The sequence below is a fragment of the Micromonospora sp. CPCC 206060 genome (assembly GCF_036906895.1).
GTDB lineage: Bacteria > Actinomycetota > Actinomycetes > Mycobacteriales > Micromonosporaceae > Micromonospora.
In genome coordinates, this window is sequence record NZ_JBAKHU010000010.1 from 1 (window position 1) to 56871 (window position 56871).

Consider the following 56871-nt stretch of genomic DNA (forward strand, 5'->3'; position numbering starts at 1 on the left):
CCGCAACACCGCGTTTTCCCGCCGCAACACCGCGTTTTCCCGCCGCAACCCGGCGTTTTCCCGCCGCAACCCGGCGTTGTCCCGCTCCAACTCAAGAACCCGGGCCTCCAACCGGGCAAGCCGCTCAAGCAGCTCCACGATGGACGGCGTTCCGGACACCCAACCATGATCCAACCCGAACGACCCAGGTCAAGCCGACCCGCCGACGAGCACCTGACCAGTCACGATGCGATCGCAGTAGCTTACATCAAGAAGGCCACTGTCTACTGCGTGCACCAGCGGGGCTATTGCATGGAGCAGGCTGCTCGGATAGCAGTTGAAGAAGCGGTCGTGGAAGTCTTGGGTAGGAGCGAACGCAAACAGTATCCGGGACGGGCTGGATTGCACTGATTCTCCCTCAATGGTCTCGGCCCCGCTCGCTCCGTCGTATCGGTACGCAGGCGGAGCGGCGTCGCATCAAACCGCCTCAGCACGCTCCCCGACACCTCCACGACGCTCACGAACCACCACAACTCTTGATCGATTAGTGTCGATCAAGAGTTGTGATCGTATGCGGGAATCCGTGGCAGCGTCCACCTGGTTACGCCCAGTAGCTGCCACGGGGCCTTCGTCGTCTTACCGTCCAACCTCTGTATCGAGTGCAGCGCCCCCGGCTTCGCCAGAGCAGGGCAGCGGGCCGTGAACTCCGGGAAGCCCGAGGATGGTCGCGTGAACGTCGTGAACATTGACGACTCCGAACAGACCAGCCAATGATCGGGGGTCTCAACCGCTACCGTCTGAGCGGCAATCGATGCGGAGGTTCCGGTGAGCGATACGTCGGCGCTGGCCGATCTTCTACGGTTGGCGGAGTGGGGTCCGCGCCAACTCGTAGCGGCCATCAACGCCCGGCTGTCCAGCCAGGGCCGCGACCGGCTCCGACTGGACCCAACCGCCGGGTACTCCTGGGTCCGGCGCGGCTTCCGACCCCGGCCGCCGATCCCGGACATCGCGGCCACCGTGCTCACCGACCGTCTCGGCTACACGGTCACCGTCGACCAGATGTGGCCCGGACGTTCCGGTACGGCATCAGTAGCACGGTCAGCAGCCGCAGGCCTGGACACGGTGACCCATATCGACGATCTCGTACGGGAACTGAGCCTGCTCACCACCACCGCGCCGACGCCGAGCAGCCCGATTGCGGACGCCTGCGGTGCCGACCTGACCGCTGCCGTCCTCGACCAACTCCGCGGTGCTGTGCTTGTGGCCCGCAACCGCGCCGGTCACGAGTACGTGCTGCCGGAGCAGGTCAGCCTGATCGCCGCCCATGTGGCGGCGCTACGTCGGCTCGACGACCGGCACGGCGGCGGCGCACTCAGCCTGCGATACGTCACCGCCGAGCTACGCAACGTCGTTGACCTGGTGGAATACGCCAACTACGACGTCCGGACCGGTCGCAGACTGCTCGCCATCGTCGCCGATCTCGCCCAACTGCTGGGCTGGTTGCACTTCGATTCCAGCCGCTATGGCTCGGCCGAACGGTACCTGCTGCTCAGCGTCGGGGTCTGCCGGGCCTTGGGAGCACGTGACCGGGCCGCCAACGCGATCGGCATGCTCAGCTACGTGTCGGCGTTCGCCGGTCACGGCCACCAGGCCGTTCAGCTGGCTGAAGCCGCCGCCGCCGAGGATCGCCGGACCGACTCCGTCCTGCGAGCTCGACTGCTGGGCCGCGACGCCACCGCTGCGGCGGCCGACGGCGACCTGGCCCGCTTTCGCCGCTGCGCCGACCAAGCCACCGCGCTACTCGATCGCAGTCGAGACCCGGACAGCACCTCGTTCCTGTACTACCTCAGCCCGATGCAGCTCGCGGCCGAAGCCGGCCAAGGGCTGGTGGTACTCGCCGAACGGACGACAGCCAACCGCAACCGGCTGCTCGACGAAGGAATCAGTCTGCTCACCGATTCCGTAACCAGCATGGTCACGCCCCGCCGCCCCGGCGAGGGGCCACCCTACGCACGGTCCGGGCTGCTCCACCTGACCTTCCTCGCCCGCGCCCACCTGCTACGCGGCAACCTGTCCGAGGGCGTAGCCGTGATGCGGACCGGCCTCGGCCTGCTACCACAGGTGCAGTCACCGCGCGGACGCAACTACCTGCGGCGCCTTCGGCCGGCTCTGGCCCGCCGGGCCCGCTCCAGTTCCGTCGCCGAGTTCCTGCCGGAGTTCGATACGGCATTATCGGGGGTGTGACAAGCGCACCACCGGCCGACGCCACGGGAGTGACCCTGCGCGAAGCCCGGGTAGACCATCCCCACGCCTCTCAGCTGCTACGTGCCTTCCACAACGAGCAGGTCGACCGGTACGGCTTCGCCGATCCGGTCGACCTCGACCCGGATATGTTCTCGCCACCGAACGGAACCTTCGTCATCGCGTACGAACAGGAGAATCCCGTCGGATGCGGCGGCTGCCACTGGTACGACCGAACCACCGGTACCGTCGAGATCAAAAGGACCTTCCTGATAGCCGAGGCACGTGGGCGCGGATTCGGCCGGGCCCTGTTGAACCGGCTGGAGAGCCAAGCGGTCGGCTGGGGCGCTCAATGGGCCATCCTCGAAACCGGCGTCCGCAACACCAGCGCTCTTGTCCTCTTTACCGCCAGTGGCTACCTCCCGACAGGACAGTACGTACCCGGCCGAGACCCCGCGATCAACCGAGCCTTCATCAAGCCACTCGCTCCGGACCGGCAACCACCCCACGCATCGAGCGCGCGGACCACCACTCGATAGCCAGCATCGCCAACCGGCCAGACCTCGGGACGTGGTGTGGTCAGTTCACCGAGTTCACGCCCCCTGAGACGCGTTCCCGCTGTTCACGGCTCGACCGCGTTCCATTCCCGCACTGCCGCTGGTCGACTGTTGATCGCGGAACTCCACGCGCACAAGCAGCTCGTGCGGCTCCGTGAGAGCAGGCCCGGGGCGGGTGCGACAGCTCGCACGATCACGCTCCCAGGACCGTCGGGCACAAGTCGCCCGTCCCGGTGCCGCTCCAGCAACTGTCGGTAAAGCGTGACGACGCGCATCCTCTTCAGGGAGACGTCATGAGCACGATCTACCTCGGCACCGAGGCGCTCGACCACCTGTCCAGTGCACAGCGAACCCTTGAGGAGCACTTACTGACCTGCGGCGCGTGCGGTACCAATCGCCCCTGCTACGACCGCATCGAAGCCGAACGCGTCTTTCTCCGCTACGGACGCCTCCCCCGACGTACACCAGGCCTCATCGGCGGTGCTGCAGTCCGCCGCCCCGGTTTCGGCTGGTTCCATCGCCCATGAGCCTTCCGTGGGACCTGACAAACCCGCCCGCGCAACCACCACCTGGCTGCCGCGACGGCCAGCGCTGGCGCATCGCCCACACCCTCTTCGCCGCACACGGCCTCGAAGACTCCGGCGCACACTGCCACTGCGGGGAGCTCTGGCCTTGCCCCATCCACCGCCGGGCGATCCGCGCCCTGGTGACCGCGTTCCTGCAAGCCGGACCAGTCATGATCATCCACCCGGCCGGGACAACCGTCCTCTGCCGGTGGTGCACCCGCGCCATCACACCGCACCAGGCGCACGGCTGGATCCACTCCCATGATGGCTACGTCACCTGCGACCCGCCCCACCCCGACGCGCCACCGGCAACCACCGCTGAGCCGGATCCCGCCCACCAAATCCACCACGGTCCAACGGCTCCCGAGCACCCACGGAGCACCATCGAAGGTCAGGGATAGAAGAAGTGGCCCTGACCCGGTGTGTAACACCAGGTCAGGGCCACTATCACCTGTGCGCCGCCAGGGACTCGAACCCCGAACCCGCGGATTAAGAGTCCGCTGCTCTGCCAGTTGAGCTAGCGGCGCTCGCTGGCAACGGGGAGAACACTAGCATGGCCCCGCTGGGGCACTCCAATCGGATGTCGGCTCACCTCTTCGGTTGAGCTTAAAGGGTAAACCAGACAAACTGCGCAGCAGTAAGGCTGACGGGCCATGGTGGTGGGCGGGAGTACGGCACGATGTCCGCCAGAACCGAGTGAACGAGGTGGGGATGGGCAAGTTCACACGGGCTCGGGCGATGCTGGCCGCCCTGGCCCTGGCCGCACCGCTGGCGCTGACCGCCTGCGGTGGCGAGGTAGCACCGCAGTTCGTGAGCGAGACCACGGCACCGTCGGCGGGTACGGGCGACCCGTCGGCGAACGCCTCTCCGGACGGCGGCACCGCGCCCGCCGCCACGGGTGGGCTCGAGGTGACGCCGGCCACCGGAGCCAAGAAGCAGCCGGTCAGCGTGGAGATCGGCGCAGCCACCGCCGGGACGAAGGTGACCGAGGTCGCTCTCACCGGGCAGGACGGCGAGAAGGTGAACGGCGCCGCCCGGGCGGACGGTTCCTCCTGGGTACCGGCCAAGCCGCTGAAGTACAACAGGACCTACACCGCCACCGTCACCGCCACCACAGCGGACGGTCAGCGGCGTACCGGCACGACCACCTTCACCACGATGGCGAAGCCCCGGTCGGTGATCGGCTCCGGGCTCTACCTCTTCGACGACAAGACGTACGGCGTGGCCATGCCGGTCGTCGTGGAGTTCTCCCCCGGTATCGCCAAGAAGGACCGGGCGGCGGTGCAGCGCCGGATGTTCGTCCGGACCGATCCCCCGCAGCCCGGTGCCTGGCACTGGGTGGCCAATGGCACCCAGGCCTACTACCGGGCCCCGGAGTACTGGCAGTCGGGTACCACGCTCAGCGTCCGGATCGCCCTGGAGGGCATCCCGTTGAGCAACGGCAAGTACGGCAACGTCGACCGTGTCGCGACCGGGAAGATCGGCAGCCGGTTCGAGATGAAGGTCGACAACAGCACCAAGCAGATGACGGTCTACGAGAACGGCAACCTGGTCCGGACCCTGCCGGTGAGCCTGGGCAAGAAGTCGACCCCCTCCTCCAGCGGCACGATGGTGGTGATGGAGAAGAAGGAGTCCACTGTCTTCGACACCCGGGACGATCCGAACCCGGCGAACCGCTACGTCACCGACATCGACTTCGCGCAGCGGCTGACCTGGGGTGGCGAGTACATCCACGCCGCACCCTGGTCGGTGCAGCACCAGGGTCGGCGCAACGTCTCGCACGGTTGCGTGAACGTGTCGATGGATAACGCGAAGTGGTTGTTCAGCAAGACCAAGGTCGGTGACCCGATCACCATCCGGGGGACCGAGCGCAAGCTGACCCCGGGCAACGGCTGGACGGCCTGGAGCATGAGCTGGGACGAGTTCGTGAAGGGCAGTGCGGTCCCGGTCGCCGAGCAGAATGGCGCAGAACTGAGCTGACCTCTGGCACGCTGGGCAGTTTGGGCGTTATTCCCGCTATCTGCCATGTTGCGGGATGGTGGTTCTCTTCACCCGGGGAAACGGGTACTTGTCCTCGCGCGTCAGTGAGAGACGATGGGCGTGAGGACGGACTGTGAGGGGACCATGCGAGCTAGCCAGGACCAGCTGACCCAGCGTGCCAACGGCCGGCGTCCGGCGCCGGTCCGGATACTCGTCGCGGTGGTACTCGCCGGTGTGCTGGCCGTCACCTCGGCCTGCACCGGCGGGGAGGGCACGGGTGGCGGCCCGGGCAACGTGCAGGGCGGCGGGGAGAAGCCACCCAAGGCCACCGCGACGATCACCGGACCGGCGGCCGACGCAAAAGACGTGCCCGCCTCGACGGCGATCGCCTTCGACGCGAAGGACGCCACCGAGACCACCTTCGAGCTGAAGGACTCCACCGGCAAGACCGTCGAGGGCGCCCTGGATCCGGCCGGTGGGAGCTGGTTGCCCGGGGGCGCGTTGAAGTACGGCGAGACGTACACCGCGACCGTGACGGCGACCGGTGACGACGGTAAGGCGGTCACCGCCACCAGCGCGTTCACCACCATGGCGAAGCCGTCGAAGCAGGTCCGGGTGACCAGTTTCCTCGGCGACGGTCAGGTGGTGGGGGTCGGTATGCCGCTGATCGTGAAGTTCGGTCGGGCCGTCCCGGAGGACTACCGCGACGACGTGCAGCGACGGATGACGGTGCGCTCCGAGCCGGCGCAGGAGGGGATCTGGCACTGGGTCAGCCCCACCGAGGTGCGCTTCCGCCCGAAGGAGTTCTGGCAGGCCAACTCGAAGGTGTCGTACCGGGTGCAGGCGGGTGGCCTGCCGATGGGCGACGGCTGGTACGGCCGGGCGGACCTGAGCGTCGACATCAAGATCGGTCCCGCCACGGTGATGACCGTGGACAACAAGACGAAGCGGATGACGGTGACCCGGGACGGCAAGGTGATCCGCACCATCCCGGTCAGCCTGGGCAAGAAGAGCACCCCGTCCTCCAGCGGCACGATGGTGGTCATCGAGAAGCTCAAGGAGACGGTCTTCGACACCTTCGCCGAGCTCGGGCCGGAGGAGGGTTACCGCACCGACATCGACTTCGCCCAGCGGTTGACCTGGGGCGGTGAGTTCATCCACGCCGCGCCCTGGTCGGAGGGTCAGCAGGGTCGGGTGAACGTGTCGCACGGCTGCGTCAACGTGTCGATGGCCGAGGGAGCCTGGCTGTTCAACCAGACCCGCATCGGTGACCCGGTCACGGTCAAGGGCACCGAGCGCAAGCTCCAGAACGGCAACGGCTGGACCGACTGGAACATGGGCTGGGAGGAGTACGTCAAGGGCAGCGCCCTGCCGTACGAACCGGCGACGGCCGAACAGAGCCCGTCGGCCGAGCCGGAGCCGAGCGCCACCTCCTGACCCCGTCACGCGACGCGGAACGCGGTCCCGACCGGCCCGGTCGGGGCCGCTGCCGTCTGCCGGCGGCGGCAACGACCGGGATGTTGCCCGGGAACTACTGGCCGCCCGGTAGGCGAAGGAGTCCTGCCCCCACACTGCCTCCGGAAACAGGTCAGGGCCGGCGCTATGCCGACCCTGACAGGTAGAACGTGGGGTGACTGATGGGATTTGAACCCACGACACCCGGGACCACAACCCGGTGCTCTGCCAACTGAGCTACAGCCACCATGCCGTCCACACCCGGATTTCATTTCCCCGGGCGGGGCGCCGACCAATGATAGCCATACGACCGGGCACCGCGTCGAGCGGGTTCCGCCCTAACCGCGTCACAACTCCGCGGCGATCGCCTTCGCCGCGTCCACGTCCGGCCCCGGCAGGGGTACGAAGACGGTGCGGCGGTAGTACTCCAGCTCCCGGATGCTCTCCCGGACGTCGGCCAGGGCCCGGTGGGCGAGCCCCTTGGCCGGCTGCCCGAAGTAGACCCGGGGGTACCACCGCCGGCACAACTCCTTGATCGAGGAGACGTCGACCATCCGGTAGTGCAGGTGCGCGTCGAGCCGGGGCATGTCCCGGGTGATGAAGCCCCGGTCGGTGGCGATCGAGTTGCCGCAGAGCGGGGCGGTACGCGGATCCCTGACGTAGGTGGTGAGGTACTCCATGACCATGTCCTCGGCCTCGGCCAGGGTCACCGTCGAGCGCCGGACCTCCTCGGTCAGCCCGGACTTGGCGTGCATCGTCCGGACGATCTCCGGCATCCCGGCCAGCACCTCGTCGTCGGCGTGGATGACCACGTCCACCCCGTCACCGAGCACGTTGAGATCGGAGTCCGTGACGAGCGCGGCGACCTCGATCAGCGCATCCCGGCCGAGGTCCAACCCGGTCATCTCACAGTCGACCCAGACGAGAAGATCAGCCACCGGAACAGACTACGCGCAGCCCACGCCCCCGCGCCTCATCAGCTTGGGCAGAACAGACCGCTAGGGTTTCCCCGTGCCAGCCGATCCCACCCTGCCGACGACCATCGTCGAGGACGAGCCGGACGGGCGTACCGTCCGACGTCTGGTCACGGTGGTCGCCTTGGCCGCCGTGCTACCCGCGCTCTACCTGCCCGGACTCGTCCACGACTTTTTCGACCTCAAAATCTACATGCGGGCGATGGACTGGTGGGCCCGGGGGAATCCGCTCTACGACTACGTCCAACCCGACCGGGTCCAGGGTGAGTTGTACTTCACCTATCCCCCGTTCACCGCCCTGCTGCTGCGTCCCTTCGCCGCCCTGCCGCTCGGCGTCACCATCGCCATTTTCACCGCGCTGACGGTGGTCGCGGTGGTGGCCACCACCTGGTGGCTGATCCGACCGGTGGTGGAGCGGCACGCCCTGCCCCGCTGGTTCGCCGTCACCGTGGCGGTCATCGGGGTACTCGCCGTCGAGAGCACCCGCGAGACGATCACCTTCGGGCAGATCAACATGCTGCTGGTCGTGCTGATCCTGGCCGACCTGCTGTTCGCCGTACCCCGAAGGTCGCGGTGGGCCGGCGTGGGCATCGGGCTGGCGACGGCGCTCAAGCTCTATCCGGGCATCTTCATCGTCTACCTGCTCGCCGCCCGGCGGTGGCGGGCGGCGGTGGTGGCCTCCGCGACGGCTGCTGTCGCGACGCTGCTCGCCGCAGCGGTGGCCCCGGCCGACTCGTGGCGGTTCTGGACCCACGAACTCTGGTCGACCGGGCGGGTGGGCCGCACCGACTACACCGGCAACCAGTCGCTGTTCGGGCTGCTCAGCCGGTTCACCGCGCCGGACCGGCCGGATCCACTGCTCTGGCTGGTGTTGGTGGCCCTGGTGACCGGGTACGGGCTGTGGCGGGCGGCGAGCGCCGCCCGGGCCGGCGACGAACTGACCGGGCTGGCCCTGACCGGGTTGGTCGGCGCGCTGGTCAGCCCGATCACCTGGACCCACCACATCTACTGGTTCGTCCCGGCGCTGGTGGTGCTGGTGGACGCCGCGCTGTCGGCCAGACCCGGGCCCGGGGAGGTCGCCGGCCGGCGCCGCTGCCGGCTGCTCGCCGGGGCGGCCGTGCTCTACCTGGTCATCACCTACGGGGTGGTGTCGTTCTACGACTGGGGGGTGGCGGTCGAGCGAACCGATTCGCCGGTCGAGTTCGTCCTCCGGAACACCTACGTGCTGACCGCCCTGGTGCTGCTGGTCGCGTTGCCGATCCGGAAGGGGTCCGCCCCGGGCGGGACGCGGTAGCCGGGCGGCTGCCCTTCCATGACCCGCCCGGGGCGATCGCCCGTCGGCCCCGATCGTCGGGGAAGGCTACCGGGAAGTTGCGCTAAATGGACACAGCTCCCCATCTGCCACACGGGGCGCTAATCTGGCATCAACCGCCGAAAGCACTGCTTCGGTCGCACCGATCCCCGGTGAGAGTGGCCCTCCGTGTCGGCAGCACGGAGGGCCACTCGCGTCCGGGGCCCGACGGACCCGGCCGACGGAAACAGCCGACGGCAGCCGTCCAGGGACCGGCGGACACAGCCGGTCAGGACCGTCCAGGGACCGGCGGAGGCCGGTCAGGGCCGGTCGCGCAGGTGTTTACCGGTGGAGCGGGAGCCGGTCCGCCGCCGACCGGAATCCCGCTCCGGCACAACGGAGCCGGGCGGTGACGCCCGACGACCACCCTTCGACGCCGGTACCGGCGGGTGGGACACCGGCCGACCCTCCTGGGGCGGACGGGCCGCCGGCCAGGCCAGCCGGAGCGGAACCGGTGGACGGACCGGGCCGGGCCCGGAGACCACGACCGGTCCCGCAGGCTCCCCGTCCGCGTGGCCGGCCGACTCCGGAAGCGCGACCGGCCCGGATCCCCCGGCCGGCGCGCCCGGCTCCGCCACCACCGTCGACGACTCGCCGCTGACCGGGCCGACCTTCCCGGGGCCGACGTCATCGAGCGTGGCCAGTCCGAGACGCCCGGCGAGCAGCGGCACCTGAGCCGGTTCCACCACGAGGACCACCTCCCGGGGCGGGACTGACGGGCGTCCGGGGCGGACGGCCAGCCCGACCGCGAGCAGGGCCAGCCCGGCACCCGCGCCGAGCAGCAACCAGCCGAGCCAGCCGGGGAGACCGGCGATCTCGACGGTCATCCGGTACGGCCCGTCGGGGTCACGCCGCCCCCCGCCGCTCGCCAGCAGTGCACCGACCAGTCCCACCGGCAGCGCCATCGTCAACAGCAGTGTTCCGGCGATCGCGCGTACGAACCGCATCCGTGTCATTCCCCTTCAGGCCGTGGTGACCCCGACGACCTTACCCAGCCAAATGGTGCAACCACGGAATATCGCCTGAAGCGGGGCGTCATGGAACCAACGAGTCAGTCGGTGCTGGTCGGTTGCCGGCGGGTACGGGCGTAGGCGGCGCCACCGAGCACGAACCCGGCCAGCCCGGCGGCCAACCCGGCCGCACCGAGGAGGGTGCCGGAGTCGCCGTCCCCGCCGTCGTTCCGGTCCGCCCCGGCAGCCACCGTGACAGCGGCCGACGGCGTCGGCGCCGCGCCGCCCTCGGGGGCCAGGGTGAGCACCGGGGCCGGGTTCGCCGGCTCCTCGCCACCACCGGCCGGCGGCTCCTCGATCCAGCGCACCACGTTCCCGTCCGAGTAGGTCTGGAGCGCCTTGAAGACCATCCGGTCGACCTTGGGCAGCGGCCCGAGCGAGACCGGGAACTCCTGGAACTCGCCGGGCTTGACCGCCGCGCCGGCGGACGCGGTCCACACGATCCGGGAGACCACCTCGGTCAACGGCGTACCGTGCACCTCCACCGGCGGGTCGACCTTGCGCTTCTGCACGCTGACCGTCCAGCCGGGCACCGGCATGGTGGAGACCGACCCGACCGGCGCGTTCTCCGGCAGCACCACCTCCACCTTCGTGGTCGAGGCCGTGTCGCTCTCGTTCGGTACCCGGAACGCGAACCGGCCGTACCCGCCCTGGGTCGCCTCCTTCGGGTCGACCGAGACGTGGGCGGCGGCCGGGGCGGCGAAGCCGAGCACGGCGGTCAACGCGGCGCCGAGCGCCAGGACCGCCGCCACGGGAGCGGTACGCCGGTGACGGGACATTCGAGAGCCTTCCTGGTGATGCGACAGGTGTGTGTCGGACTACTTGACCGGGACGGCGGTGGTCACCGTCTACTTGACCGGGACGGTGGTGGTCACCGTTGCCTGGTCGATGTCGGAGATCCGGAGGGTGAACCGGAACTGCCACTCCCCCGCGGTGGGCAGGTTGATCTCCCCGGTGGCGTGGTTGTCGGTCAACGGCAGCAACGGGATCTCCAGCGGTTCGATGCCCTCCGACGGCAACGCGGCGGTCGCCGACCACTCCAGCACCGGCAGCGGTTTGTTGTCCGGCGTGTACGCGTACAGGTGGATGGTGTTGTTGCCCCGCTCCGCCGGATCCATCTCCAGCTGGACGTTGAAGATCGAACTGGTCAGGCTGGCCGAGTAGTAGGTGGCCTCGATCCCCGCGACGTCGGTCACCGCGGTCCGGGCCGGGGTGGTCTGCACCAGGGTCGCCGACACGCCCAGCACCACCGCGGCGACCGCCAGCTCCGCCCAGACCGCCCGGCGCGCCGGCCGCCGCGCCGGTTCCTGCCGGTGCAGCAGTTGCCGGGCCACCACCGCGGCCACCACCGCCGCCACGAACAGGCCCAGCTTGGCCAGCAGCAACCGGCCGTACGTGGTGTCCAGCAGCGCCTCGACACTGCCCACCTCGATCAGCCCGCCGACCGTACCGGCGAGCACCAGCGCGCTGATCGCGAACGCCGCCCAACGGGACCAGACCGGCATGATCGCGCCGAGTTCCCGGTCGTCGGCCAGGCGCAGCAGGAACCCACCGAGCATGGCCAGCCCGCCGAGCCAGACGGCCATGCTGCCCAGGTGGACCGCGTCGACCACCACCGACACCGCCGGTGCCGGGGAGACCGCCGGATGCCCGGCCACCGGCCAGGTGAACAGCAGCGCCGCCCCCAGGACCGCCAGGATCACCCGGTCCGACCTACCGCCCGTGCCGGCCAGTACCGGCCAGAGCAGGAACGCCCCGGCGGCCAGCAGGCCGAGCCGGACCAGATGCGCGGCACCGAACGAGCTGCCCAGCACGTCCCGGACGCCGCTGCCGGTCACGTCGAGCAGACCGCCACCGGCGGTGTACGGGGCCTGGAGCACGATCGCGCCGACCGTGGCGACCACGAGCACCCCGAACCCGGTCCAGGCCAGCCGGACCGCCCCGGTACGGGTCAACCGCCTCGGCCAGAGCAGGCTGAGCACCAGCACCGGGCCGACCAGCAGGAGCAGCCCGGCGTAGCTCAGGTACTTGACGACCTTGACCGCCCGGTCGACCACCGTGTTGACCCGGTCGCCGCCGTCACCCCCAGAGTCGGTCGGCGGGGCGGACGGCGCGCCCACCGAGTAGGTGTAGGCGCCCGGCAGCGGGTGGCTGTCCGCCGAGATCACCCGGTAGCTGACCAGGTAGGTGCCGCGCGGACCGGACGGGTCGACCTCGATGGTGACCACCGAGCCCTCGAAGGAGGGCTCCCCCCGGTCCACCCGGGAGCCGTCCGGGGCGATCACCCGGATCCGGTCGGGCACCTTACGGACCGGCTCGCTGAAGGTGAGTACCACCTCCGCAGGCGCCGCCGGCACCACCGCGTTGGCCACCGGACTGCTGCTGACCAGTACCGCGTGCGCCGCAGCCGGCGTCGCCGGGACCACGAGCAGGGCGAACGTCACCATCAGCGCACCGAGGCCGGCGCCCACCCGGACCCACCAGGGGTGTCCCGCAACAGTCATGTCGACCATGCTCGCCGACCGGTCGGCGACTCCGCGAGTATCTGTCAGCAACGCCGCGTCGCCACCGTGCCGCGACGGTCGACAGGCGTCGGTCGACCGGCTGTCCCGGGAACGACCCGGCCGGTCCGGGACGCCGAGTCGGCGGGCGCCGCCGCGCTGACCTCCGCGCATACCCGGCGTCATCCGCGCCCCGCCGCCGCCACGACCCGCCCCGGTCCGTCCAGCTCCCGGCTGACCCGGCCCAACGCCCAGAGCAGCCCGGCCTGCACCACGGCCGCCAGGTGACCCAGCTCGTGCATCAGCGCGGTGGTCGAGTTCACAATGTCGACGGTGCTGGTGACCGCCAGGCAGACCGCCAGCACCATGGCCACCGGCACGAACGTCTGGGCCCTTTCCGGCCGGTAGGCGGCCAGCACGAACCCGACCGCGAGCGCCACGTCGAACGACGCCATCTCCCGACTGGTGTGCGGGTCGGGGGCCACCCCCAGCCCGGCCAGCAGGATCGGCAGGGCCACCGCGAGCTGGGCGACGGCTGCCACCGCCACCGCCACCCGCAGCACCTGCCGGCGGGCCTGCAACGCCGCCCGCACCGTCTGCGCCGGCACCGGCCGGGTCTGCGGGTCCGCGGCCACCGCAGCCAGCACGGCGGCGGTCAGATCGGGTACGTCCACCGCCTGCACCCGCACCGCCCGGGTGACCTGCTCCGCCCGGGTCAGCCAGGCCCGGCAGCCCGGGCAGCCGTCGGTGTGCGCGTCCAGCACCGCCCCCGGCGCCCCCGGATCCTCACCGTCCAGCCGCGCCGACAGCGCCGCGCGTACGTCGTCGCATGTCATGGGGAGGTAGTCGACCGGGAACCGGGAAAAGTTCCCCGATCCGGCGACCAGTGGCGTACGACATGGAAGGGACCAACGGCCCTCCCATCCGATCAACGCGCGCGTAACCTGGATTTCCGTGATCCCCGCGCAGCGCGATCTCGTCGACGTGGCCGGCCCGCCCGACGGCGGGACCCGGGCCGCGCCCGAGTCGTCGACCTACTGGGCCGTGGCCGCCCGGGACGGGGACCCGGTGGCCCAGGCGGCGTTCGTCCGGGGTACCCAGGCCGAGGTGTGGCGGTTCGCCGCCGCCCTGGTCGACCCGGACAGCGCGGACGACCTCACCCAGGAGACCTACCTGCGGGCGTTCCGTGCCCTCGCGTCGTTCGAGGGCCGGTCCAGTGCGCGTACCTGGCTGCTCGGCATCACCCGCCGGGTCTGCGCCGACCACCTGCGCACCGTGGTCCGCCGTCGACGGCTCGACGCCCGGCTCGCCGCCCAGGCCCACACCGACCACCCGCACCCCGACCCGGCCGGTCACCTCGGTGCCGCCGACCTGCTGCGCCGCCTCCCCGCCGACCGGCGGGAGGCATTCGTGCTGACCCAGGTGCTCGGCCTGTCGTACGCCGAGGCGGCGGAGGTCGAAGGGGTGCCGGTGGGCACCATCCGGTCCCGGGTGGCCCGGGCCCGCGCCGAACTCGTGGACGCCGTCGGTGACGCACTCGCCAGTTGAGGATCCGGCGGAACCATCCGAACGGACGGAACGACCAATGACCGTGACCGTGCCGAGTGAGCAGACCGCCCGATGGTCCACCGTCCGCCCCTGGCTCGGGGTCGCCGCCCGGCTCGGGCTGGCCACCGTGTGGCTCGTCGCGGGCGGCACGAAGGTCGGTGACCTGGCGGCCTCGGGTCGCGCCGTCAACGCGTACCAGATCCTGCCGTACGACGCGGCGACCGTGGTCGGGGCGGCCCTGCCGTTCGTGGAGATCGCCCTCGGCGTACTCCTGCTGCTCGGCCTGGCCACCCGGCTCGCCGCCGGGTTCTCCGCGGCGCTGCTGGTGGTCTTCGTCGCCGGCATCGCCTCGGCCTGGTCACGCGGCCTGTCGATCGACTGCGGCTGCTTCGGCAGCGGTGGGCAGCTGGCCGCCGGGCAGAGCCCGAACTACGGCCCGGAGATCCTCCGGGACCTCGGGTTCCTGGCGCTTGCCGGGTTCCTGCTGATCTGGCCACGCACCCCGCTCTCGGTTGACGGGGTGCTGGCCGGGGACAACACGCTGGAGGACGTGGATGAGTAGTCGCAAGGGCCGCAACGAGGCCGCCCGCGTGGTCCGCGAGCAGCTCGCCCGGGAACGGCGCCGCAAGCGCACCCTGTGGACCTCGGTGGCGGCGGTCGCGGTACTGGTCATCGCCGGGCTGATCGGCTGGAGCATCTACTCCGCCCAGCGCTCCGACGACTACACCGCGCCCACCGGGTCCAACGACGCCGGCACCGGGGTCGTCGCCGGTTCCGGTCCGGTCACCGTGGACATCTACGAGGACTTCCTCTGCCCGGCCTGCCAGCAGTTCGAGCAGGCCAGCGGGGCGACCATCGACCAGCTCATCAGCGAGGGCAAGGTGAAGGTGGTCTACCACCCGGTCGCCTACCTCAACCGGTTCTCCAGCACCCAGTACTCCACCCGCTCGTCGGCCGCCTCCGGCTGCGCGGCGGAGGGCGGGAAGTACCGCGAGTACGCCAAGGCGCTGTTCGCCAAGCAGCCGCCGGAGGGTGGCGCCGGGCTCAGCGACGACGAACTGGTCAACATCGCCGCCGGGGTCGGCCTCGACCGGGACGGCTTCGCCTCCTGCCTGCGGGAGGGCACCTTCAAACCGTGGACCGAGCACGTCACCGAGGAGGCGAGCAAGGCCGGGATCACCGGTACGCCGACCATCCTGGTGAACGGCCAGCAGTTGGCCGACCGCAGTCCGGAGGGGCTCCGGGCGGCGGTGGAGGCAGCCGGCAAGTGACCGTACCCTTCCCCCGCCGGGGCGTCCGGGTGTTGCTCGGTCTGGTCGCCGCGCTGGCCGTACTCGTTCCGGCGGCACCCGCGTCGGCGCACGGTGCGGACGCGCCGGCCGCCACCGACTACCGGACCGAGGTCACCGGGGTCGCCCCGGACCGGCCCGGGCTGACCGTACGCACCATCGAGGCGGGCGCCCGACTGGAACTGACCAGCACCGGTGGGCGGACCGTGGTGGTGCTCGGCTACCAGGGTGAGCCGTACCTGGAGGTGCGCCCCGACGGGGTCTACGAGAACGTCAACTCCCCGGCGACGTACCTGAACCGCACCCTGGACGGGAACACCCCGGTACCGGCCACCGCCGGCCCGACCCAGCCGCCACAGTGGAGCCGGATCGCCACCGAACCGGTGGCCCGCTGGCACGACCAGCGCATCCAGTGGCGGGAGTCGGCACCACCGGCCGTGGTACGCGCCGACCCGGGACGGGAGCACCGGATCCGGGACTGGACGATCCCGCTGCGCGACGGCGACACCGCCGGGGAGATCCGGGGCACCCTGGACTGGGTACCACCACCCGACCCGTACACCTGGTGGGCGGGGATCCTGCTCGGCGTCCTCGCGGTCGGGACGCTGGGACTGCTGCCGGCCGGTACACCGGCCGGACGTCGGGCGATGGCCGCGCTCGGTGCCCTGTCCGCCGTGGGTGGGCTGGCCGCCGTGTCCTTCGCGGTGGCCCGCGAGATCGACGCGGGCGCCGACGGGCTGACCGGGCTGCTCGGGGGCCTGCTCACCACCGGGATCTGGCCGCTGCTCACCGGTCTCGGTGCGCTCGCCGCCGGTGGGTACGCGCTGGCCCGCCGCCCGGCGGCGGACTTCGCGGTGGCCCTGGCCGGGATCTGTCTGGCGCTCTTCGCCGGGGTGTCCAACGCGGCGGTACTGGCCCGCGCGGTGGCCCCGGTACCGTGGCCGGCCCCGGCAGCCCGGGGGGTCATCGCGCTGACCGTGGTGCTCGGCGCCGGCGTGGCCGCAGCCGGGGCGCTCCGGCTGCGCAGCACCGCCCGCACCAGCCGCCGCACCAACCCGCACCCCGACAGCGTCGATCATGGAGTTGTGGTGGGTGACAAAGGGGATTAATCATCCCCAACTGGGCACCACAAGTCCATGATCGACAGCTGCGGGTCAGCGCGGGGCGGGCCGGGGGCTGAAGCCGTAGGGCAGTTCGAGGCGGTGCCGGGCCAGCAGATCGGTGTCGGCGAGCAGCTCGACGATGGGCCCGTCGGCGACGATCCGGCCCTGGTCCAGAATCACCGCACGGTCGCACAGTTCCAGGGCGTACGGCAGGTCGTGGGTGACCATCAGCAGCGTCACCGGCAGGGCACGCAGGATCTCCGCCAACTCGCGACGGGCCGCCGGGTCGAGGTTCGACGAAGGCTCGTCCAGCACCAGGATCTCCGGACGCATGGCGAGCACGGTGGCCACCGCCACCCGACGCCGCTGGCCGAAGGAGAGGTGGTGCGGCGCCCGGTCCCGGTGCTCGGACATGCCCACCGCCGCCAGCGCCTCGTCCACCCGCTCGGCCAGCTCGGCCCCGCGCAGCCCGAGATTGGCCGGCCCGAACGCGACATCCTCCGCCACCGTCGGCAGGAAGAGCTGGTCGTCGGGATCCTGGAAGACGATGCCGACCCGGCGGCGGATCTCGGCGAGCGTCGTCCGGTCCCGGCTGACCGCCAGTCCACCCACGGTCACCGAGCCCGCCTCGGCCGCCAGGATGCCGTTGAGGTGCAGCACCAGCGTGGTCTTGCCGGCCCCGTTCGGCCCGAGCAGCGCCACCCGGTCACCGCGCGGCACGGTCAGGTCCACCCCGTGCAGGGCGACATGACCATCCGGGTACGCGTAGCGGACGGCACGCACGTCCAGCGAGGGCGGAGTCTGCACGTACCCGATCATGTCAGGACGGCGGCGGTGGCGGCGATGCCGGCCGCCACCGCCGGAACACTCACCCCCACCAGCCACTGCCCGGCGGTGGCCGCACCGGACGACTCCCAGACCGCCGGCATCCGGCCGGTGTAGCCCCGGGAGAGCATCGCCAGATAGACCCGCTCGCCCCGCTCGAAGGCCCGCAGGAAAAGCGCACCCACCCCGGCCGCGAAGCCCCGCAACTGCCAGAGGAAACGCGGATCGTCGGCCCGGGAGATCCGGGCCACCCGCATCCGCTTCGCCTCACCGACCAGCACGTCGAGGTAGCGCAGCATGAAGGTGGCGATCTGGGTGACGACCTGCGGGCACCGCAGCCTGTCCAGGCCGAGGATCAGGTCCCGCAGCGGGGTGGTCGCCGCCAGCAGCAGTGACGCGAGTACCCCGAGGGTGCCCTTGGCCAGGATGTTCCAGCCGCCGTACAGGCCGTCGACGGAGAGGGAGAGGCCGAACCAGTCGACCCGCTCCCCCTGCCCGACGAACGGCAGCACGAAGGCGAAGAGCACGAACGGGAGTTCGATCAGTGACCGGGTGAGCAGCCAACGCGCCCCCACCCGGGCCAGCGCGGCGACCACCGCGACCAGCAGGGCGTACCCGCCGAAGGCCCAGAACGCCTCCCGGGGGGTGGCCACCACGGCGAGGGTGAACGCCACCATCGCAGTGATCTTCACCTCGGGCGGGAGACGGTGGACCGCCGAGGTCCGGTCCTGGTAGAGCACGTGGGCGTGCCCGGCACCCATCGCCGGACGCCTAGCCCGCCGCGCCGACGCGGGCACCGGTGCCGGTACCGCTGTCGGTACGGTCACCGGCCGGCGCACCGGCGTCCGTGCCGTTGCGGCGGCGGGCCAGCCAGAACAGGCCGCCCCCGACGGCGAAGGTGAGCAGCACGCCGATCACCCCGGACAGGCCGGTGGCCAGGTACGGGTTGTCGATGCCGCGCAGCCCGTAGTCGGCGAACGGACTGTCCGCCAGCTCGTGCTCCCGGCTGGCCTGGGCCGGGCAGCTGCCGCCGGTGATGTTGTCCTCGGCGTCGAAGGTGCAGCCGGCCCGCAGTGAGGAGTCCAGCCCGTCCGGGTGCGGCGAGGCGAAGTTGCTCACCACCCCGGCGAGCAGCAGGGCGACCAGCAGCCCGCCGACGAGGAAACCCCAGGAACGCTTCTTCACCGCACACCTCCGACGGCCGGGACGGAAACGGGCCGCGTCAACCGCTGGCCGCGCAGGGCGTACACCAGGTCGGGCCGGACCTTCGCCACGGTCACCACCGTGGTGGCGGTGATCAGGCCCTCGCCGACCCCGATCAGCAGGTGGGACCCGGCGAGCGTGGCGGCCAGCCCACCGAGACCGTTGCCCAGGTCGGTGGTGCCGCCGAGCCAGTACTGGAGGACGAAGCCCTGCGACGCGACGACGACGCTGACCACTGCGGCCACGAACGCGGTCCCGGCCAGTCCGGTCGGGGTACGCGGCAGCACCCGCAGCAGCAGCGCGATCAGCAGGTACGCCGCAGCGGTACCGAGGATCGCCATGTTGGTGATGTTCAGCCCGAGCATGGCGACGCCGCCGTCGCCGAAGACCAGGGCCTGCACGATCAGCACCACGGCCACGCAGAGCGCACCCACCCAGGGGCCGACCAGGATCGCCGCGAGCGCACCACCGAGCAGGTGACCGCTGACCGCGCCGGTGAAGATCGGGAAGTTGAGCATCTGGACCGCGAAGATGAACGCGGCGACCAGCCCGGCCATCGGGGCCAGCCGGTCGTCCAGGTCACGCCGGGCCCGGAGGACACAGAACGCCAGCACAGCGAGAGCGAACGCCGCGAAGACCGCGGCGACGGGACCGTCGATGATCCCGTTCGCTATGTGCATCGCCAGGGTTTCCATCCGACCTCCCGCAGCGCAGCCACCGACGGCGGACGCACGTCGACCGACTCAGGGTATTGGGCGCACCTGGTTGTTGCCAATCCTTTGCAACTAGGCGTTCCGTTGATCACTCCGAGCCAGCCCGCCAGGCGGCGCGGTCACCGGCTGGTACCCCGGGCTCGGCGGTAGATTTCCCGCATGACCACGCCTGTCCGCCTCAGCCCCGGCGACCCCGCGCCCGACTTCGCCCTGCCCACCGACACCGGCGAGACCCTCACCCTGGCCAGCCTGCGCGGCCGACGGGTCATCCTGTACGCGTACCCGGCCGCGATGACCCCGGGCTGCACCAAGCAGGCCTGCGACTTCCGCGACTCGCTGGCCTCGCTCCAGGCCGCCGGGTACGAGGTGGTCGGCATCTCGCCGGACAAGCCGGAGAAGCTGGCCACCTTCCGCGAGCGCGACGCGATCACCTTCCCGCTCGTCTCCGACACCGACCGGAGTGTGCTCACCGCCTACGGCGCGTACGGCGAAAAGCAGTCCTACGGCCGTACGGTGACCGGGGTGATCCGGTCCACCTTCGTCATCGACCCGGACGGCACAATCGAGCGGGCGCTGTACAACGTCAAGGCGACCGGACACGTGGCCAAGTTGCGCCGGGACCTCGGGCTGGACTGAGTCGGCGCGCCACCCGGTCGCCCCGACCGGGTGGCGCCGCCGTGACCCGGCACTGTCGTACCACCCGGTTACGGTGCGCGCATGGTCCGGTACCGGTACACGCCCGAGATGCTCCGGGCCGCAGTCGCGGCATCGACGAGCGTGGCGGATGTTCTCCGTTACTTCCAGTTGGCACCCAGCGGCGGATCGCACGCCCATCTCCGACGTCGGATCGCCGAACTGGGCATCGACACCTCACACTTCTCTGCGCGGCCACGTGGTGCAGGGCCCCGGCGGCGCCTGGCTGCGGCAGAGATCCTGGTACTCGGGGACCCGCTCCGGCGGCGGGCCCGACCGGAACTGCTCCGACGGGCGCTCATCGAGCACGGCATGCAGCATCGCTGCGCGTCCTGCCACCTCGGTCCATCATGGAACGGTCAACGGCTCACCCTGCACGTCGACCACATCAGCGGGGAGAGCTGGGACTGCCGGCCGGGCAACCTGCGCCTGCTCTGCCCGAACTGCCACAGCCAGACGGCAACCTACGCGGGACGTAACCGCCGGAGGCTCGGCGTGGTCACCGGCACGGTGGACGGCAGCGGATCCGATCCGGCCAGCCTGGACGGCCGGGAGCGGCGCCGGCAGGCGGTGCCCGAGACCGAACTGGTCGAGGTGCTGCGCCGGGTCGACCGGCAGGAACTGACCGCCGACGCCGCCGCTCGACTGGTCGGATGCCATCCTGCACACCTGCACCGCATCCGGAGCCGGCTGACCGAGGCCGGTGTACTCGATCCGCGACCGGGCGGACGGCGGTGGCGTGCCGCCACCCGTCGCGACACGGTGATCCGTTATGCCCTGGCCCACCCCGAACTGGGGCCCAAGACCATCGCCCGCCGGCTGCGTGAGCTACCCGGCGGCTGCCTGGTGAGTCACGGAACAGTTTCAAATATCCTGCGAGCCGCTGGCCTGAACACAGTCGCCGCCCGACGCTCTAGACTCGTCAGGTCGGCGGGAGTGGCGTAATGGCAGCCGCGGCAGGTTTAGGTCCTGTTGTCCGGAAGGACGTAGGGGTTCGACTCCCCTCTCCCGCACCAGTTTCTCGTTAACACGATCACAACCAGCCCTGGAGCGCCGGTCCGGTCGGACAGGACCCAGTGCAGCCGTCGGGGCCGCGCTGGGTCCTGTCCGACCGGCGGCTCAGGCCGTACGGGCTCCGGCTGACCGGTGACTCAGGGAACGGGCTCGACCGGGTCGCCGCACCGGACGGTACCGGTGCCGTCCGGGATCAGGTACACCCCGAAGAGCAGGTCCTGCCCGAACCTGCGGCGGTCGGCGAGAATGCGCAGCGGCTGCCGGCCCTTCACCCCGGTCTCCTGGTCGACCGTGGTGACCACGCACCGGTCGCAGGGCTTGACCACCCGGAAGACGACCGGGCCGACGCGCAGCCGGCCGCCGAGCCAGCCGTCCTCGGCCCAGGGTCCGGCACCGTCGACCACCAGGTTCGGTCGGAACCGGGTCATCGGCACCGGTTCCGCACCGGTCCCCGCCAGCGCGGTGTTCAGGTCAGCCAGCGAGCCGGCGTTGGCCAGCAGCAGCGGGTAGCCGTCGGCGAAGCTGACCCGGTCGGCCGGGGCGCCGTACTGCTGGTTGACCGGGCGGGCGGTCGCCGGCTCGTCGAGCCAGACCAGGCGCACCGGACGCCCGAACAGGGCGCTGAGCCAGGCGTCGGCGGCCTCCCCAGCGAACCGGACGGGTACCGGCGGCCGGTGGGTGAAGACCCGGACGTCCAGCCGGTCACCCGTGGCCGGCTCGGGAACGTCGAGGGTGGCCCGGCCGGCGGCGCGCAGGCTGAGCCCGCCCGGGTGCACGGTCGGTCGGAGCAGGACGAGCCCGGGTAGTTCACGCTGGGTCACCCCGAGCAGGTCGGGGCCGACGACCATCCAGCGCCGGTCGCCGGCCAGGCCCCACCGCTCGACCGGGGCCGCATCGTGGTCGAGCCGGTGGCCACCCTTGACCGGGTACGTGTGGATCGAGGCGACACGCATCCGGTCAGGGTGTCACGTCAGGTCGGCGCCCCTGCGGGGGACACCGGGTCACCAGGCGGCGCCGATGCCGTCCCCGGGGTACCAGTGGTTGGCCGGGGTCTCCCGGTAGGCGAGGAACCGCCGGCCGGTGCGTTCGGCGTGATTGGCGAGGACGTTGGTGGTGGTGACGTTGTCGGTGAGCAGCAGCGCGCCGGGGGCGAGTTTGCCCTCCACCGCATCGAACTCCCGCTTCTCGTGCTCCCGGCTGTGGTCGCTGTCGTGCAGGAACAGGTCTACCGGCCGGTCGAGTGCCTTGATCGAGGCGATCGAGTCGCCGATGACCAGGTCGATGACCTCCGACCAGGGGGCCACCTTGGCCAGGTACCCGGCCTCGGGGTTGATGTCCAGGGAGGTGACCCGGCCGGGGTGCCCCTCGGCGGCGTTGCGCAGCAGGGCTGCGGCGAGCACACAGCTGCCCAGCCCCTTGTCCACCCCGGTCTCCACGATGTGCTGGGGCTTTCGGGCCCGCACGATGGCGTACCAGCCGATCCTGCGGGCGTAGCGCACCTGCCGGTCGGCGAGGCCGCGCCGGTCGGCGCTGGCGATGGCCTGTTCGAGGTGCCGGCGCAGGGTGTCGTCGGACTCGATCTCGCCTAGGTAGGTCCGGACCTGCGCGATCGGTACGTCGCAGATGAGGCTGACGAACCAGGCCAGGTGGCTACGGCTGAGGGTGGTGAGGTCGTAGGTGTAGTTGTGATGTTCCCGCGAGGTGACCAGCCACCGGGCGGAGACCTTGAGCACCTTGGCGTTGTGCTTGCTCACCCGGAGCATCCGTTTGGGGAACGCCGCGACCGGGGCCAGCCGGGTACGACTGATGGCACGGCGAAGCTTCGTTGCGTCCACGACAGGGTTCTTACCACTTCTTCCGCCCCCCATTGCCAATGAATGTTTTCATGCATACAGTCACGGCATGAATGACGAGGTCATCATCTCGGCTGCACCGCCGGACCGGGTGCTGGACCTCTTCGGCGGCATCCGGCTCACCCCGACCCAGCGGCGCATCGCGCACTGCCTCGTACAGCACGCCGCGTCGGCGGCGTACCTGTCCGCCGCCGAGGTCGCCGACCTGGCCCAGGTGAGCCAGCCGTCGGTGACCCGCTTCGCGATCGCCCTCGGCTACGACGGCTACCCGGCACTGCGCCGCCGGCTCCGCGAGATCACCCTCACCGACCCGGGCACCCCGGCGGAGGCCGGTAACGAACTCCAACGGGCGGTACGCGCCGAGAGCGCCAACCTGGACCGGCTGGCCGAGCAGCTCGCCGATCCCGGGCGGATCGCCGAGGCCGGCGGGCTGTTGGCGGCCAGCCGGCCGCTGCCGGTACTCGGGCTGCGGGCCGCCGCCCCGCTGGCCGCCTACTTCGCGTACTTCGCCGCCAAGGTGCACCCGGACGTGCGGGTACTGGACACCGGTGGGAGCCTGCTCGCCGACCGGCTGGAGCAGGCCCGTGCGGCCGGGGCGACCGCGCTGCTCGCGATGGTGCTGCCCCGGTACCCCCGGGAGAGCCTGGACGCGCTGCGCGAGGCGCGCGACGCCGGGCTACGGATCGTCGCGATCACCGACTCGCCGGTCAGCCCGGTCGACGAGTACGCCGAGATCGTGCTCCCCGCCTCGGTCGGCGCCCATCTCGTCTTCGACCTGCACACCGCACCGATGGCACTGGCCATGGTGCTGCTCCAGGCGATCTGTGACGCCGCCCCGGCCGACGCGCAGCGCCGGCTGGAGGCGTTCGAGTCGTCCGCCGCCCGCCGCCAGTTGTTCCTGAGCTGACCTCACCACAGAAGGAGTGCCCGATGTACCAGCCGGTCCGCGCCGCGCACGGCACCGCCCGCACCGCCCGGGGCTGGGCGCAGGAGGCCGCCCTGCGGATGCTGATGAACAACCTCGACCCGGACGTGGCCGAACGCCCCGAGGACCTGGTGGTCTACGGCGGGACCGGTAGGGCGGCCCGGGACTGGCCGTCGTACCACGCCCTGGTGCGTACCCTGACCGACCTCGCCGACGACGAGACGCTGCTGGTGCAGTCGGGCCGCCCGGTGGGTGTGCTGCGGACCCACGAGTGGGCGCCCCGGGTGCTGCTGGCCAACTCCAACCTGGTCGGTGACTGGGCCACCTGGCCGGAGTTCCGCCGGCTGGAACAGCTCGGACTGACCATGTACGGGCAGATGACCGCCGGTTCGTGGATCTACATCGGCACCCAGGGCATCCTCCAGGGCACCTACGAGACGTTCGCCGCGGTGGCCGCGAAGCGGTTCAACGGCAGCCTGGCCGGCACGTTGACGGTGACCGCCGGCTGCGGCGGGATGGGCGGCGCCCAGCCGCTCGCGGTCACCATGAACAACGGCGTCTGCCTGATCATCGACGTCGACCCGACCCGGCTGGACCGCCGGGTCCGTAACCGCTACCTGGACGAGGTCGCCGGGTCGCTCGACGATGCCGTCGACCGGGTCCTGGCCGCGAAGCGGGACCGGCGGGCGCTCTCCGTCGGGGTGGTCGGCAACGCCGCGACCGTCCTGCCCGAGCTGCTGCGCCGGGGCATACCGGTGGACATCGTCACCGACCAGACCAGCGCGCACGACCCGCTGTCGTACCTGCCCGAGGGGGTGGAACCGGCCGACGCCGCCGACTACGCGGCGGCGAAGCCGGCCGAGTTCACCGACCGGGCCCGGGCCAGCATGGCGAAGCACGTCGAGGCGATGGTCGGCTTCCTGGACGCCGGGGCGGAGGTCTTCGACTACGGCAACTCGATCCGGGGCGAGGCCCAGCTCGCCGGATACGGGCGGGCGTTCGACTTCCCCGGCTTCGTACCGGCGTACATCCGGCCGCTGTTCTGCGAGGGTAGGGGCCCGTTCCGCTGGGCGGCGCTCTCCGGCGACCCGGCCGACATCGCCGCCACCGACCGGGCCATCCTCGACCTGTTCCCGGAGAACGAGTCCCTCGCGCGGTGGATCCGGCTGGCCGGCGAGCGGGTCGCGTTCCAGGGCCTGCCGGCCCGGATCTGCTGGCTGGGCTACGGTGAACGGGACCGGGCCGGGGTGCGGTTCAACGAGATGGTCGCCTCCGGTGAGCTCTCCGCCCCGGTCGTGATCGGCCGGGACCACCTGGACTGCGGCAGCGTGGCCAGCCCGTACCGGGAGACCGAGGCGATGGCGGACGGCTCGGACGCGATCGCCGACTGGCCGTTGCTGAACGCCCTGGTCAACACTGCCAGCGGCGCGTCCTGGGTGTCCATCCACCACGGCGGTGGGGTGGGCATGGGCCGCAGCATCCACGCCGGGCAGGTCACCGTCGCCGACGGCACCGCACTGGCCGGACAGAAGATCGAGCGGGTACTCACCAACGACCCGGCGATGGGCGTCATCCGGCACGTCGACGCGGGCTATCCCGAGGCCCACGCGGTCGCCGAGCGCACCGGGGTCCGCATCCCGATGGCCGAGCAGTGATGGAGGCGGCGTTCCGGAGGCTGTGGGACGAGCTGGCGCCGATCGGCCGGGACGAACGGACCGGCGGCTACCTGCGCTACGCGTTCACCGAACCGGAGGAACGGCTGCGGGACTGGTTCCGGGGGCAGGCCGCCGCCCGGGGCATGCCGGTCGAGACCGACGGCAACGGCAACCTCTTCGCCTGGTGGGGCGACCCGGCCGCCGGGGACGCGGTGCTCACCGGCAGCCACTTCGACTCGGTACCGCAGGGCGGCGCCTACGACGGCCCGCTCGGCATCGTCAGCGCGTTCCTCGCCGTCGACGAGCTGCGCCAGCAGGGCGTGACCCCGACCAGGCCGCTGGGGGTGGTCGCGTTCGCCGAGGAGGAGGGCGGGCGGTTCGGCGTACCGTGTCTGGGGTCCCGCCTGCTCACCGGCGCGCTCGACCCGGCGCGAGCGGCGGCGCTGACCGACCGGGACGGGGTGTGCCTGGCCGACGCGTTCGGCGGGGTACCGGCCGGCGCCCGGCCCGACCTGGTCGCCCGGTTCGGCGCGTTCGTGGAGCTGCACGTGGAGCAGGGCCGGGCGCTGGTGGAACAGGACGCGGCGGTCGCGGTGGCGAGCGTGATCTGGCCGCACGGCCGGTGGCGGTTGGACTTCACCGGCGAGGGCAACCATGCGGGTACCACCCGGATGGCCGACCGCCGCGACCCGATGCTCACCTTCGCGCACACCGTGCTGGCCGCGAACCGTCAGGCCCGGCTGCACGGGGCGCACGCCACCGTCGGCCGGGTCCGCGTCGAGCCGAACGCCACGAACGCGATCCCGTCCCAGGTGACCGGCTGGCTGGACGCCCGGGCCGCGGAGCCGGAGACGCTGGCCAGCCTGGTCGCCGAGGTCCGCGCCGAGGCCGTCGAGCGGGCCCATGCGGACGGCACCGGGCTGACCCTGACCGAGGAGTCGGCGACCCCACTGGTCGGCTTCGACGCCGGGCTGACCGGCCGGCTGCGCGCGCTGCTGGACGTGCCGGTACTGCCGACCGGGGCCGGGCACGACGCCGGGGTGCTCGCCGGGCACGTGCCGACCGCGATGCTCTTCGTCCGCAACCCGACCGGGGTGTCGCACTCCCCCGCCGAGACGGCCACCGACGCCGACTGCGCCGCCGGGGTGGTCGCCCTGGCCCGGGTGCTGGAGGAGCTGACATGCCGATGAGTCGGGAGGCCGCCGGGCCGCCGCGCGCGGGTCGACACCTTCGCTGGAACGCTGTCGAGCTGCTCGTACAGACGGAGCAGGGACCGGCCACGCCCGCAACACCGCCACCCGGACCGGTCACGTCGCTAGCACAGCCGGAGCAGCTCGACAGGGGACGACCATGACGCTCCGCTGGTTCGCCGAGCACGCCTGGCCGGCCGACGCGACCGCACCGGTCGGCGACGTGCTGATCGAGGCCGAAGCCGGGCGGATCACCTCGGTCACCGCCGGGGCCACCGCGCCGGCGGAAGCCGTCCGGCTGCCCGGGCTGACCCTGCCGGGGTTGGCCAACGCCCACTCGCACGCGTTCCACCGGGCGTTACGCGGGCGCACCCACGGCGGTCGGGGTGACTTCTGGAGCTGGCGCGACCGGATGTACGAGGTGGCGACCCGGCTCGACCCCGACACCTACCTGGCGCTGGCCCGGGCCGCCTACGCGGAGATGGCGCTGGCCGGCATCACCTGCGTCGGCGAGTTCCACTACCTGCACCACGGCCCGGACGGGGTGCCGTACGCCGACCCGAACGCGATGGGCGGGTCACTCGTCGAGGCCGCCGCGCAGGCCGGCGTCCGGCTCACCCTGCTGGACACCCTCTATCTCACCGCCGGGGTGGACGGCACCCCGCTGACCGGTACCCAGCGGCGGTTCAGCGACGGCGACGTGGACGGCTGGTCGGCGCGGCACGACGCGCTGCGGGCCCGCCCGCACGCCCGGATCGGCGCGGCCCTGCACTCGGTCCGGGCCGTACCGGCCGACGTGATGGCCACCTTCGCGTACCGCAACGAGGGCGTGCCGCTGCACCTGCACCTCTCCGAGCAACGCGCGGAGAACGCCGCCTGCCTGGACCGGCACGGGCACACCCCGACCGAATTGCTGGCCGACTTCGGGGTACTCGGTCCGATGACGACCGCTGTGCACGCGACCCATCTCACCGACGCGGATATCGCCCTGCTCGGCCGGACCGGCACCGGGGTCTGCCTCTGCCCGACCACGGAGCGGGATCTGGCGGACGGGATCGGGCCGGGCCGGGCGCTGGCCGACGCGGGCAGCCCGCTCAGCCTGGGCAGCGACAGCCACGCGGTGGTCGACCTGTTCGAGGAGGCCCGCGCGGTAGAGCTGGACGAACGGCTGCGCACCGAACGGCGCGGCCACTTCACCGCCGCCGAGCTGCTGCACGCGGCCACCGCCGCCGGGCACGCCGCGCTTGGCTGGCCGGACGCCGGCCGGATCGCCGTGGGGGCCCGCGCCGACCTGGTCACCGTCGCCCTGGACGGGGTACGCACCGCCGGTGTACCGCCGGTCGGGGCGCTCTTCGCGGCGACCGCCGCCGACGTCACGCACGTGGTGGTGGACGGCCGGCCGGTGGTCCGGGACGGCCGGCACGTGTCGGTGGACGTGGCCACCGAACTGCGGGACGCAATCGGGGCGGTGACCGGATGCTGAGCAGCCTTTTGATCGACAACATCGGGGAACTGGTCACCAATGTGGCCGGTACCGGTGAGGGGGGCCGGCTCGGTATCCGGCGCGGCGCGGCGATCCTGGTGGAGGAGGGCCGCATCGCGTGGCTCGGTCCGGCCCGGTACGCCCCGGCCGCCGACCGCCGGCTCGACGCCGAGGGGGCCGCGGTGCTGCCCGGTTTCGTGGACAGCCACGCGCACCTGGTCTTCGCCGGGGACCGGGCCGCCGAGTTCGCCGCCCGGATGGCCGGGCAGCCGTACACCGGCGGCGGCATCCGGACCACGGTCGCCGCGACCCGGGCCGCCTCCGACGACGACCTGCGGGCCACCGTGCACCGGCTGCGTACCGAGGCGATGCGGCAGGGCACCACTACCATCGAGATCAAGAGCGGGTACGGCCTCAACGTCGCCGACGAGGCCCGGTCGCTGCGGATCGCCGCAGAGGTGACCGGGGAGACCACCTTCCTCGGTGCGCACGTGGTGCCCACCGAGTACGCCGACCGCCCGGACGACTACGTGGGGCTGGTCTGTGGGCCGATGCTGCGGGCCGCCGCCCCGTACGCCCGCTGGATCGACGTGTTCTGCGAGCGGGGCGCCTTCGACGCCGACCACGCGCGGGCGATCCTCACCGTCGGGCAGGCCGCCGGGCTGGGTCTACGGCTGCACGCCAACCAGCTCGGTCCCGGGCCGGGTGTGCAGCTGGCGGTGGAGTTGGGCGCGGCCAGCGCGGACCACTGCACGCACCTGTCCACCGCCGACGTCGAGGCGTTGGCCGGTTCGTCGACCGTGGCCACGCTGCTGCCCGGCGCCGAGTTCTCCACCCGGTCGCCGTACCCGGACGCCCGCCGGCTGCTCGACGCCCGGGTGACCGTGGCGCTGGCCACCGACTGCAACCCCGGTTCGTCGTACACGTCGTCGATGCCGTTCTGCGTGGCGCTCGCCGTACGCGAGATGGGGATGACCCCGGCGGAGGCGGTGTGGGCGGCGACCGCCGGTGGGGCGCGGGCGCTGCGCCGCACCGACGTCGGTGTGCTCCGGCCGGGCGCCCAGGCCGACCTGATGATCCTCGACGCCCCTTCCCACCTGCACCTGGCCTACCGGCCAGGGGTACCACTGATCCGCCAGGTTCTGCACAACGGAGTACCGCAATGTCGACCGTGACCGTCCTGCCCACCGGAATCTCCCCCGCCGACGTGCTCGCCGTGGCGCGCGGCCATACGAAGGTCGTCCTGGACACGTCCACCCTGGAGGCGCTGGCCACCAGCCGGGCCATCGTGGACGGTATCGAGCGCGCCGGCCGGCCCGTCTACGGTGTCTCGACCGGGTTCGGGGCGCTGGCCAACACGTTCGTCGCGCCGGAGCGCCGGGCCGAGCTGCAACACGCGCTGATCCGCTCGCACGCGGCCGGGGTGGGTGCCCCGATGCCCCGCGAGGTCGTCCGGGCGATGATGCTGCTGCGGGTACGCTCACTCGCCCTCGGCCACTCCGGGGTCCGGCCGCTGGTGGCCCAGGGGCTGGTGGACCTGCTCAACGCGGACATCACGCCATGGGTACCGGAGCACGGCTCGCTCGGTGCCTCCGGTGACCTGGCCCCGCTGGCGCACTGCGCGTTGGTGCTGCTCGGCGAGGGCTGGGTGCTCGGCCCGGCCGGGGAACGTCTCGACGCCGGCCCGGCGCTGCGGGAGGCCGGGCTCGCTCCGGTCGAGCTGGCCGCCAAGGAGGGGCTGGCGCTGATCAACGGCACCGACGGCATGCTCGGCATGCTGCTGCTGGCGATCGACGACGCCGCGCACCTGTTCACCATGGCCGACATCACGGCCGCCCTGGCGATCGAGGCGATGCTCGGGTCGGACCGGCCGTTCCTGCCGGAACTGCACGCGATCCGGCCGCACCCGGGGCAGGCGGTCTCGGCGGCGAACATCCATCGGCTGCTCCAGTCCTCGAACATCATGGACTCGCACCGGGACGACGTGGCGCACGCCGTGCAGGACGCGTACTCGATGCGCTGCGCGCCCCAGGTGGCCGGGGCCGCGCGGGACACCCTGGCCTTCGCCGGCACGGTGGCCGAGCGGGAGCTGCGCTCGGTGGTGGACAACCCGGTGGTCCTGCCGGACGGCCGGGTGGAGTCGACCGGCAACTTCCACGGCGCCCCGCTCGGTTTCGCCGCCGACTTCCTGGCCATCGCCGCCGCCGAGGTCGGGGCAATCGCCGAGCGCCGGGTCGACCGGCTGCTCGACGTGTGCCGGTCGCGGGACCTACCCGCCTTCCTCACGCCGGACCCGGGGGTGAACTCGGGCCTGATGATCGCCCAGTACACCGCCGCCGGGATCGTCGCGGAGAACCGGCGGCTGGCCGCGCCCGCCTCGGTGGACTCGCTGCCCACCAGCGGCATGCAGGAGGACCACGTCTCGATGGGCTGGGCGGCGACGAAGAAGCTGCGGACCGTCCTGGACAACCTCACCAGCCTGCTCGCGGTCGAGCTGCTGGCCGGCGTACGCGGAATTCAGCTCCGCGCGCCGTTGGTCCCGTCGCCGGCCGGGCGGGCCGCGGTGGCGGCGCTGGTGGGCGTGGCCGGCGAGCCGGGCCCGGACATCTTCCTCGCCCCGGTGATGGAGGCCGCCCGGGACACGGTCCGCAGCCGTGCCCTCCGGGCCGCCGTCGAGCGTGAGATCGGCCCCCTCGGCTGACCCCGCCCCCGCCCCTGGCCCGCATCGCCGGCCCGGCCCCTGGCCCGCCCCGCATCGCCGGCCCGGCCCCTGACCCGCGCCGTTGATCATGAAGTTGTTGTCATCTCCACCGGCGTGTCACGACAACAACTTCATGATCAACCCCCGGGGGCGGGGCGGGTGAGGGCGGGGCGGGTAAGGGTGGGTGAGGGTAGGGCGGGTCAGGGGCGCGCGGGCGGTGCCGGGGGCAGCACCTTGGCGACCAGCTTGGCCAGCTCGCGCAGGGCCTTGCCCCGGTGGCTGACGGCGTCCTTCTCGTCGGGAGTCAGTTCCGCGTTGGTCCGGGTCTGCCCGTCGCCCAGGAAGATCGGGTCGTAGCCGAACCCGCCCTCGCCCCGGGGCGTACGGAGCAGCCGACCCGGCTGCCGGCCGTCGACCAGGTGCTCCTTGCCACCGGGCAGGACCAGGGCGACGGCGCAGACGAAGGCCGCCCCCCGGTGCTCGTCCGGTACGTCGGAGATCTGGGCGAGCACCAGGTCCAGGTTGGCCCGGTCGTCGCCGTGCCCACCGGACCACCGGGCGCTGAACACCCCCGGCATCCCGTTCAACGCGTCGACCGCGAGGCCGGAGTCGTCGGCGATCGTCGGCAGGCCGGTACGCCGGCAGCCCTCCCGGGCCTTGAGTAGCGCGTTCTCCGCGAAGGTCAGGCCGGTCTCCGGCACCTCCGGGTACTCCTCGACGTCGTCGAGGCCGACCAGTGCGATCCGGTGCGCGCCGAGCGCGCCGTCCAGGATCCGCTGCAGCTCGATGAGCTTCTTGCGGTTACGGGTGGCGAGCAGGACCTTGTTCATGACAGTGCCTTCCGCTGGGCCTCGGTCAACTCCATGCAGCCGAGCACGCCCAGGTCCAGCAGAGCGTCCAACTGGTCCCGGGCGAACACCCCGGCCTCTCCGGTCCCCTGCACCTCGACGAAGTCCCCGTCGCCGGTGCAGACGACGTTCATGTCCACGTCCGCCGTCACGTCCTCGGCGTAGTTCAGGTCGAGCCGGGGCTCCCCACCGATGATCCCGACGCTCACCGCCGCCACCGAGCGGTGCATCACCTTCTCCGGCTTGCCGGCGAGGGCCTTCCGCTCGCCCAGCCAGGTCACCGCGTCGTACAGGGCGACGTAGGCGCCGGTGATCGCCGCCGTGCGGGTACCGCCGTCGGCCTGGAGCACGTCACAGTCGAGCACCACCGAGTTCTCGCCGAGCGCCTTCAGGTCGATGCAGGCCCGCAGGCTGCGCCCGATCAGCCGGGAGATCTCATGGGTACGACCACCGATCCGGCCCTTGACACTCTCCCGGTCGGAGCGGGTGGTGGTGGCGCGGGGCAGCATCGAGTACTCGGCGGTGACCCAGCCGAGCCCGGAGCCCTTGCGCCAGCGGGGCACCCCCTCGGTCACGCTCGCGGTGCAGAGCACCCGGGTGTCGCCGAACTCGACGAGCACCGAGCCCTCCGGATGGATGCTCCACTTCCGGGTCAACGTCACCGGGCGGAGTTGGTCGGGCTGCCGCCCATCAGGTCGCGCCATGCAGGAAGCCTAAGTGTTGGCCGTGGGCCGGTTGTCCGGGGTGTCCGTTCCCGACGACCCGGCCGGAACGCCCGACCAAAAAGACCGGCCGGAACGCCCGGCCGGATCGACCGGCGGAAACGTCCTCCCGGAACGACCGACGGGAACGACCGACCGACCGGAACGACCGCCCGGAACGACCGACGGGAACGACCGACCGGAACGACCGACCGGATGCCCGGCGGGAACGGGTTCACCGGTCGCAACGATGGATCGAGGTGTGCACCATGATCTGCCGGTTCTCGATCTTCCCCGGCTCGATCCCCTTGAGCAGGTACGCCTCCACCTCGCAACCTTCGACCACCCAGGTCCAGGTGCAGGTCTGGTCGTGGTCGGGTTTGTCGGCCAGGCAGCGTCCGACGTCCTGCACGGTGGTGTTCGCCAGGCCGGCAGCGGTCAGCCAGGTGTGGATCTTTTCGGTCGGCGTCACCGGGCAGACGCCCTTCTCGCAGGTCAGGTAGTAGACCACGATGAGTGTCCCGGTACCCTCACGGATCTCCGGTTCGCCCCGGGTGAAGCCCTCCGGCACCCGGAGATCACGGAAGATCTCCTGGCGGTGGGCCACCTCCCGCTTCGGCTTGACGTAGCCGAACCAGGCGAATCCGCCGCAGCAGGCGACCAGACCGAACACCACGAGCAGGGCCAGGGTCAGTCCGATCGGGAATCCCCTGCGCCCTCGGGTCGCGGGCGGGGGTGGGAACGGCGGCGCCGGGTAGCCCGCCGGGCCCGGGTGGCCGGCAGCGGGCGGAAACGCGCCCGCCGGGTGCCCGGGAGCCGGTGGGTACGGGCCGGGCGGCGGGTACGGGCCGGGCGGCGGGTACGGGCCGGGCGGCGGGTACGGGCCGGCCGGACGGCCGGGAGCCGGCGGGAGCGGGCCGGCCGGACGCCCGGGAACGGGCGGGAACGGGCCGACCGGGTGACCGCTGGACGTCGGCGGTGCGGGACGACCCGCAGGCCCCTGGTGGGGGCCAGACGGTCCGGCAGAGGGGTGGATCACGCCAAGATCGTAGGACCTCCGGCCGGGCCACGGGTTCCCGTACCCGACCCACCCGGTCCGGCCCCACCCGGCGCCCGGCGGCCCGACGCGCCGGGCTCAGGCGGTCGCCCACCGCCGGGCGGCGGCCGGAGCGACCTGTACCGCCCGGTAGTGGCCGATCAACTCGTCGCCCACCACCGACCAGCTCCGCCGACCCACGGCGGCCCGGGCGGCAGCCCCGTACGCCGCGCGCAGCGCAGGCTCGGCGGCGAGCACGCCCACCGCGCGGGCCAGCGCCGGCCCGTCGCCGGGTGGCACGAGGGTCCCGGTCAGCCCGTCGTTGACCAGGTCCACCGGCCCACCGGCCGCCGGTGCCACCACCGGCACCCCGCTGGCCAGCGCCTCCTGGAGCGTCTGCCCGAATGTCTCATGTGGTCCGGTGTGCACGAAGACGTCGAGGCTGGCATAGATCCGGGCCAGTTCGTCGCCGTGCTGCATGCCGAGGAAGGTCACTCCGGGCAGTGCCCGGACCAGGTCGTCCCGGGCCGGACCGTCCCCCACCACGACCACCCGTACCCCCGGCAGCCGGGAGGTGGCGGCCAGCAGGTCGACCCGCTTCTCCGGGGCGAGCCGCCCGACGTAGCCGACCAGCACCTCCCCGTCCGGGGCGAGTCGGCGGCGCAGCACCGGGCAGCGCCGGTCCGGGTGGAACCGCTCCGCGTCCACGCCCCGGCCCCACAGCCAGATCCGCTCGACCCCGTTGGCGATCAGGTCCGCGGCAGCCCGGGTCGAGGGGGCCAGGGTACGGCGTGCCGAGTTGTGGATCGCCCGGACGCGTCGCCACGCGGCGGCCCCACCCCACCCCATCCGGTAGGCGCGGGCGTACGCGGCGACGTCGGTCTGGTAGACCGCCACCGTGGGCAGTCCGTGCCGCGCCGCCACCGATGCCGCCCGACCACCGAGCACGAACGGACTGGCCAGGTGGACGACGTCCGGGGCGGCGGCGAGCAGGGCCTCGGTCAGCCGCCCGGTGGGCAGCCCGAGGCGGAAGCCGTGGTATCGGGGCACAGGCACGCTGGGGATGCGCACCACCGGGTACGGCTGGCCGTCGAGGTTCGTCCGGCGGGTGCCGGACGGCGCGGGTGCGATCACCACCGGCTGGTGGCCCCGACGGAGGAGATGACCGGCTACCTGTACGACGGAGTTCGCCACACCGTTCACATCCGGTGGGAAGGACTCCGTGACGATGGCGATCCGCATGGCCACACCGTGCGGGTGGTACCGGAGCAGCAGGCGGCCGCCGGTTGACCGGTCGGCGAACGTTGGGCGACGGGACGGTCAGATCTCGTAGCGGGAGCCGGGGCGGACGACCTCCAGCGGGCCGGCGTAGGTGCTGGCGGCGGCGTCGGTGGTCTGCGCCTCACTGCCCCAGGCGGTCACCAGGTGGGTCAGCAGTAACCGGCCCACCTCCGCCTTGGTCGCCGTCTCGCCGGCCTCCCGACCGGTCAGGTGCAGGTCCGGTGGATTGTCCACCCCGTCGAGGTAGCTGGCCTCGCAGAGGAAGACGTCCGCACCGTGGGCCAACCGGAGCAGGGCGTCACAGGGCGCGGTGTCCGACGAGTAGCAGAGCACCCGGCCGGCGTGTTCCAACCGGACCCCGTACGTCTCGACCGGGTGGTTGACCCGGTCGACGGTGACGGTGAACGGGCCGATCGGGAAGGTCCCCGGTTGCAGGCTGTAGAACTGGTAGACATCGGAGACCGCGACGTCGTCCTGGCCGTAGGCGGCGGCGAGCCGGTCCGGCGCCCCGGAGGGCGCATAGACGGGGATCGGCGGGTACGCCCCCTCCGGCGCGTACCGCCGGACCACGACGTACGAGACGGCGTCGAGGATGTGGTCACAGTGCAGGTGACTGAGCAGGATCGCGTCGACGGCGTGCAGGCCGGCGTAACGCTGGAGGGCGGAGAGGGAACCGGACCCGAAGTCCAGCAGGAGTCGGAACCCATCCGCCTCGACAAGGTAGGCGGAGCAGGCCGACTCCGGGCCGGGAAAACTCCCGGCACAACCCAGCACGGTCAGTCGCATCAGGTCGTCCTGTACTCACCAGCGGTGATGGCCGGACCGATCCACGTCCCGTCGATGATCACTACCGACGCATCCGCCACGCTGCGCAGCCTACGCCGGGCCGGGTGTCGGCAAGAATGATCTGAAGCACGTTGTCGCCAAGGTGACACCGACACCTGTCGTACCCGCCCGGCCATCACGCCCAGAGCTGACCGTCCAACGCCTCCTCGGCGTCGGCGAGGGTGCCGCCGTACGCCCCGGTGGACAGGTACTTCCAGCCACCGTCGCACACCACGAAGGCGACGTCGGCGCGGCGGCCGGCCTTGACCGCCTCGTGCGCCACGGCCAGCGCCGCGTGCAGGATGGCACCGGTGGAGAACCCGGCGAAGATCCCCTCCACCTCGACGAGCTGCCGGGTACGCAGTACCGCATCCCGGGTGCCGACCGAGAACCGCCGGGTCAGCACGGTGGCGTCGTACAGCTCAGGGACGTAACCCTCGTCGATGTTGCGCAGCCCGTAGACCAGCTCGCCGTACCGGGGCTCGGCGGCGACGATCTCGATGCCCTCGACCTTCTCGCGCAGGTAGCGCCCGGTGCCCATCAGGGTGCCGGTGGTGCCCAGCCCGGCCACGAAGTGAGTGATGGTGGGCAGGTCCTGCAACAGCTCCGGGCCGGTGGTCTGGTAGTGCGCGCGGGCGTTGGCGTCGTTGCCGTACTGGTAGAGCATCACCCAGTCCGGGTGTTCCGCGGCGATCTGCTTCGCGGTGGCGACCGCCTGGTTGGACCCGCCGGCCGCCGGCGAGAAGATGATCTCCGCGCCGTACATCCGGAGCAGTTGGACCCGCTCGGCGGAGACGTTCTCCGGCATGACGCAGACCAGCCGGTAGCCCCGCAGCTTGGCCACCATGGCCAGGGAGATACCGGTGTTGCCGCTGGTGGGCTCCAGGATGGTGTCGCCGGGCCGGAGCCGGCCGGTGCGTTCGGCCTCGCGGACCATGAACAGCGCCGGCCGGTCCTTGATGCTCCCGGTCGGGTTGCGATCCTCCAGCTTCGCCCACAGCCGCACCGGCGGTGCCCCCTCGGGCACCGTCGGCGAGAGGCGGGGCAACCCCACCAGAGGGGTCCCCCCGCAGGCGTCGAGCAGGCTGTCGTACCGCGTCACGCCGGCCGCCTCAGCGGACGACGCCCGCCGTGCCCACGGCACGGTCGACGGTCGCCGCAGCGGCGGCCCGGTGCCCGATGATCGCCGCAGCCGCAGCGAAGCCGAACGCGCCACCTGCCACGGCCGGCAGGATGGTCACCGTGTCGCCGTCGGAGATCTTGGCGTCCAGCGCACCCAGGAAGCGGACGTCCTCGTCGTTGACGTAGACGTTGACGAACCGGTGCAGCGTGCCGGCCTCGGTGACCAGCCGGCCCCGCAGGCCGGAGAACCGGGCGTCCAGGTCGGTGAGGAGGTCATCCAGGCTGTCACCGGCGCCCTCGACGACCTTGGCGCCGCCGGTGTAGCTGCGCAGGATGGTGGGAACGCGAACCTCGATGGCCATGATGCTGACTCCTAAATGGGGAAGAGGAAGTGCCGGAAGAGGGAACGGTCGTGCCGGGTCAACTGACGGATCAGTTACCGGAACACTCGTAGTCGACCTCGGCCGGGCTCTGCCCGAACATGTAGGACTGGACGGCGTGCGGGTCCACGGTGGCATCCACGATCCGCACCGGCTCCTCGGTGATCACGCCGTCCACGATGCGGAACGAACGGATCTCCTCGGTGTCGGGGTCACGCGTCGAGACGAGCAGGTAGTGCGCACCCGGCTCACCGGCGAAGGCGACGTCGGTACGCGACGGGTACGCCTGGGTCGCGGTGTGCGAGTGGTAGATGACCACCGGCTCCTCGTCGCGGTCGTCCAGCTCCCGCCACACCCGCAACTGCTCCATCGAGTCGAACTCGTAGAACGTCATCGAGCGGGCGGCGTTGACCATCGGGATGTGCCGGGTGGGGGTGTCACTGCCAGCGGGTCCCGCGACCACGCCGCACGCCTCGTCCGGGTGGTCACGACGCGCGTGCGCAATGATCGCGTCGACGATCGACCGGTCGATACTCAGCACGCCTGACAGCGTACCGCCTGACACGACCGGAGCCGACGTGGCCGGCGTCACGAATCCGGAGCGGTACCCGGCCACCCGGGCGCGGGCACCGCGTCGAGCCGCCTAGTCGAGCATGGCGTTGAGGAGGGACTCCTGGAGGTAGCCGAGATAGGCGTAGACGGAGAGCTGGAAGACCCGGTTGGACCCCGGATCGACCAGCATGGCCTCGTCCAGCTCGGCGCCGAGGTCGGTGCCGTCCCGGATCTCCAGACGTACGCCCATCGCCAGCCGCGCGTCGTTGAGCGCCCGTAGCCACGCCTCGGCGGCCTCGGTGTCCAGGCGTACCTCGCCGCCGGCACCGTCGGGCAGGGCGGCCAGGATCGCACCGGCCTGGTCGATCTTGGCAGTCTTCAGGTCGCCCTCGGTGTAGCGGCGGAAGTCCGCCGAGTTGGCCGGGTCCTCCGGGTAGATGTCCGGGAAGAGCCGGCCGACCACCGGGTCGGTGTGGTCGAAACCGTCGGTCAGCAGGCCGACCACCTCGGAGGCGACCTTGCGCAGCACCCGGACCTCGTCGGGGGCGAGGGCGACCACGTACCGGTCGCCCTGCCGACGGAACATACTCACGCCGTCACCTCTCCGCCGGTCACGACCGGTCCACCGTGGCCCAGAGCCCGTACGCGTGGAGCTGCGACGCGTCGTGTTCCATCCGCTCCCGGGCACCGCTGGAGACCACCGCCCGGCCCTTGTGGTGCACGTCGAGCATCAACTCCTCGGCCTTCTCCCGGCTGTAGCCGAACAGCTTCTGGAAGACCCAGGTCACGTACGTCATCAGATTGACCGGATCGTCCCAGACGATCGTCACCCACGGCCGGTCCGGTGCCGGCACCTCATCGGTGGCCGGCGTCTCGACCGGTGCAACCTGCGGAGCCGCCATGCCTCCCATCGTGCCACCGGATCCGGGCCGGTGATGAACCGGAACGCCGCGTCGGCCCGGACCGATCCGCCCGGAGACGGCAGCCGCCCAGCTCACCACGGGTGGCCGGACCGGTCCGACGGTACTGCCCTCGGGCACGGACACCCCTCCCTACGCCAGCAGGATGCCGTGCTCGACGGCGTCGCCGAGCACCGAGGTCAGCGACACCCGGAACGCCTCGAACCGCCGGGACACCTGCCGTTGCAGTTCCAGTTCGATCTCCCGCAACGCCCGCTGGGCCCAACTCCGGGCCTGGCCGACATCGTTGTTGGCGGGGCTGCGCCAGTACTGGTAGCAGCTACCGGAGAGGGCGAGCCCGACGGGTGGCAGGAGCCCGGTCCGGCCGGCCCCGACGAAGGCGGGCAGCGCGTCGGTGGCACCGGGACCGGTGAGCGCCGCCACACCGGCGGTACTGGTCACCAGGAGCACCCGGTCCCGCTCGTGCTCCGTCGGCGGGTCGGCGAATCCCCACTGCACCGCGGTCACCACCCGTCGCCGGACGTCGTCCTCGGCCTGCCGGCCGAGCACCCGGACGAACGCGTCGTCGAGGATCCGGTCCACGGCCCGGTCGCACGCCGTGGTGGCCAGCAGCGACAGGGCGTGCAGCTCCCGGTCGAGCAGGTAGGGCAGGCCGACGCAGCCGGCCCCGAACACGATCTCCTGGACCACCCGCAGGTGGATGTTCGCCAACTCCAGGGCGAGGTCCTGCCGGATCCGCTGGACGTGGGTGCGGACCTCCCGGTCCAGTCGGGCGGCCCAGTCGTCCCGTTCGACACCGGGGCGTACCGGCACCCGGCGGTTGCCGCCGATCCCCGGCGGCGGCTGGCTGCTGGCCCGGCGCAGCCCCTCCTGGGCCGCCCAGTCGACCAGGGCACGGCGCAGCGGGCCGAGATCCGTGGCGTCCGGCGCCAGCCAGCAGGCCCCGGCCAGGGCCGGTACCGCGGACAGCAGCGCCACCCGGTGGGCGTGCAGGGTGATCGCCACCGGATCGAGGTGGCGTTCCGCCGGATCGCCGCCCGGGTCCGGGGTCCAGTCCGGGGTGACCGGGGTGAGCACGAAGAAGACCGCCACCTGCCGGGCCGCGACCTCGGTCAGCAGTTCCAGTTCGGCGGCGGTGAAGGTCTGGTCGGCGGCGGTCACCCAGAGCAGGGCACCGGCCCGGTCCACCACGTCCAGCAGCACCCGGACGGCCGCCGGGCCGAGCTGGTCGGTGTCCGGCGCGTCGATGAGCGAGAAGTGCCGGAGCAGCGGATCCGGGGTGGCGAGCTCCACCCGGCGGGGCGGCCGGGTCAGCACGGGACCGGGACCGAACGGGTCGGCGGTGTAGCCGTACGGCTGCCGCAGGCCGGGCACGTACGCCGTCCGGGTCGGTGTCCGGTCGTGGTGGAGCACCAGGTAGCTGCCGGACGGCACGGTCAGCAGTTCCGGAACGGTGTCGAGCAGTGCGGCGAGCAGCTCCCTGCGGAAGGCACCGGCAGCTCCGACGGCCACCACGGCCAGCGGATCGTCCGGTCCCGGGGCGTTCGGGCCCGACCGGCCGGACCGGAGACCGGGCAGCGGATAGTTGGCGGCGACGATCCGGCGGAGGGGACCGGACTCCATCTCACGGGCCTCCCTGGCGGGACAACAGCCCGGTCGGGAACGGCCGGACTGTGGAAAAGTTCCGATCCCCTGGGACCGGCTGCCGGAAGATTACGGCCGTTTACCGCGATACGGGCACTCTCCGGTACTCAGCGGTAACGGTAAGCTTACTCAACTTCGCTCCGTGATGGGGTGCTCCTGGAGGGAGTTCGGTCGATATGCTGCGCCGGTGAACCCGTGGAGCTTCGTCGGGCGGTCCGCCGAACTGCGTCGGCTGACCGCCGCCGCGACCGGGGAGACCGGCCGGGGACTCTTCATCAGCGGCATCGCCGGGATCGGCAAGAGCCGGCTGCTCCGCGAAGGGATCGAGGCGCTGTCCACCGACCGGTACGCGGTCTGGCTGGCCTCGGCCAACGTCGCCACCGCCGGGCTGCCCTTCGGTGGTCTCGTCCAGATCCTCCCCGCCGACCAGCCCCGGGGCCTGTCCCCGGCGGCCATCCTGCGCTGGGCGCTGGACGCCCTGCACCAGCAGGCGGCCGGGCGGCCCATCGTGCTCGGCGTGGACGACGCGCACCTGCTGGATCCCTCCTCGGCCGCACTGGTCTACCTCCTCGCCCGGTCGGAGCAGGCGACCGTGCTGGGTACCCTGCGCAACGGCGAGCAGCTTCCGCTGCCGATCCGTGCCCTCTGGACCGACGACCTGGTCGACCACACCGAACTGGCGCCACTCGACGTCACGGACACCGCGAGCCTGCTCGCCGCGATCCTGGGCGGCCCGGTCGACCACCCCTCGGCCGAACGGTTGTGGCGGTTGTCCGGGGGCAATCCGCTGCTGGTCCGGGAGCTGGTCCTGGCCGCCAACGCCAGCGGGGAACTCACCCGCAGCTACGAGGTCTGGCGGTGGACCGGCCGGCTGGAACTGGCACCCAGCCTCACCGATCTGATCGACGCCCGGATCGGTCAGCTCACCCCGGAGGTCCGGACGGTGGTGGAGCTGGTCGCATTCGGCGAACCGATCGGTCTGACCCTGCTGTCCCGGGCGACCGACCAGACGGCCGTGGAGACCGCCGAGGAGCGCGGCCTGATCGCCGTGGTGCGCAACGACCGGCGCAGCAACGTCCGGCTGGCCCATCCGCTCTACGGCGAGGTGGTGCGCCGGCAGTGCCCGGTGAGCCGTACCCGGAGGTTGGCCGGCCAGCTCGCCGACCTGCTGGAGGGGACCGGCAAGCGCCGCCGGGACGACCTGCTCCGGGTGGCGGTCTGGCGGCTGGACTCGGGTAGCACCCAGGATCCGGCGCTGCTGGTCAACGCCGCCACCCAGGCGTTCGGCCGGTACGACGTGCCGTTGGCCACCCGGCTGGCCCGGGCGGCGCTCGACGCCGAGGGCGGGTTCGACGCGGCGGAGCTGCTCGCCACCATCCTGATGTTCGGGGACCAGCCGGATGAGGCGATCCGCGTACTCGACCGGGTGGCCGGGCTGGTCAGCAACGGCGGGCGACGCAGCCGGTGGCTGACCGTCCGGGCCATGGTCAGCTACTGGGGACTGAGCCGCGAGTCCACCGTGGAGGAGATGGCGGCCAGTGCGGCGGAGCTGGCCGACCCGGCGGACCACGCCCGGGTCAGCGCCTTCGAGGCGATCATGCGGCTGCACCGGCTGGACACCGCGACCGCGCTGCGCCTGGCCTGGGCGGTACTCGACCGGCCGGCGGCACCGGTGGCCGCCCGCGAGCTGGCCCGGTGCACCATCGCCCATCTCCAGGCCGCCCGGGGCGAGTTGACCGCGAGCGGCCGGGCGATCGCCGCCGTGGAGGCGGACGCCGCCAGGTGGCGGGGGGACATGCCCTACCTCCAGCTCGCGTTGGAGTTGGCCCGGGGGACCCGGCTGGCCCTCGCCGGTGACCTGGCCGGGATCGACGCCATCGTGGCCGCCGAGTTCGCCGACCTGGCCGACGCCGGTGACTTCCGGCTCGGTTCCGGTTACCTGTCGATCCTGCGGGCGTACGCGGCCCGGATGCGGGGACGGACCGCCGACGCGCTGCGGGCCAGTCTCGGCGCCTGTGCCGTGCTGGCCACCAGCCGGGTGTACGCCGGGCTGGCCCACACCGAACGGGCCCAGGCGGCGGCGCTGCGGGGGGACACGGCCCAGGCGGCGGAGGCGATGGCCGAGTCCGACCGGGCGCAGGCCCCCGGGATGGCGGTGCTGTACCCGTGGCGGGAACAGGCCCGGGCGGCGACCCTGGCCGCCGGGGGTGACCTGGCCGGCGCGGTGCGGGTACTGACCGCGCTGGTCCAGCGCCTACAGGTGGACGGTTTCGCCGGGCACGAGGTGCTGGCCCTGCACGACCTGGTCCGATACGGCCGGCCGAACGCCCCGGTGGGTCCGACCGAGGACAGCCGGTGGACCGTGTCCTGGCGGCTGACCGACCTGGCCGGATCGGTCGACGGGGTGCTGCCCCCGCTGCTGGCCCGGCATGCCTGGGCCGCCGCGCACGGTGCCGGTGAGGAACTGCTCGACATCGCCGACCGGTTCGCCGGGCTCGAACTGCACGTCTGGGCGGCCGAGGCGGCGGCCACCGCCGTGTCGACGCTGCGTCGGGCCGGTGGACCGCCCCTGGCGGCGGCCCAGCAGCGCCTCGGCGACCTGCTCGCCGCCATCGACGAACTCCGTACCCCGGCACTCGCCACCGGGCAGCCGGCGCTGACCGCCCGGGAGCACCAGATCGCCCGGCTGGCGGCGGACGGCACCGCCAGCCGCACCATCGCGGAGCAGCTCTTCCTCTCCCCCCGGACGGTGGAGAACCATCTGCAACGGGTCTACAGCAAACTCGGGGTGACCGGGCGCAACGAGCTACGGATGGCCCTACGGGCGATGCCGGACCGCAGCGTCACCGCCGCAGAGTAGGAGCGACCGGCAGTAGGGCGGTGGCCGCCGCAGCCCCGCCAGTCCTATCGCCGGACGCGCTGACCCTAGGCTGTGCTGGTGAGCATCTTCCGCCCCGCGCTGCTGACCGACCACTACGAGCTGACCATGGTGAGTGCCGCCCTGCGCGACGGCACGGCCGACCGGCACTGCGTTTTCGAGGTGTTCGCGCGCCGGCTGCCGACCGGTCGCCGCTACGGTGTGGTGGCCGGTACCGGTCGCCTGATGGAGCTGGTCCGGGAGTTCCGTTTCGACGCCGACGAGATCGCCTTCCTGCGCCGGACCGGGGTGGTGGACGCCGAGGCCGCCGAGTGGCTCACCAACTACCGCTTCACCGGCGACATCGACGGGTACGCCGAGGGGGAGCTGTTCTTCCCCGGCTCGCCGGTCCTCACCGTCTCCGGCACCTTCGCCGAGTGCGTGGTGCTGGAGACCCTGGTGCTCTCGGTGCTCAACCACGACTGCGCGGTGGCTGCGGCGGCCGCCCGGATGGTGACCGCGGCGCGCGGGCGCACCCTGATCGAGATGGGGTCGCGCCGGGCCCACGAGGAGGCCGCAGTGGCCGCCGCCCGTGCCGCTTACCTGGCCGGGTTCGGGTTCACCTCCAACCTGGCGGCGGGCCAGCGGTACGGCATCCCCACGGCGGGCACCGCCGCGCACGCGTTCACCCTGCTGCACGACGACGAGCGGGCGGCGTTCGCCTCGCAGGTCGCCACGCTGGGCAGGGACACCACGCTGCTGGTCGACACGTACGACATCAGCCAGGGCATCCGGAACGCCATCGAGGTGGCCGGGCCGGAGCTGCGGGCGGTCCGGATCGACTCGGGCGATCTGGCCGTGATCGCCCAGCAGTCCCGGGAGCTGCTCGACTCCCTTGGCGCCACCGAGACCAAGATCATAGTCTCGGGTGACCTCGACGAGTACGCCATCGCCGCGCTCGCCGCCGAGCCGGTCGACATGTACGGTGCCGGAACCGCCGTGGTCACCGGGTCCGGTGCCCCCACGGCCAGCCTGGTCTACAAGCTCGTCGAGGTCGACGGGCGGCCGGTGGTCAAGCGGTCGGAGAACAAGGGCACCATCGGCGGACGCAAGGTCGCGGTCCGCCGGCACAAGCCGACCGGCACGGCGACCGAGGAGGTCATCGTGCCGCAGGGCGTACCGGACCGGCAGCCCAACGACCGGCTGCTACAACAGTCTTACCTGGTGGCCGGCGAGCCGGTGGGGCTGCCCGGCCTCGCCGAGTCGCGGGACCACCTGCGGCAGTGTCTGATCTCCATCCCGTGGGAGGGGTTGAAGCTCTCCGCCGGGGATCCCGCCCTTCCCGTCACCGTCGTACCTGCGGGCTGAGGCGTACCGCGCGAACCGAGAGGAGTGCCCGATGGGCAGCGCGTTGATCATTGTGGACGTGCAGAACGACTTCTGCGAGGGTGGCTCCCTCGCCGTCGCGGGCGGGGCCGGGGTGGCCGCCGGGATCTCCCGGCTGCTGTCCACCCGGCCGGACCGGTGGGACCACGTGGTGGCGACCAAGGACTACCACGTCGACCCGGGCCCGCACTTCGGCAACCCGCCGGACTTCGTCGACTCCTGGCCGGTGCACTGTGTGGTCGGCACGCCCGGCTCTGAGTTCCACCCGGAGCTGGACACCACCCGGATCGAGGCGATCTTCCACAAGGGCGAGCACGCGGCGGCGTACTCCGGCTTCGAGGGGCACACCGACGGTGGGGAGTGCCTCGCCGACTGGCTGCGCCGGCACGACGTGGACCGGGTGGAGCTGGTCGGCATCGCCACCGACCACTGCGTACGCGCCACCGCGCTGGACGCCGCCCGGGAGGGCTTCGACACCACCGTGCTGCTGGAGCTGACCGCCGCGGTGGCCGCCCCGACCACCGACGTCGCCCTGCGGGCGATGGAGGGCGCGGGGGTCACCCTGGCGGGTGCTCCTGTGATCAATCCCGCCTGAACAGCCAGGTCACTGGCGCCACGGTCGTAGCCCCGGGGCAGGATGGCACCGGAGGTACGGACCGTCGCGAACTTGAAGCCTTACCGGCAGGCGCTCGCCCTGCCCGGACTACGCCCGCTGCTGCTGGTGTCGGTGCTCGCCCGCATCCCGTTCACCGCCACCAGCCTGGCGTTGACCTTCTACGTCCTGCTCGAACTGGAGCGGGGGTACGGGGCGGCCGGGCTGGTCGGCGCGGCCATGACAGTGGGCGCGGCGCTCGGCGCCCCGCTGCTGGGCCGGCTGGTCGACCGGTACGGGCTGCGCCCGGTGCTGGCCCTGACCACCGTCACCGAGGCGGTCTTCTGGTCCACCGCCGCGTTCCTGCCGTATCCGGTGCTGGTCGGCGCCGCCTTCCTCGGCGGTCTGCTGAACCTGCCGCTCTTCTCGGTGATCCGGCAGTCCATCGCCGCGATCGCCCCGCCCGACCACCGTCGGCCGGCGTACGCGCTGGACTCCATGTCGGTCGAGTTGTCGTTCATGATCGGGCCGGCCCTCGCGGTCGCGCTGGCCACCAGCTTCTCGCCGCACCTCACCCTGTACGCCGTGGGCGCCGGCATCGTGGGCTCCGGGATCATCCTCTTCCTGCTGAATCCCCCCACCCGGGGCAACGACGAGCCGGCGGGTCCGGTCCGTCCGCCGAGCCGGCGTACCTGGTTGACCCCCCGGCTGCTCGGCGTCCTCGCGGTCAGTGCCGCCTGCACCCTGGTACTCGGTGGCACCGACGTGTCGGTGGTGGCGGCGCTGCGCGACGGCGGCGAGGTCGGCTGGACCGGTCTGGTGCTGACCATCTGGGCCGTCGCGTCACTGGTGGGCGGTTTCGCCTACGGTGCGCTCACCCGGCCGGTCCCCCCGCTGATGCTGTTGGCGGGGCTGAGTCTGACCACCATCCCGATCGGCCTGGGCGGCGGGAACTGGTGGCTGCTCTGTCTCGCATTGGTACCCGCCGGTCTGCTCTGCGCGCCGACCATCGCCGCGACCGCCGACACGGTGAGCCGCCTGGCGCCGGCCGGGGCGCGGGGCGAGGCGATGGGGCTGCACGGCTCGGCGATCACCGTCGGCGTCGCCCTGGGGGCTCCCCTGGCCGGCGCGGTCATCGACCGCACCGCTGCCGGCTGGGGGTTCGCGGTGACCGGTCTGATCGGTCTCCTGGTCGCCCTCGCCGTGCTCCCCGCCGAGTTGCATCGTCGCCGCGCGGCAACGGAACACGCCGCAGCGGAGCGGGCCGTTCCGGACCGCACCGCCGGGGACCACCGGAAACAGTCCCCCACGCCAAACGATCCGCCCGGTGACCTGGTCGGCATCGAACGCTGAAGGGTCGATGTAAGTGCCCCGGGCCGCTCCCGGTGGACCGGGGCCACGCCCTGATCCGTCGCCTGTCGAGCTGCACCGTCTGTGCCAGCAACCCGCCGAACGACCGGCCCCACTGGTCGGGGGAATCTTGATCGTTTGTCGTTGAGCGGTCTGACACGCCGACCGAAGTGCAGCTGAGTTGCAAACGATCAAGGGCCGATGACGGCAAGTGACGGACGAGACGGGAAGCAACGGCGGCGGGGGCAGTGACACAAAGAGGGGGCGCCGCCCCGGTCCCCCGGGACGGCGCCCCCTTCCACGCAGTCGGTGCTACCGCCGGTCAGCGCCGGTCGAGGTCGCTCTCCACGTCCTCCTGGTAGCTGGCGCCACCGTCGGACTCGCTGGTCAGCGGCTTGGCGCCACCCTCCGGCGGGCCGGCGAGCGACTGGCCACCGGCGGCCAGGTGCGGGAACTTCACGTCGAAGGCCGGCCGCTCGGAGCGGATCCGCGGCATCCGGTCGAAGTTACGCAGCGGCGGCGGGGAGCTGGTGGCCCACTCCAGCGAGTTGCCGTGACCCCACGGGTCGTCGACCTCGACCACCGGGCCGGTCTTGTACGACTTCCAGCAGTTGTAGATGAACGGCAGGGTCGAGATACCGGTGATGAACGCGCCGATCGTGGAGATCACGTTCAGGTTGGTGAAGCCGTCGCTGGGCAGGTAGTCAGCGTACCGCCGGGGCATGCCCTCGTTACCGAGCCAGTGCTGCACCAGGAAGGTGGTGTGGAAGCCGATGAAGGTCAGCCAGAAGTGGATCTTGCCGAGCCGCTCGTCGAGCATCCGGCCGAACATCTTCGGGAACCAGAAGTAGATACCGGAGAAGACCGCGAAGACGATCGTGCCGAAGAGCACGTAGTGGAAGTGCGCCACCACGAAGTACGAGTCGGAGACGTGGAAGTCGATCGGCGGGCTGGCCAGTAGCACGCCGGAGAGACCGCCGAAGAGGAAGGTCACCAGGAAGCCGACCGCCCAGAGCATCGGCGTCTCGAAGCTGATCTGACCGCGCCACATGGTGCCGATCCAGTTGAAGAACTTCATACCGGTCGGTACGGCGATCAGGAAGCTCAGGAACGAGAAGAACGGCATCAGCACCTGGCCGGTGGCGAACATGTGGTGGGCCCACACGCTCAGGGAGAGACCGGCGATGGCGATGGTCGCCGCGACCAGACCCTTGTAGCCGAAGATCGGCTTGCGGGAGAAGACCGGGATGACCTCGCTGATGATGCCGAAGAACGGCAGCGCGATGATGTAGACCTCGGGGTGCCCGAAGAACCAGAAGAGGTGCTGCCAGAGCAGCGGTCCGCCGGTGGCCGGGTCGTAGACGTGGGCCCCGATCATCCGGTCCGCGGCGAGCGCGAAGAGCGCGGCGGCGAGCAGCGGGAAGATCAGGATCGCCAGCAGGCTGGTGACCAGCATGTTCCACGTGAAGATCGGCATCCGGAACATGGTCATGCCCGGGGCGCGCAGGGTCAGGATCGTGGTGATCATGTTGACCGAGCCGAGGATGGTGCCCAGACCGGAGATGGCCAGACCGACGACCCACATGTTGGCGCCGACGCCGGGCGAGTGCTCGGCGGTGCTCAGCGGGGTGTACGCGAACCAGCCGAAGTCGGCGGCGCCGCCCGGGGTGAAGAAGCCACCCATGGCCATCGTCCCGCCGAACAGGTACAGCCAGTAGGCGAAGCTGTTCAGCCGGGGGAAGGAGACGTCCGGCGCCCCGATCTGGAGCGGCACGAGGTAGTTGCCGAACGCGAACACGATCGGCGTCGCGAAGAACAGCAGCATGATCGTGCCGTGCATGGTGAAGAGCTGGTTGTACTGCTCCGGCGACAGGAACTGCATCCCGGGCCGCGCCAGCTCCGCGCGCATGAGCAGCGCCATGAAGCCGCCGATCATGAAGAACACGAAGGACGTGATCATGTACATGATCCCGATCTGCTTCGCGTCGGTCGTACGCAGCAGCCGCGCGATTGCCGAGCCCTTGACCGGCTGTCGGACCGGCCAGGGCCGCGTCACGATCGGCTTGGGTGCGACGGTGGTCACGAGTGGCCTCCGGTTCTCGTTCGTCCCACTCGGCACGCGCTGATGATCTGCGAGCCGTACTCCGCAGGCAGAATAGTCCCCAGCAGGTGGACACACCGCGCCGGGTGGCCGGGGAGTCGGTCGGGGTGGGTCCGGTGACCTGCTTGCCCGGGTACTCAGACCGGGTCGACCAGCAACCGGTAGTGCTCCTGGAAGATCCGTTCGCCGCGCCCGCGCAGCAGCGGGTCGCGCAGCGCCGGCGGCACGTCCCTGGTCCGGTCCCGGTCCCGGGTCCGGTCCAGCACCCATTTGGTACGCGGACGACGGCGACTCTCGTACGCGACCAGCGCCGCCTCGACCGTGTCGGCGGCGCCGAGCGACTCGGCGAGCACCACCGCGTCCTCCAGGGCCATCGCCACGCCCTGCGCGAGCGTCGGCGTGGTGGCGTGTGCGGCGTCACCGACGAGCACCACCCGTCCCCGCGACCAGCGGCCCAGCTCCACCTCACCGACCCGGGTGACGTCGACCCGGTCCAGCGCGTCCAGCACCCTCGGCACCGGGCCGCCGTAGCCGGCGAAGACCTCCCGCATCCGGGCCACCGGGTCGGTCGGCAGAACCGTGGCCACCTCGTCGGCATAGCAGTACAGCCGCCGGGCACCCATCGGGACCACCACGAACCCGGAGCGTTGGCCGAGCAGACCCGTCCACTCGTTGACCGACGGGCCGCCGCTGACCACCGCCCGGTACACGAGCTGGCCGACGGGGCGGGACGCGCCGCCGAGCGCGGCCAGCCCGCGCACCGTGGAGCGTCGGCCGTCCGCGCCGATCAGCAGGTCGTACTCGGCGGTGGCACCGTCGGTGAGGGTGGCCGTGACGGTCCCGGTCGACAGTGCGACGGAGCGGATACCGGTGCCGTAGCGCACCTCGCCGCCGGCACCGGTGAGCAGCACCCGGTGCAGTTCGGCACCGGGCAGCGCGCGGCACTCGCCGACCCCGGCCCAGAACCCGGTCAGGTCCACCTGGCAGAGCGGACTGCCGGCGGCGTCCAGGAAGTGCTGTCGGTGCACCACCTGACCGAGCGGCCGGACCGGCCCGTCGAGCCCCAGGCGGCGCAACGCCCGGATGGCGTTACCGGGCAGGTACGTCCCGGTGCACGGGTCCTCGTCCGGGCCGGACCGCTGCTCGATCACTTCGGGGCGGAATCCCGCCAACCGCAGGGCACGGGCCGTCGCCAGACCGGCGATACCCGCACCGACGACGAGGATGCGCAGGTTGGCAGGGCCAGCCGCGGACGCCAGGGCCATCGTGTGGATGCCTCCGGGGGGATCGGCACGCGTTGAAGGCAAGACACTACTCCGCGCAACCGCTCCTGCGGTAGGCCCGTTCGGCTCCAGACGATCAACGCTGGACGCGCGCCCCCGCCCCCCGGACGAGTGCCTGTACCTCCTTCAGGTTGACCATCGAGGTGTCGCCCGGGGTGGTCATCGCCAGCGCACCGTGCGCGGCGCCGTACTCCACCGCGCTGGCCAGGTCACCGTTCTCCAGGAGGCCGTAGATGAGACCGGAGGCGAAGCTGTCCCCGCCGCCCACCCGGTCGAGGATCTCCAGCCCCGGTCGGTGGGTGGCCTCGACGAAGCCGGTCGGCGCGGACCAGGCGACCGCACCCCAGTCGTTGACCGTCGCGGTCCGCACCGTGCGCAGGGTGGTGGCGACCACGGAGAAGTTGTCGTACTCCTTGGTGACCGCCTCGATCATCCGGCGGAAGTTCGCCGCGTCCAACTCGGCCAGGGACTCGTCGGTGTCCGGCACCTCGAAGCCGAGCGCGGCGGTGAAGTCCTCCTCGTTGCCGATCATCACGTCGACGTACCGGGCCAGACGCTGGTTGACCTCGCGGGCCCGCTCCGGCCCGCCGATCGCCGTCCAGAGGCTGGGCCGGTAGTTCAGGTCGTACGAGATGACCGTCCCGTGCCGGCGCGCGGCGGCCATCGCCGCCTCGACGGTGTCCGGGGTGGTCTCGGAGAGCGCGGCGTAGATGCCACCGGTGTGCAGCCAGCGGACGCCGAGCCCGCCGAAGAGGTGGTCCCAGTCGACGTCCCCGGCGCGGAGCTGACCGGCGGCGGTGTGCCCCCGGTCGGAGGTGCCGACGGCACCCCGGACGCCGAAGCCGCGCTCGGTGAAGTTGAGCCCGTTGCGCACGGTCCGGCCGGTCCCGTCGTAGGGCACCCACCTGATCAGGGAGGTGTCCACGCCACCGGTCAGGATCAGGTCCTCCAGCAGCCGGCCGACCTCGTTGTCGGCGAGTGCGGTGACCACGCCGGTCCGCAGCCCGAAGCAGCGGCGCAGGCCCCGGGCGACGTTGTACTCACCGCCGCCCTCCCAGGCCCGGAAGGTGCGGGCGGTACGGACCCGACCCTCACCCGGGTCGAGGCGGAGCATGATCTCGCCGAGCGAGACCAGGTCGTAGCGGCACTCCGCGGCGGGACGGATGGTGAGCACTGTTCTCAGACCTCCGGGTGGGGGCGGGCGGCGGTGACGGCGGCGGCGGTACGGCGGGTGACCTCGTCCCAGTTGCCGGCGGCGAGCAGGGCGGGGGCGACCATCCAGGTCCCGCCGACGGCGAGCACGGCCGGGTGGGCGAGGTAGTCGGCGAGGTTGGCGGTGCTGACCCCGCCGGTCGGGATGAACCGCACCGAGCGGAACGGTGCGGCCAGCGCGGCGACCATGGGCAGCCCGCCGAGTTGCTCGGCGGGGAAGAACTTGACGGTGTCGAGCCCGGCGTCGAGGGCCATCTGGATCTCGGTGGGGGTGGCGGTGCCGGGGAAGACCGGGACGCCGACCTCCTGGCAGTGCCGGACCACCCGGGGCGAAAAGCCGGGGCAGACCACGAACCGGGCCCCGGCGGCCACGGCCCGGTCGACCTGCTCGGGGGTGAGCACGGTGCCGGCGCCGACCAGCAGTTCGGGCCGCTCGGCCAGCACCCGGACGGTCTCCTCGGCGGCGGCGGTACGGAAGGTCACCTCGACCGAGGTGAGCCCACCGGCTAGCAGGGCGGTGGCGAGTGGCTCGGCCGACCGGGCGTCGTCGAGCACCACGACGGGGAGGATCCGGGCCGCGCCGATCTCATCCTTGACCGAGGCTGGCTGTTCAGCACCTCGAACGGTAGTCACATACGTGACCTTAGCCGGGCGACGGGCACTGTCAATCCCGCTAGAGTGACGCCATGACGACGGGTGAGGCGTTCCAGCCGGTGAAGTCGGCCGGTCGTGCGCTGGACGTGCTGGAGGCGCTGGCCGCCGCGCCCTCGGGGCGCTCGCTGGTCGAGCTGGCCCGGACTCTGGAAATCCCGAAGAGCAGCCTGCACGGCATCCTGCGGACCATGACCCAGCGCGGCTGGGTGGAGGCGGACCCGACCGGCAGCCGGTTCTCCCTCGGCGTCCGCGCCCTCCAGGTGGGCGCGGCCTACCTGGAGGCCGACGACACCACCGGCCTGCTGGGCGGGGTGCTCGACCAGCTCTCGGCCAGCTTCGGCGAGACCGTGCACCTGGGCCGCCTGGACGGGGCGCACATCGTCTACCTGGCCAAACGCGAGTCGGTGCATCCGCTGCGGCTGTACAGCGCGATCGGGCGCCAACTCCCGGCGCACGCCACCGCACTGGGTAAGGCCCTGCTCGCCGAGCGCCCCGACGAGGCCGTGGACCGGATGCTCAGCTGGCCGCTGCCGGCCCTGACCCGGCGGACCATCACCGATCCGGGGGAGCTGCACGCCGAGTTGGCCACCATCCGGTCGCAGGGGTACGCGGTGGACCACGAGGAGAACACCGAGGGCATCGTCTGCTTCGCGGTGGTGGTACCCCTGGCGGAGCCGGCGGTGGACGCGATCAGCCTGTCGATCCCGGTGGCCCGGCTCTCGGCGGGGATCCAGGAGCGGGTGGTGACCGCGCTGCGGGAGGCCGCCGGTCAGGTCCGGGCCGCCCGGGCGCTGCTCTCCGCGAGCTGAATCCGGTACGCCGTTCAGAATCCTGAACCACTCACCGAGAATCGCTAACCGGTGCAGTTGCGCTTGAGCAAGGGACATGTAAATGTGTCGCTATAATATGGGAGCGCTCCCGCACCTGACCCCGCCTGCTCGGGGCCCATCCCCGACCCAAGGAGCACCATGAGACGTCCCATCCGTGCCATCGCGGCGGCTGGTCTGCTCATCGCCGGCTCACTGGTCGCCGTCGCACTCGGCGGCAACGCATCGGCCGACACCCAGATCTGCGACCAGTACGGCTCCACCACGATCCAGCACCGGTACGTGGTGCAGAACAATCGCTGGGGCACCACCGCCACCCAGTGCATCAACGTGACCAGCACCGGCTTCTCGATCACCCGGCAGGACGGCGTGTCGCCGACCAACGGCGCCCCGGTGTCGTACCCGTCGATCTACGTCGGCTGCCACTACACCAACTGCTCCCCCGGCACCAACCTGCCCATGCAGGTCAGCCAGATCAGCAGCGCCACCAGCGAAATCAGCTACCACTACGTCAGCGGGGCCACCTACAACGCCTCGTACGACATCTGGCTCGACCCGACCCCGAAGACCAACGGGGTGAACCAGATGGAAATCATGATCTGGCTCAACCGGCAGGGCCCGATCCAGCCCATCGGCTCCCGGGTCGGCAACACCAACCTGGTCGGCCGCAGCTGGGAGGTCTGGCAGGGCAGCAACGGCGCCAACAACGTGATCTCCTACCTGGCGCCGTCCCCGATCAGCAGCCTCAACTTCAGCGTGCTCGACTTCATCAACGACGTCCGTAACCGGGGTGCGATCACCAGTTCCTGGTACCTGACCAGCATCCAGGCCGGGTTCGAGCCGTGGCAGGGCGGCGCCGGGCTCGGTGTCAACTCGTTCTCCGCCTCGGTCAACGGCGGTGGCGGCGGCAACCCGACCACCCCGCCGCCGACCACCACCCCGCCGCCGGCCGGCTCGTCCTGCACGGTGGCGTACGCCGCGACGTCGATCTGGAACAACGGCTTCACCGCCGACATCAAGATCACCAACACCGGCGCCAGCACCGTCAACGGCTGGGCGCTCACCTACAACCTGCCCAGCGGGCAACAGATCACCGGGGCGTGGGGCGCCACGGTGAACCAGAGCGGTTCGGCGGTGACCGCCCGCAACGTCGACTACAACGGCACCATCAACCCCGGCGGCACGGTCAGCTTCGGCTACCAGGCAAGCCTGAGCGGCAGCCACACCGCGCCGACCAACTTCGCGCTCAACGGGCTCGCCTGCACCCGGGCCTGACCCGCACCGGACCGCCCATCCCACCGCAGGGGCGGGTCGCCTACGGCGATTCGCCCCTGCGCCGTCGGTCGGCCTCCTCAGCCGTCGGCCCAGACCCCGCAGCCGCAGGTGGTGGCACGGGCCGGGTCAGGCACCGGCCTGGCGCAGGTGGGCCAGCAGGGCGCTGATGTCCCGGTCACCGAGGCCAGCATCGAGACCGGCGGCGTACCGGGCAGCGGCCCCGGCGACCACCCCGTCGGCGCGGGCGCCGTTGGCCAACGCCAGTCGCAGATCCTTCTCGGCGAGGCCGAGGGAGAACTGGGTCGGCAGCTCCGGGTCGGCCAACCGGGCCCGGACCCGGGGAACGAGTTTGCCGACCGCAGTACCGGCGAGGGCCTCCAGGGTCTGTTCGGTGCCCACCCCGAGCCGGTCCCCCAGCGCCAGTGCCTCCCCGACCAGGGCGAACGACGAACAGAGCGCGATGTTCACGATCAGTTTCACGGCCGCCCCGCTGCCCACCGGACCGGTGTGCTGCACGGAGCCGAGCACCGCCAACACCGGGCGTACCCGGTCCAGGATGTGCTCCTCGCCGCCGAAGAGGATGGTCAGCTCACCGGCCTCGGCGGCCGGCGTGCTGCCCTGTACCGGCGCGTCGGCGAAAGCCACCCCGGCGGGTAGCCGCCCGGCCAGCGCGGTCACCGCGTCCGGACCGATCGTCGACATGTCGACCAGTACGGCACCGTCGGCCAGCGCGCCGGCCGCCCCGTCGGCGCCGAAGAGCACCGCCTCGACCGCCTCCGGGCCGGTCAACATGGTGATCACCAGTTCCGCTCCGACCACCGCCGCAGCCGGCGTCGCCGCCACCCGGGCACCCGCCTCCGCCAGCGGTGTGGCCCGTTCCGGCGTGCGGTTCCACACCGTCACCTGGTAACCGGCGGCGACGAGCCGCCCGGCCATCCGCACACCCATCCGCCCCAGGCCGAGAAAGGCAATCCTCGTCATTCGGGGGAACCTATCGGCCCCGCCGGTTGCCGGGCAACGCGGCGCCCGGCGTACGGGGCGAGCAGGGCGGGCAGCCGGTCGGCGAAGTCGACCGGGAAGGTGTGCCCCACCCCGGGTACCCGGTCCAGGGCGCAGTCCAGGCCGGCCGCCCGCAGCTCGGCGACCGAGGTGAGCGCGTCGTCGCGTACCTCGTCGTCGGCATCGCCGAGCAGCACCCGCCCGGTCAGCCCGCGCCGGACCGCCGGACCGGTCAGGTCGGCGCCGAACTGTCCCGGCCGCAGGGCCGGCCCCACCACCAGGAACGCCACCGCTGGCCCGGTCAGCGCCCAGTGCACCGCCTGCCGGCCCCCGGCGGAGAAGCCGGCGGCAACCAGCGGCAGCCCGGAGGCATCGACGGCGGCCAGGGCGGACGCGATGTCGCGTACCCCGATCCGGTGGTCCGGCCAGGAGCGGTAGGTCGGCGTGCTGCGCTGGGTAGAGGTGACCGCGACCAGCAGCCAGCCGGCGTCCACCGCCGCCGCCCAGCACCGGGCCGCGTCCGGCGCCTCCTCGCCGGCACCGTGCAGCGCGACGAGTACCCCGACCGGGGTGCCGGCCGGGCGGCGGACCACCGGCGGTACGGGCTTTCCGGCCGCCGCCGACGCCCGGCCATGGGCCACCTCGACCAGCCGGTCGAACCCGTCGAGGGTCCGCAGCCCGGCCAGGTCGTCGTCGGTCACCAGCAGCCGCCGGTCCCACCACGCCCCCGCGTCGAGCGCCTCGATCAGCTCGGCCAAGGCCTCCGCCGGCCGACCGGCCAGGGCCAGCAGGCAGGCCACCGCGTGCGCCAGGTCGGCCCGCCAGCCCGGCAGACCGGGTACGGCGGCGCGGGCCAGCGCGGCGCCCTCGGCGTACCGCCCGGCGCGGTGGTGGGCGAACACCTGCTCCTCGACGGCCCGGTAACGGGTCCGGTCATCGGTCATCCGCCGATCAGATCAGGCCGGTCAACCGGTATACCGCCGGGCGGAGACAGGTGGCCGGTGTCAGCCCGGCTGGCAGCCAGCCGTCGTGTGCTGGCACAGCCGGTGCAGCTCGACAGGCCGCGAGTCGGAGGTATGCTGGACCGCCGCGTGACGCCCCTCGGGGCGGCCCCACGGCTCACCCGGCCAGCGCGTCGATCTCGGCGAGTTCGTCGGGGGCGAGCGAGAACCCGAAGACGTCGAAGTTGGTGGCGATCCGCTCCGGGGTGACGGACTTGGGGATGGCCACGAAGCCGTGCTCGACGTGCCAGCGGAGCACCACCTGCGCCGGGGTGACGCCGTGCGCCCCGGCGATCCGGGTCAGCACCGGGTCGGTCAGGTCGGTGGTCTTGAACGGGCTGTACCCCTCCAGCACCACGCCGCGCTGCCGGTGCTCGGCGGCCCGCTGCGGGTCGTACAGTCCCGGGCTCCACCGGATCTGGTTGACCGCCGGGGTCTCCCCCGTGGCGTCGATCAGCTCGTCGAGCTGGCCGGTGGAGTAGTTGCTGACGCCGACCGCCCGGGCCAGCCCGGCGTCCCGGAGGGCGAGGAACTCCCGCCACACGTCGACGCTCTCCCCCGCCGAGGGGGGCCAGTGGATCAGCCACAGGTCGACGTACCCGGTGTCCAGTGCGGTCAGGCTCGCCTGGAGCGTCGCGCGTTCCCGGCCCGCCCGGTCCGGCGGCAGTTTGGTGGTGATGAAGATGTCCTCGCGGGGCACCCCGCTGTCCCGGACCGCCCGGCCCACCTCGGCCTCGTTGCCGTACATGGTGGCCGTGTCGAGGTGCCGGTAGCCGATGTCCAGGGCGGTCCGGACCGCGTCGTACCCGGCCCGACCGCTCGCCTGCCAGGTCCCGAAGCCGACCAGCGGCATCCGGGTACCGCCGGGCAGGTCGACGGCGGGTTGCGCAGCGTTCGTCATGCCGACCCTGGTACCCGGTGACCGGGCCACCATGCGCGTGGCGGTCCCGGATCATCGGGCGCGCTGCGAGCCGGCCCGACCTGCCAGAGAATGCGGTCATGAGTGACCGGCTGCGGGAGTACCGGCGGAGGCGGGACGCCGCGCGGACCCCGGAACCGGTCCCGGCGCGTACCCCCCGCCGCAGCCGGGGCCGGGACCGGTTCGTCATCCAGCAGCACCACGCCCGCCGGCTGCACTGGGACCTGCGGTTGGAACGCGACGGGGTACTGGCGTCCTGGGCGGTGCCCCGGGGGCTGCCCCGGGACCCGGGCCGTA

The 56871-nt window shown here is 72.0% G+C and carries 54 protein-coding genes and 3 tRNA genes (1 of these 57 only partly in view); 26 read left to right on the forward strand and 31 right to left on the reverse strand.

Annotated features, from left to right (window positions below; all coding sequences use genetic code 11):
• Positions 1–804 precede the first annotated feature (804 nt).
• The 3 genes from V6U90_RS10085 (at position 805) to V6U90_RS10095 (ending at position 3304) form a co-directional block, all read left to right on the forward strand.
• On the forward strand, positions 805–2223 hold the full coding sequence (locus V6U90_RS10085) for a hypothetical protein (RefSeq protein ID WP_334433818.1): 1419 nt from the start codon (positions 805–807) through the stop codon (positions 2221–2223).
• Positions 2224–2252: 29 nt separating this feature from the next.
• On the forward strand, positions 2253–2759 hold the full coding sequence (locus V6U90_RS10090) for a GNAT family N-acetyltransferase (RefSeq protein WP_334433819.1): 507 nt from the start codon (positions 2253–2255) through the stop codon (positions 2757–2759).
• Between the two features lie 311 nt (positions 2760–3070).
• Positions 3071–3304 carry a hypothetical protein gene (locus tag V6U90_RS10095; protein ID WP_334433821.1) on the forward strand — a complete coding sequence of 78 codons (234 nt, stop codon included), beginning with the start codon at positions 3071–3073 and terminating at the stop codon, positions 3302–3304.
• Positions 3305–3797: 493 nt separating this feature from the next.
• Here the strand turns inward: V6U90_RS10095 and V6U90_RS10100 are convergent.
• Positions 3798–3870, reverse strand: a tRNA-Lys gene (locus V6U90_RS10100).
• A gap of 184 nt (positions 3871–4054) precedes the next feature.
• On the opposite strand from V6U90_RS10100, the gene V6U90_RS10105 reads away from it, so the two are divergent.
• Complete coding sequence (locus tag V6U90_RS10105) at positions 4055–5323, forward strand: L,D-transpeptidase (protein WP_334433823.1); 1269 nt, start codon at positions 4055–4057, stop codon at positions 5321–5323.
• 144 nt (positions 5324–5467) lie between these two features.
• On the forward strand, positions 5468–6760 hold the full coding sequence (locus tag V6U90_RS10110) for a L,D-transpeptidase (protein ID WP_334433825.1): 1293 nt from the start codon (positions 5468–5470) through the stop codon (positions 6758–6760).
• Positions 6761–6949: 189 nt separating this feature from the next.
• Here V6U90_RS10110 and V6U90_RS10115 read toward each other — a convergent pair.
• Together V6U90_RS10115 and orn are read right to left on the reverse strand one after the other, a co-directional pair.
• Positions 6950–7025: transfer RNA gene (locus V6U90_RS10115), tRNA-His, on the reverse strand.
• 100 nt (positions 7026–7125) lie between these two features.
• A complete protein-coding gene (orn, locus tag V6U90_RS10120) occupies positions 7126–7716 on the reverse strand; it encodes an oligoribonuclease (RefSeq protein WP_334433827.1) in 591 nt (196 codons plus the stop codon).
• A gap of 73 nt (positions 7717–7789) precedes the next feature.
• Here orn and V6U90_RS10125 point away from each other — a divergent pair, with 73 nt between their 5' ends.
• Positions 7790–9046, forward strand: a complete 1257-nt coding sequence (locus tag V6U90_RS10125; RefSeq protein ID WP_334433829.1) for a glycosyltransferase family 87 protein — start codon at positions 7790–7792, stop codon at positions 9044–9046.
• A gap of 317 nt (positions 9047–9363) precedes the next feature.
• On the opposite strand, the gene V6U90_RS10130 is transcribed toward V6U90_RS10125, so the two are convergent.
• The 4 genes from V6U90_RS10130 to V6U90_RS10145 form a co-directional block, all read right to left on the reverse strand.
• Positions 9364–10050, reverse strand: a complete 687-nt coding sequence (locus V6U90_RS10130; RefSeq protein ID WP_334433831.1) for a hypothetical protein — start codon at positions 10048–10050, stop codon at positions 9364–9366.
• Positions 10051–10154: 104 nt separating this feature from the next.
• Positions 10155–10892 (reverse strand): YcnI family copper-binding membrane protein, encoded by a 738-nt coding sequence (locus tag V6U90_RS10135; RefSeq protein WP_334433833.1) that lies wholly within the window; start codon positions 10890–10892, stop codon positions 10155–10157.
• 69 nt (positions 10893–10961) lie between these two features.
• Positions 10962–12626, reverse strand: a complete 1665-nt coding sequence (locus tag V6U90_RS10140) for a copper resistance CopC/CopD family protein (protein ID WP_334433835.1) — start codon at positions 12624–12626, stop codon at positions 10962–10964.
• Positions 12627–12796: 170 nt separating this feature from the next.
• Positions 12797–13450 carry a zf-HC2 domain-containing protein gene (locus V6U90_RS10145; RefSeq protein ID WP_334433837.1) on the reverse strand — a complete coding sequence of 218 codons (654 nt, stop codon included), beginning with the start codon at positions 13448–13450 and terminating at the stop codon, positions 12797–12799.
• A gap of 118 nt (positions 13451–13568) precedes the next feature.
• Here V6U90_RS10145 and V6U90_RS10150 point away from each other — a divergent pair, with 118 nt between their 5' ends.
• The 4 genes from V6U90_RS10150 to V6U90_RS10165 are packed head-to-tail and all read left to right on the forward strand — an operon-like array spanning position 13569 to position 16560.
• Positions 13569–14162, forward strand: coding sequence for a sigma-70 family RNA polymerase sigma factor (locus V6U90_RS10150; RefSeq protein WP_442933559.1), 594 nt, complete (start codon positions 13569–13571; stop codon positions 14160–14162).
• Between the two features lie 37 nt (positions 14163–14199).
• Entirely contained in the window at positions 14200–14724 is a 525-nt protein-coding gene (locus V6U90_RS10155) for a MauE/DoxX family redox-associated membrane protein (protein WP_334433839.1), read from the forward strand.
• Positions 14717–15433 (forward strand): DsbA family protein, encoded by a 717-nt coding sequence (locus tag V6U90_RS10160; protein WP_334433841.1) that lies wholly within the window; start codon positions 14717–14719, stop codon positions 15431–15433. The genes V6U90_RS10155 and V6U90_RS10160 overlap by 8 nt, the downstream gene beginning before the upstream one ends.
• Entirely contained in the window at positions 15430–16560 is a 1131-nt protein-coding gene (locus V6U90_RS10165; protein WP_334433843.1) for a hypothetical protein, read from the forward strand. The genes V6U90_RS10160 and V6U90_RS10165 overlap by 4 nt, the downstream gene beginning before the upstream one ends.
• A 45-nt stretch (positions 16561–16605) precedes the next feature.
• On the opposite strand, the gene V6U90_RS10170 is transcribed toward V6U90_RS10165, so the two are convergent.
• From V6U90_RS10170 to V6U90_RS10185, 4 genes are read right to left on the reverse strand one after another with little or no spacing between them, the layout of a single operon-like run.
• On the reverse strand, positions 16606–17373 hold the full coding sequence (locus tag V6U90_RS10170) for an energy-coupling factor ABC transporter ATP-binding protein (RefSeq protein ID WP_334433845.1): 768 nt from the start codon (positions 17371–17373) through the stop codon (positions 16606–16608).
• Positions 17370–18140, reverse strand: a complete 771-nt coding sequence (cbiQ, locus tag V6U90_RS10175; protein WP_334433847.1) for a cobalt ECF transporter T component CbiQ — start codon at positions 18138–18140, stop codon at positions 17370–17372. Before cbiQ ends, V6U90_RS10170 begins: the two co-directional genes overlap by 4 nt.
• Positions 18141–18150: 10 nt before the next feature.
• Positions 18151–18564, reverse strand: a complete 414-nt coding sequence (locus tag V6U90_RS10180; protein WP_334433849.1) for a PDGLE domain-containing protein — start codon at positions 18562–18564, stop codon at positions 18151–18153.
• A complete protein-coding gene (locus V6U90_RS10185) occupies positions 18561–19277 on the reverse strand; it encodes an energy-coupling factor ABC transporter permease (protein WP_334433851.1) in 717 nt (238 codons plus the stop codon). Before V6U90_RS10185 ends, V6U90_RS10180 begins: the two co-directional genes overlap by 4 nt.
• A gap of 177 nt (positions 19278–19454) precedes the next feature.
• Between V6U90_RS10185 and bcp the strand changes: the two genes are divergently transcribed.
• The 3 genes from bcp (at position 19455) to V6U90_RS10200 (ending at position 21004) form a co-directional block, all read left to right on the forward strand.
• On the forward strand, positions 19455–19931 hold the full coding sequence (gene bcp / locus V6U90_RS10190; protein WP_334433853.1) for a thioredoxin-dependent thiol peroxidase: 477 nt from the start codon (positions 19455–19457) through the stop codon (positions 19929–19931).
• 81 nt (positions 19932–20012) lie between these two features.
• Entirely contained in the window at positions 20013–20933 is a 921-nt protein-coding gene (locus V6U90_RS10195; RefSeq protein ID WP_334433855.1) for an HNH endonuclease, read from the forward strand.
• Positions 20919–21004, forward strand: a tRNA-Leu gene (locus V6U90_RS10200). Before V6U90_RS10195 ends, V6U90_RS10200 begins: the two co-directional genes overlap by 15 nt.
• 135 nt (positions 21005–21139) lie before the next feature.
• On the opposite strand, the gene V6U90_RS10205 is transcribed toward V6U90_RS10200, so the two are convergent.
• Complete coding sequence (locus V6U90_RS10205; RefSeq protein WP_334433857.1) at positions 21140–21955, reverse strand: MOSC domain-containing protein; 816 nt, start codon at positions 21953–21955, stop codon at positions 21140–21142.
• Positions 21956–22003: 48 nt separating this feature from the next.
• Positions 22004–22837, reverse strand: coding sequence for an O-methyltransferase (locus V6U90_RS10210; RefSeq protein WP_334433859.1), 834 nt, complete (start codon positions 22835–22837; stop codon positions 22004–22006).
• A 67-nt stretch (positions 22838–22904) separates the two neighbouring features.
• On the opposite strand from V6U90_RS10210, the gene V6U90_RS10215 reads away from it, so the two are divergent.
• From V6U90_RS10215 to hutH, 6 genes are all read left to right on the forward strand, one after another.
• Positions 22905–23762, forward strand: coding sequence for a MurR/RpiR family transcriptional regulator (locus V6U90_RS10215; RefSeq protein ID WP_334433861.1), 858 nt, complete (start codon positions 22905–22907; stop codon positions 23760–23762).
• A 23-nt stretch (positions 23763–23785) separates the two neighbouring features.
• The gene (hutU, locus tag V6U90_RS10220) at positions 23786–25435 is read left to right on the forward strand and encodes a urocanate hydratase (protein ID WP_334433863.1); all 1650 of its coding nucleotides are present in this window, start codon (positions 23786–23788) and stop codon (positions 25433–25435) included.
• Positions 25435–26625 (forward strand): allantoate amidohydrolase, encoded by a 1191-nt coding sequence (locus V6U90_RS10225; RefSeq protein ID WP_334433865.1) that lies wholly within the window; start codon positions 25435–25437, stop codon positions 26623–26625. Before hutU ends, V6U90_RS10225 begins: the two co-directional genes overlap by 1 nt.
• A 160-nt stretch (positions 26626–26785) precedes the next feature.
• Positions 26786–28108, forward strand: coding sequence for a formimidoylglutamate deiminase (locus tag V6U90_RS10230; protein WP_334433867.1), 1323 nt, complete (start codon positions 26786–26788; stop codon positions 28106–28108).
• Positions 28105–29283, forward strand: coding sequence for an imidazolonepropionase (gene hutI / locus V6U90_RS10235; protein WP_334434042.1), 1179 nt, complete (start codon positions 28105–28107; stop codon positions 29281–29283). The genes V6U90_RS10230 and hutI overlap by 4 nt, the downstream gene beginning before the upstream one ends.
• Entirely contained in the window at positions 29271–30809 is a 1539-nt protein-coding gene (gene hutH, locus V6U90_RS10240) for a histidine ammonia-lyase (protein WP_334433869.1), read from the forward strand. The genes hutI and hutH overlap by 13 nt, the downstream gene beginning before the upstream one ends.
• 200 nt (positions 30810–31009) lie before the next feature.
• On the opposite strand, the gene rdgB is transcribed toward hutH, so the two are convergent.
• The 11 genes from rdgB to V6U90_RS10295 all read right to left on the reverse strand — a co-directional run bounded on the left by rdgB (position 31010) and on the right by V6U90_RS10295 (position 40097).
• Entirely contained in the window at positions 31010–31639 is a 630-nt protein-coding gene (rdgB, locus tag V6U90_RS10245; protein ID WP_334433871.1) for an RdgB/HAM1 family non-canonical purine NTP pyrophosphatase, read from the reverse strand.
• Entirely contained in the window at positions 31636–32361 is a 726-nt protein-coding gene (rph, locus tag V6U90_RS10250) for a ribonuclease PH (RefSeq protein ID WP_334433873.1), read from the reverse strand. Before rph ends, rdgB begins: the two co-directional genes overlap by 4 nt.
• Before the next feature lie 232 nt (positions 32362–32593).
• Entirely contained in the window at positions 32594–33397 is an 804-nt protein-coding gene (locus V6U90_RS10255) for a hypothetical protein (protein WP_334433875.1), read from the reverse strand.
• Between the two features lie 96 nt (positions 33398–33493).
• Entirely contained in the window at positions 33494–34636 is a 1143-nt protein-coding gene (locus V6U90_RS10260) for a glycosyltransferase family 4 protein (protein WP_334433877.1), read from the reverse strand.
• Positions 34637–34714: 78 nt separating this feature from the next.
• Positions 34715–35461 (reverse strand): MBL fold metallo-hydrolase, encoded by a 747-nt coding sequence (locus V6U90_RS10265; protein ID WP_334433879.1) that lies wholly within the window; start codon positions 35459–35461, stop codon positions 34715–34717.
• A gap of 175 nt (positions 35462–35636) precedes the next feature.
• Entirely contained in the window at positions 35637–36602 is a 966-nt protein-coding gene (locus V6U90_RS10270; protein WP_334433881.1) for a PLP-dependent cysteine synthase family protein, read from the reverse strand.
• Between the two features lie 10 nt (positions 36603–36612).
• Positions 36613–36984 carry a MoaD/ThiS family protein gene (locus V6U90_RS10275; protein ID WP_334433883.1) on the reverse strand — a complete coding sequence of 124 codons (372 nt, stop codon included), beginning with the start codon at positions 36982–36984 and terminating at the stop codon, positions 36613–36615.
• Positions 36985–37054: 70 nt separating this feature from the next.
• Positions 37055–37543, reverse strand: coding sequence for a M67 family metallopeptidase (locus tag V6U90_RS10280; protein WP_334433885.1), 489 nt, complete (start codon positions 37541–37543; stop codon positions 37055–37057).
• Positions 37544–37645: 102 nt separating this feature from the next.
• Positions 37646–38140 (reverse strand): DUF2017 domain-containing protein, encoded by a 495-nt coding sequence (locus V6U90_RS10285; RefSeq protein ID WP_334434044.1) that lies wholly within the window; start codon positions 38138–38140, stop codon positions 37646–37648.
• Between the two features lie 25 nt (positions 38141–38165).
• On the reverse strand, positions 38166–38456 hold the full coding sequence (clpS, locus tag V6U90_RS10290; protein ID WP_334433887.1) for an ATP-dependent Clp protease adapter ClpS: 291 nt from the start codon (positions 38454–38456) through the stop codon (positions 38166–38168).
• Positions 38457–38606: 150 nt separating this feature from the next.
• The gene (locus V6U90_RS10295) at positions 38607–40097 is read right to left on the reverse strand and encodes a hypothetical protein (RefSeq protein WP_334433889.1); all 1491 of its coding nucleotides are present in this window, start codon (positions 40095–40097) and stop codon (positions 38607–38609) included.
• 208 nt (positions 40098–40305) lie between these two features.
• On the opposite strand from V6U90_RS10295, the gene V6U90_RS10300 reads away from it, so the two are divergent.
• The 4 genes from V6U90_RS10300 to V6U90_RS10315 all read left to right on the forward strand — a co-directional run bounded on the left by V6U90_RS10300 (position 40306) and on the right by V6U90_RS10315 (position 46306).
• Positions 40306–42978: a helix-turn-helix transcriptional regulator gene (locus tag V6U90_RS10300; protein WP_334433891.1), complete on the forward strand. Its 2673-nt coding sequence runs from the start codon at positions 40306–40308 to the stop codon at positions 42976–42978.
• Positions 42979–43056: 78 nt separating this feature from the next.
• Complete coding sequence (locus V6U90_RS10305) at positions 43057–44343, forward strand: nicotinate phosphoribosyltransferase (protein ID WP_334433893.1); 1287 nt, start codon at positions 43057–43059, stop codon at positions 44341–44343.
• A 31-nt stretch (positions 44344–44374) separates the two neighbouring features.
• Positions 44375–44956, forward strand: a complete 582-nt coding sequence (locus V6U90_RS10310) for an isochorismatase family protein (RefSeq protein WP_334433895.1) — start codon at positions 44375–44377, stop codon at positions 44954–44956.
• A 42-nt stretch (positions 44957–44998) separates the two neighbouring features.
• The gene (locus tag V6U90_RS10315) at positions 44999–46306 is read left to right on the forward strand and encodes an MFS transporter (RefSeq protein WP_334433897.1); all 1308 of its coding nucleotides are present in this window, start codon (positions 44999–45001) and stop codon (positions 46304–46306) included.
• A 319-nt stretch (positions 46307–46625) separates the two neighbouring features.
• Here V6U90_RS10315 and ctaD read toward each other — a convergent pair whose 3' ends face one another.
• The 4 genes from ctaD to eda form a co-directional block, all read right to left on the reverse strand.
• The gene (gene ctaD / locus V6U90_RS10320; protein WP_334433899.1) at positions 46626–48386 is read right to left on the reverse strand and encodes an aa3-type cytochrome oxidase subunit I; all 1761 of its coding nucleotides are present in this window, start codon (positions 48384–48386) and stop codon (positions 46626–46628) included.
• A 155-nt stretch (positions 48387–48541) separates the two neighbouring features.
• Positions 48542–49669 (reverse strand): FAD-dependent monooxygenase, encoded by a 1128-nt coding sequence (locus V6U90_RS10325; RefSeq protein WP_334433901.1) that lies wholly within the window; start codon positions 49667–49669, stop codon positions 48542–48544.
• A 94-nt stretch (positions 49670–49763) separates the two neighbouring features.
• Entirely contained in the window at positions 49764–50861 is a 1098-nt protein-coding gene (locus V6U90_RS10330; RefSeq protein ID WP_334433903.1) for a sugar kinase, read from the reverse strand.
• Positions 50862–50866: 5 nt separating this feature from the next.
• A complete protein-coding gene (eda, locus tag V6U90_RS10335) occupies positions 50867–51532 on the reverse strand; it encodes a bifunctional 4-hydroxy-2-oxoglutarate aldolase/2-dehydro-3-deoxy-phosphogluconate aldolase (RefSeq protein WP_334433905.1) in 666 nt (221 codons plus the stop codon).
• Between the two features lie 53 nt (positions 51533–51585).
• Between eda and V6U90_RS10340 the strand changes: the two genes are divergently transcribed.
• Complete coding sequence (locus tag V6U90_RS10340) at positions 51586–52362, forward strand: IclR family transcriptional regulator (RefSeq protein ID WP_334433907.1); 777 nt, start codon at positions 51586–51588, stop codon at positions 52360–52362.
• A 159-nt stretch (positions 52363–52521) separates the two neighbouring features.
• A complete protein-coding gene (locus tag V6U90_RS10345) occupies positions 52522–53655 on the forward strand; it encodes a GH12 family glycosyl hydrolase domain-containing protein (RefSeq protein WP_334433909.1) in 1134 nt (377 codons plus the stop codon).
• Between the two features lie 126 nt (positions 53656–53781).
• Here V6U90_RS10345 and V6U90_RS10350 read toward each other — a convergent pair whose 3' ends face one another.
• The 3 genes from V6U90_RS10350 to V6U90_RS10360 all read right to left on the reverse strand — a co-directional run bounded on the left by V6U90_RS10350 (position 53782) and on the right by V6U90_RS10360 (position 56556).
• Entirely contained in the window at positions 53782–54636 is an 855-nt protein-coding gene (locus V6U90_RS10350; protein ID WP_334433911.1) for an NAD(P)-dependent oxidoreductase, read from the reverse strand.
• A complete protein-coding gene (locus V6U90_RS10355) occupies positions 54633–55598 on the reverse strand; it encodes a hypothetical protein (protein ID WP_334433913.1) in 966 nt (321 codons plus the stop codon). The genes V6U90_RS10350 and V6U90_RS10355 overlap by 4 nt, the downstream gene beginning before the upstream one ends.
• Positions 55599–55773: 175 nt before the next feature.
• A complete protein-coding gene (locus V6U90_RS10360; protein ID WP_334433915.1) occupies positions 55774–56556 on the reverse strand; it encodes an aldo/keto reductase in 783 nt (260 codons plus the stop codon).
• Between the two features lie 98 nt (positions 56557–56654).
• Here V6U90_RS10360 and V6U90_RS10365 point away from each other — a divergent pair, with 98 nt between their 5' ends.
• Positions 56655–56871 carry the 5' end (the start) of a DNA polymerase ligase N-terminal domain-containing protein gene (locus tag V6U90_RS10365; protein WP_334433917.1) on the forward strand. 857 nt of this gene lie beyond the right edge of the window, so the window shows 217 of its 1074 coding nt (coding positions 1–217); the start codon lies at positions 56655–56657; the stop codon falls past the right edge of the window.

Coding starts and splice junctions, on each gene's coding strand:
- V6U90_RS10095 (WP_334433821.1), top strand. CDS start 3,071: ATGAGCACGATCTACCTCGGCACCGAGGCGCTCGACCACCTGTCCAGT.
- V6U90_RS10105 (WP_334433823.1), top strand. CDS start 4,055: ATGGGCAAGTTCACACGGGCTCGGGCGATGCTGGCCGCCCTGGCCCTG.
- V6U90_RS10110 (WP_334433825.1), top strand. CDS start 5,468: ATGCGAGCTAGCCAGGACCAGCTGACCCAGCGTGCCAACGGCCGGCGT.
- V6U90_RS10130 (WP_334433831.1), bottom strand. CDS start 10,050: ATGCGGTTCGTACGCGCGATCGCCGGAACACTGCTGTTGACGATGGCG.
- V6U90_RS10135 (WP_334433833.1), bottom strand. CDS start 10,892: ATGTCCCGTCACCGGCGTACCGCTCCCGTGGCGGCGGTCCTGGCGCTC.
- V6U90_RS10140 (WP_334433835.1), bottom strand. CDS start 12,626: ATGGTCGACATGACTGTTGCGGGACACCCCTGGTGGGTCCGGGTGGGC.
- V6U90_RS10145 (WP_334433837.1), bottom strand. CDS start 13,450: ATGACATGCGACGACGTACGCGCGGCGCTGTCGGCGCGGCTGGACGGT.
- V6U90_RS10155 (WP_334433839.1), top strand. CDS start 14,200: ATGACCGTGACCGTGCCGAGTGAGCAGACCGCCCGATGGTCCACCGTC.
- V6U90_RS10160 (WP_334433841.1), top strand. CDS start 14,717: ATGAGTAGTCGCAAGGGCCGCAACGAGGCCGCCCGCGTGGTCCGCGAG.
- V6U90_RS10170 (WP_334433845.1), bottom strand. CDS start 17,373: ATGATCGGGTACGTGCAGACTCCGCCCTCGCTGGACGTGCGTGCCGTC.
- cbiQ (WP_334433847.1), bottom strand. CDS start 18,140: ATGGGTGCCGGGCACGCCCACGTGCTCTACCAGGACCGGACCTCGGCG.
- V6U90_RS10185 (WP_334433851.1), bottom strand. CDS start 19,277: ATGGAAACCCTGGCGATGCACATAGCGAACGGGATCATCGACGGTCCC.
- bcp (WP_334433853.1), top strand. CDS start 19,455: ATGACCACGCCTGTCCGCCTCAGCCCCGGCGACCCCGCGCCCGACTTC.
- V6U90_RS10195 (WP_334433855.1), top strand. CDS start 20,013: ATGGTCCGGTACCGGTACACGCCCGAGATGCTCCGGGCCGCAGTCGCG.
- V6U90_RS10205 (WP_334433857.1), bottom strand. CDS start 21,955: ATGCGTGTCGCCTCGATCCACACGTACCCGGTCAAGGGTGGCCACCGG.
- V6U90_RS10215 (WP_334433861.1), top strand. CDS start 22,905: ATGAATGACGAGGTCATCATCTCGGCTGCACCGCCGGACCGGGTGCTG.
- hutU (WP_334433863.1), top strand. CDS start 23,786: ATGTACCAGCCGGTCCGCGCCGCGCACGGCACCGCCCGCACCGCCCGG.
- V6U90_RS10225 (WP_334433865.1), top strand. CDS start 25,435: ATGGAGGCGGCGTTCCGGAGGCTGTGGGACGAGCTGGCGCCGATCGGC.
- V6U90_RS10230 (WP_334433867.1), top strand. CDS start 26,786: ATGACGCTCCGCTGGTTCGCCGAGCACGCCTGGCCGGCCGACGCGACC.
- hutH (WP_334433869.1), top strand. CDS start 29,271: ATGTCGACCGTGACCGTCCTGCCCACCGGAATCTCCCCCGCCGACGTG.
- rdgB (WP_334433871.1), bottom strand. CDS start 31,639: ATGAACAAGGTCCTGCTCGCCACCCGTAACCGCAAGAAGCTCATCGAG.
- rph (WP_334433873.1), bottom strand. CDS start 32,361: ATGGCGCGACCTGATGGGCGGCAGCCCGACCAACTCCGCCCGGTGACG.
- V6U90_RS10260 (WP_334433877.1), bottom strand. CDS start 34,636: ATGCGGATCGCCATCGTCACGGAGTCCTTCCCACCGGATGTGAACGGT.
- V6U90_RS10265 (WP_334433879.1), bottom strand. CDS start 35,461: ATGCGACTGACCGTGCTGGGTTGTGCCGGGAGTTTTCCCGGCCCGGAG.
- V6U90_RS10275 (WP_334433883.1), bottom strand. CDS start 36,984: ATGGCCATCGAGGTTCGCGTTCCCACCATCCTGCGCAGCTACACCGGC.
- V6U90_RS10285 (WP_334434044.1), bottom strand. CDS start 38,140: ATGTTCCGTCGGCAGGGCGACCGGTACGTGGTCGCCCTCGCCCCCGAC.
- clpS (WP_334433887.1), bottom strand. CDS start 38,456: ATGGCGGCTCCGCAGGTTGCACCGGTCGAGACGCCGGCCACCGATGAG.
- V6U90_RS10295 (WP_334433889.1), bottom strand. CDS start 40,097: ATGGAGTCCGGTCCCCTCCGCCGGATCGTCGCCGCCAACTATCCGCTG.
- V6U90_RS10310 (WP_334433895.1), top strand. CDS start 44,375: ATGGGCAGCGCGTTGATCATTGTGGACGTGCAGAACGACTTCTGCGAG.
- V6U90_RS10315 (WP_334433897.1), top strand. CDS start 44,999: ATGGCACCGGAGGTACGGACCGTCGCGAACTTGAAGCCTTACCGGCAG.
- V6U90_RS10325 (WP_334433901.1), bottom strand. CDS start 49,669: ATGGCCCTGGCGTCCGCGGCTGGCCCTGCCAACCTGCGCATCCTCGTC.
- V6U90_RS10340 (WP_334433907.1), top strand. CDS start 51,586: ATGACGACGGGTGAGGCGTTCCAGCCGGTGAAGTCGGCCGGTCGTGCG.
- V6U90_RS10345 (WP_334433909.1), top strand. CDS start 52,522: ATGAGACGTCCCATCCGTGCCATCGCGGCGGCTGGTCTGCTCATCGCC.
- V6U90_RS10350 (WP_334433911.1), bottom strand. CDS start 54,636: ATGACGAGGATTGCCTTTCTCGGCCTGGGGCGGATGGGTGTGCGGATG.
- V6U90_RS10355 (WP_334433913.1), bottom strand. CDS start 55,598: ATGACCGATGACCGGACCCGTTACCGGGCCGTCGAGGAGCAGGTGTTC.
- V6U90_RS10360 (WP_334433915.1), bottom strand. CDS start 56,556: ATGACGAACGCTGCGCAACCCGCCGTCGACCTGCCCGGCGGTACCCGG.